A 57,671-nucleotide genomic window follows, 5' to 3' on the forward strand; every position below is an offset into this window, starting at 1 on the left:
GTGGTGGGCTCATCTAAAAAAAGCAAAGCGGGATCATTAACTAAACTCAACGCCAGCAATAGCCGCTGCTTTTGTCCCCCAGAAAGCGTAAAATGAAGCTGATTAGCAACTTCCTGTAGTTGACATAACTCGATCAAATGGGAAATAGGTGCATGGCTTTGGTAAAAACTTGCGAAAAGTTTCAAGCAATCTTTAACAGTTAAATAATCCGGTAGCGTAGTCGACTGAAATTGAATTCCAATTTCTTGTTTGAAATTCTTTTTGATTGGCAAGCCTCGATAGCGTATGTCACCCTGAGTTGGCTTCAAGACACCTTCAAGGATTTCAAGCGTTGTTGACTTACCGGCGCCATTAGGACCCAGTAAACCAAAACACTGACCAGCCTCAATATCTAAGTTAATGTTATTAACCGCAGTGAAATCACCGTATCGATGAGTTAAGCCGCGAACACTTAATAATACTGACAATACAACCTCAAGAAAAATTATTAGACATATATTATCTGTAGTGCAATGGAAAAAAACACTGGGGGTTTTAACAGTCTTTGATTTAGCAAATCATAATTGTGTACTTGCACACAAAGCTGTTTTAACGTGCTTGTTTTTAGCGAAAATCACCCCATCATGCCTGAACATCATTGATATTGAGATTTAACATGCGCGCGATAAAAATACTATTTGGGCTAGTCCTTTTTTTAGCTATACAGCCAGTTTTTAGCCAAGAGGAACAATCCCTCAGAATTGTGTCTTTGGCCCCCAATTGGAGCCATACTGTTGCTGAAATTGGGGCAATTGATAACCTAGTAGGTGTGACTCGTTACGCTCGATTTCCTGCCGAAGTCCCCTTAAGAGTTGAACAAAGTCGTATCGACATTGTTGGTGGATTTACTGATATCACTATCGACAATATCACTCGCTTGAATCCAGATCTCGTGCTCACAGCTACTGGACTGCAACTGACGTTAAAAGCACAGCTAAAAGCACTGGGAATACCCGTTATTCATATGGAGGAATCCAGCTTAGAAGAGGTATACACCAAAATAATTTTGCTTGGGGAGACAATAAATAATCAAAAACAAGCCATTACCTTGGTCGAATCAATTCAGGGTCAGCTACGAAAGATCGCATCCCAATACAGTAACCATCCATCTCCAAAGGTCTATTACGAAATTAACTATTTATATAAATGCGTGCCCGGAAAGCATTCATACATGACTGAACTAATTGAATTGGTTGGAGCTAAAGCCATTTTGTCAGATCGTGATGGTATCGCGCCCATGGTGACCTGGCCAGAAGTTGTGCAAGAAAACCCCGATGTTATTTTGCTGCCGATGTGGCCGGATGCTACAGGTCCAATCTTCGAAGGACCACAAGCGGGTAGCGGCACCACCACCATCAGTGAGGTCAAGTCCCGTGAAGAGGCTGATCGCGTGAACGCAGTAAATAAAGACGCTGTCAGATTTATTGACTCGGCAGTGACCAAACAGGCTGGGCCGAATATCCCCCAAGCTGCAAGGCTACTCGCGGAAGCTATTTATGGTAATTAAAACACAAATTTTAATGACCGCTAAATGAATAGTGAGGCCTTGTTAAAAGCGCAATAGCCAATTACAAAAAAACGATAAATAAACCAAACAGCAATTTAATCTTTAGTGCAATAAGTTATCAAATATTTGCAACAAAGCGAAAATGTAGCTAATAGCTTTGGTCATTAGCGTGCGTTAAGTACGCTGATTAAGCAACTCATTTATAAACATTAAATTATTAAGGTATCCACCTTAAATAGCTACAACTAAGGTGGTTTAGTTAATCAAATGTAAGACACTGTGCGACCTTTAATGAATTCATGCAAAGATGACTTTTCTAAGCCTGCTTTGGAAAATAAAACGGTACTTGAATGCTGAGGCATTCATCACACACGGCGTACAACCAAAGCAATCAATACGATTCAAATCACAGTAAAGGGATAACCCAATACCTCCTTAAAATGTATTAGTTTTAACTTGAGTTGCATTAAATTGAACACCTCAAACCTCTTAAACTATTTGAAACGCACACCTTGAACATTTACACACCTTAACAACCTAAATAAAGCTAAATAAAGCTAAAACAGCTCAACTTTAACCTAACCACTATACCCATCAATTAAAATGAATGCTTTTTAGACAGTAAAATGACCATGATAAAGAGTTGAGGTTCCACGCTTTACTACAATATAAAACTGCTTTCCCACAAGCTTAAAATCAGATTTTGCCCCCAGCTATGACAAACCTTTGTCAGCTTAGCTCAGGACGGAACATACTCAAAAAAAAAGCCACTTGAAATCAAGTGGCTTTTAGCATCGAATTTAACTAATTACAGCTTATTTTGGGTTTACGTGACAAGTCATACACGAGTATGGATCTGGGTAAACAGGATCTGTGGTCCAGTCACTATTCCCCCTAACTTTCATATCATCGCTATATAAGCCGTGCATATAAACAAAGTTTTGATCTTTCAACGCAGGTAATATGTTCAATAAGTGATTTGCATCACCATACATTTCAGCACTAACAACGCTCACAGCATCTCTATCGGTTGATGGCACATCAATGATTGGTTTAGCTGGGTGATAACTCATATCTTCAGGAGAGTTACCACCTTCGTACATTTTCGGGAACAGTTTATTTACTGAACCATGGTTTTTAGGTTGGAACTCATTATCATGGCACCAGAAACATACCCCCATTTCACCATGACCTGCTGGTGCGCCGTTACTACCATGACACTGAGCACATTGGTAAGGTGCTACGGCGCGATCCGCTTCATCTAATACTTCATAAGACTGTACGCCATTTGCAAGATCCATAACATAAACGGGCGTTGGGTTAACCCCCAAACTACCTTGGTCGCCATCAGAGTGAATACTGCCTAACGAGTGACAAGTACCACAATCGGCAACGCCCCAGCCAAAATGCTCTGCTGATAATGGACGAATTGCCTCGTCAATATCGTAAATTGGATATTGATTATCCCCGCCAACTCGATGGCTTTCTGGTGCAGCAAACATCAACTGTCTAGCCATTACCGCGGTATAATCAACGGGGTAATACATAGGCCAAACATCTGCAAAGGTGTGCATATTTCTGTAGCCATACCAATCAGTAAGGTCAATTTCAATGCCTTTACTTGCAAAGTATTCGCCACATTCTTGATCAATTTGACCGTTTGATGTGCCAGTGGCTGAGCCATCAAGGGCAATGCCATCACAGAATGTTGCCGGTGGCGTGTCTTCAGGCTTAGACATATCTCCAAGGCCGTACTTGTGATTCCAATCTTTAATATAACGGCGCTCATAACCATTAATCGCATATGCGTATCGAGCCTGGTTAGTAGCACCATCAACAGAATTAATAATGAAGTGCTGAATATCTATACCTGTGGATATCTTACCCCAGTATGAAAAACCAACATCAATCAGCCCATCTTCATGCATACTCATATAAATATCCGCCATGGTGATCATGGCATCTTTCTTATATATGTCAGGACGTAAGTTATGTGGTCTAACCTCGACGTTATAAAAATATCTTGGTTCGCCATCAGCAGGATCAAGCATAACTTCAGGAATAATTATACGATTATCAGAGAACTGAGCCTGAGCTTCGTTGCGACGCTCAACCTGTGTTCTTTGCATTTCTTCACGTCGGTAGGTATAAGCCTCACTTCTTGGACGCAGTAATACACCTGAATTTGATTGCAGCACAGTCATTTCTAAACGAGTGCCAACGTTTTCACCCCAATTGTTGTATTGAAATTCGCGCTTAAAGTCTGCAGTATCTGGGATCGAATTGGCATACCAGTTAGGATCGCCTTCTCCAACTGGTTTTCCATCAATATCAAACTCTACAGCACTACCATCCTCATTACGCCATACCGTATAGCGATAAGCACCGATATCTTCGCCCCATTGGTACTCAACATGGAAATCATCACGGGTCTGAGATAGGTATAGCAGCACTTCTGCAAAAGTGATTTGACCATCATTAAACAAATCATCCCGCAGCGGTGTTGGAATAACCCGACGAACCTCTTCTGCTTCAACAGTGAATCCATGTTTAATATCGGCATGTCGTCTTTCAGATTGAGCAACCCAATCAGCTCTGTCCATCCTGTCGAAGTAGATGGTTATTGGTCCTTCTAATTGCCATTTTATATCCGGTCCCCAAACATTATCGAATACCTCGCTACCAGTTTGTGGTGGTTGGCCTGTTTCAGGTAAATCTGGCGGGGTTGGAGCACTGTTGGAGTCATCACTTCCACAGCCTGAAAGTATCGCCAATGCAAGCAAAGCAGCAGTTGTATTTAATTGTTTCATATCATCCATTTCACAACATTTTTCGAATGTGGGCGATACTCGCTCAACCCACCCCTTTTGAGTTAGTGACTTATCACAGTAAAATACATTCAGTTGTAATAAAAATGATATTGAATTCTTAGATTTGAAACGTATCACAAATAGCTTGGGTTGCATTAAATTGAACACCTCAAACCTCTTAAACTATTTGAAACGCACACCTTGAACATTTACACACCTTAACAACCTAAATAAAGCTAAAACAGCTCAACTTTAACCTAACTACTACACCCATCAATTAAAATGAATGCTTTTTAGACCGTAAAATGACCATGATAAAGAGTTGCAGGGTCCACGCTTTACTAAAATATAAAACTGCTTTCCAACAAGCTTAAAATCAGATTTTACCCACAGCTATGACAAACCTTTGTCAGCTTAGCTCAGGACGGAACATACTCAAAAAAAAGGCCACTTGAAATCAAGTGGCCTTTAGCATCGAATTTAACTAATTACAGCTTATTTTGGGTTTACGTGACAAGTCATACACGAGTATGGATCTGGGTAAACAGGATCTGTGGTCCAGTCACTATTACCCCTAACTTTCATATCATCGCTATATAAGCCGTGCATATAAACAAAGTTTTGATCTTTCAACTCAGGTAATATGTTCAATAAGTAATTTGGATCACCGTACATTTCACCACTAACAACGCTCACAGCATCTCTATCGGTTGATGGCACATCAATGATTGGTTTAGCTGGATGAAAGGTCATATCTTCAGGAGAGTTACCACCTTCGTACATTTTCGGAAACAGTTTATTTACTGAACCATGGTTTTTAGGTTGAAACTCATTGTCATGGCACCAGAAACAAACACCGACTTCACCATGTCCTTCTGGAGCACCGTTATTACCATGACATTGAGCACATTGGTAAGGTGCCACGGCGCGATCCGCTTCATCTAATACTTCATAAGACTGTACGCCTTTAGCTAGATCCATAACATAAACGGGCGTTGGGTTAACCCCCAAACTACCTTGGTCGCCATCAGAGTGAATACTACCTAACGAGTGACAAGTACCACAATCGGCAACGCCCCAGCCAAAATGCTCTTCAGATAATGGACGAATTGCCTCGTCAATATCGTAAATTGGATACTTATCATCACCACCCACTCGGTGGCTTTCTGGCGCAGCAAATTTCAACTGACGCGCCATAACAAATACGCTATCAGTTGGGTAGTATAATGGCCACACGTCAGGAAATACGTGACGGTTTTTATCGCCATGCCAATCAGTCAAATCGATTTCAATGCCTTTGCTACCAAAGTATTCGGCACATTCCTCGTCAACCAAACCATTTGGAGTGCCTGTCTTTTGACCATCAAGACCTATGCCATCACAAAAAGTTGCAGGTGGCGCTGAGTTCGAATCTGCCATATTCCCTAGACCGTACTTATGGTTCCAATCACTTGTATAGCGTGTTTCATAACCGTCAATTGCGTAGGCAAAACGCGCTTGGTTTACCACGCCATCAACAGAGTTAACTAAAAAGTGTTGAATATTAGCACCGGTGGAAATTTGTCCCCAGTAAGAAAAGCCCATTTCAACTAAGCCTTGCTCATGCAGACTCATGAATACATCAGCCATGGTGATCATGACGTCTTTTTTATAGATATCAGGACGCAGGTTATGTGGACGAACAACCACATCGTTAAAGACCATTTGTTCACCGCCAACAGGCTGTACCATCACTCTTGGGAAGGTTGCACGGTTATCACCAAACTTTTCTTCATCAGCCTTTCTGCGTTCAACTTGGGTGCGCTGCATCTCTTCACGGCGATAGGTGTAAGCTTCACTTCGAGAAGCTAACATCACCCCAGAATTATCTTGAAGTACCGTCATTTCCATGCGAGTTCCAACCGCTTCGCCGAAGTTGGTGTACTTGTTTTCTCTTTTAAATTCACCTGTGTCTGGGATCCAGTTTGCGGCCCAGTTTGGATCGCCTTCACCTACAGGCTTGCCATCAGTATCAAATTCAATGTTGCTGCCATCTTCGTTATGCCAAACCGTAAAGCGGTAAGCACCAATGTCCTCGCCCCACTCGTATTCAACGTGAAAGTCATCACGTGTCGCTGAAACGTAAAGCAATACTTCAGCAAAGGTAATTTGACCATCATTGAAAATATCATCACGTAATGGCTTAGGGATCAACTTACGAACATCTGCAGCCTGAACGGTATAACCGTGCTTTATATCACCATGTCGCCTTTCAGACTGTGCCACCCAGTCTGTTCTAGCCATTTCTTTACCGATATAAATAGTGATCGGCCCTTCTAACTGCCACTTAATATCTGGCCCCCAAACATTATCGAATACTTGACTACCTGTTTGAGGCGGCTCGACAATCTCAGGTATATCTGGATTTTCAGGAGAACTTTTGGCGTCATCACTTCCACAAGCGGCAAGCATTGCAAGCATTAATAATGTTGCTGATGTTTTTATATGTTTCATCTCATCCCTTTTACAATGTAAATATTGAAGCGGCATATTGACTTACCCAACGCCTTAAGGGACAGTGACTTCTCACAGTAACAATCACACCATTTGTAAATAAAATGATTTTGTTTATTTAGATTTGAACCCCATCACAATTACATTTAAATTCACTAACTTAATCAACTTTAACTCATAAATAAAATCAAAAAAAATCACCATAAACATTACGCTAACAACTGCAACAAAATGCATATTGAACATATAAAACGTTAGAAACAGTGCCTAATTTGAAAAGGTAACATCAAAAAGGAGTGCGTTTTTTACACCACACAGCATGTCCATATTGATTCTATATAAAGGGGAAACTTGATTAACTAATGATGTTGTTCAGCAGCCTGTTTTACGCAAGGTAACACATGTTTTGCGAATAAATGATTAATTGTTGTTTTGAAGAATTATCAACATCATAAGCTCTCAAGATCCATTTATATTAAGGTTTTAATGATAATAATTGAGTAGACACTAGCTCTGAGAGTGATGTTTCGGTATTTACATAGTTAATTACAACCTTGTCAGCCTTTAGCCGTAATTACATTTGTAAATCAACGGGTCCTGCACAAAGCAACTTAAATAGCCAATCCAGCCAAATATCAACAAGCTTAATGGCCTCTTTCTCACATCATCAATGCTGTAACACTTATCCCTGTTAGTGGTTTTTCACAGAAAACAAAGAAAGCTTGTTAGATTTTTTGAATCCAGCACTATTGTCTTGAACCATGTCGCATATCTAAAAATAGGTATTGCCCACTGTCGCATTTATTCACAATCGCTATTGCTGGAAACAAGGAAATGCATAAAATTCGCAATCACTTAATTACGGTATTTACAAAGGGTAGCTTCGGCTCACTATACAAAGGAGGAGCACTATGATGAAAGCAATAATAGACTCTGATTTGTCTACTCTGTCTAATGAACTAGGCGTTAATGCTTGCGTGCTCTATATTTTTTTGAATAACCCAATTAATCTACGCACAACTCGTGAAGCTGCTAGCCTTGTCGTTGCTAGCGATAAGCATGTTGTCAAACAATTCAAAGCACAACATTGCCAATGGGTCAGTTTGGAAGCTGATAAAACAAGTGCACCTAGCCGTTCTGCTACTCCAACGCTTGATGTTGCAAACCTCATGTATAAAGAGAACATGAGCATTGATATCACTTTTTTATTCGCGCCTAAATTAACAGCAAAATTTGTTTTTTATTCTAACAAGCTCTGTATTACAGCTCTAAATGACAAGCTTGAGTTGATTAAATCAAAGCTCTTGCAAGTAGCGATTAAAATCAATAATAGCCATAAACTTATCAAACAATCATTAATAGATATGGGCGTAATTAATCGTAAAACAATCGATATATTACAGTTTACGGCCGTGGGTTACTCTAGAAAGGATATCGCGCCAAAATTAAATTTATCGGTACGTGGCATCGATTATTATATAGAAATCGCCAAAATAACGTTTGAAGCAGACAGTTTACCCGCGTTAATTTATAACGTAAATCAATATGGTCTACTAAAGGACTTTTCAGAAATGGAGGCTAAGCATGAAAGTCAGTAGCATTCTGAACGAGTTCTCACGAACTCATAATATTACAGACACCATGTTTGTCTTAGACATAAATAGTAATATGCTACCTTCAGGGTTCTCTAAACTTAATCAAGTAACTGGTAGAACTCATATTCTCGCTAGCTCAGTTAATGCGATAAAATACAGCAAAGTATCTCGAAAAAAGTGGGCAAAAAAAGACCACAACACAGAGGTCTCTTTAAAGCGTAAATACCATACTTGGGATTACAGTGACTGGCCACAGTTTAAAGTTGGACCTAATGACGATATTGTTAAATTTGGCTACCAGCAAAAAGTAACCGTAGAAGTCCCCTGTATGATGAACCCCAATTGGGTGGGGCGCTTCTACTTCATGGTGCAAACTAATAATAAACTTGCTGACCCCAATGCATTTAGCCGTTTATATAAAGACCTAACCGATATTCATTACATGTTACTGCAAAGTAGTATGGAGAACCTGAATCCGTTTTTAGACTATGGTTTAATAAAAAGCGCTGATATTGCGATATTATATATGATGGCAAATGGACACGACCGTGAATCAATTGCCAAAGCAGCACATTTGTCCGCACGAGGTGTCGACTATCGCATACTTAAACTCAAGAAGTTACTAGGTGCTAGCAACTGCTCTAGCTTAATACATTCAGCATACAATAACTTTTTAATTCAGTAATATCATTGCCCCTACTTGATAGGGGCGCAACACTTACTGCAGGTCCGCAAAATCAAGAATAATTTAAAGCCTCATTTGCGTGTATCCATGATGGCAATTTGATCGCAAAGCTGCTCTGCTTCATCCATATAATGTGTAGTGAGAATAACTGGTTTCCCTTGTTTTATTATCTCCCTAACCAACTGCCAAAAATGTAACCTTGCTTGGGGGTCTAGCCCTGTGGTGGGCTCATCTAAAAAAAGCAAAGCGGGATCATTAACTAAACTCAACGCCAGCAATAGCCGCTGCTTTTGTCCCCCAGAAAGCGTAAAATGAAGTTGATTGGCAACTTGCTGTAGTTGACATTTGACTCGGCAGTTACCAAATAGGCTGGGCCGAATATCCCCCAAGCTGCAAGGCTACTCGCGGAAGCTATTTATGGTAATTAAAACACACATTTTAATGACAGCTAAATGAATAGTGAGGCCTTGTAAAAAGCGCAATAGCCAATATTGTGCGTTTTCATACAATCTATTCAACCAAAAGACAGAATCACTTTTAACTAACCTCAAATAAAGATTTAGTAAGTAGAATCAGGATTTAAAAGAGCACTATAAATAGTTCTGAAAACGTTCGCGATCTCGCCCTGCACCTTATACTGACTGAGGGATATCACAAAGTTGGTCTGTTACTAAGGTGATGGATATGCAGAGTCTCCCAATCACACTATATCTGTAATAGGATTAACGAATATCAAAGAGTATTAGCCTTAAATATACACAGGGCAATGTAACTCTTTAGCAGCATTGTTAACATCTGCCCGGCACGGTTGCTTAACTGTTTATTTTATGTGACCCACCTCCGATTTTACTCAACAAATCTTTATTTCTATGAGTACTGATAGCGTTTTTATTGCGGCTCGAATTCATACTCGACTGAGTGATTAATGGATAAAAATAATATCCAATCATGAATTTAGCAGTAAATAAATATTGCTATAGATTCAGAATATACTGGAGATGAGTAATGAAACTTAATGTAATAACAACCACTTTGGCTTTGTCTTTTTTGCTTGTAGGTTGTGGCAGTGACAGTAATGATAAGGTTGACCTAACAGAGCCAGAACAGGGCTATAAAAATGATAAATATGTGGTAATGGATGTTAATCATCAACCTGTGGCTGACAAAATTCATTATGTCGCTTTAGGCCGCTTTGACGACAAAATTAAAACTTGGATGAACAGCGATCAGGCAGAAGATCTTGATGGTGACGGCCGAATTAGTTTTTATGATGCGCAAAAAGCAGGGGTAGAAAACCCACCGATTGACTACCTTGAAGTTAACTATTCTGATGTTGTCGCTTTTCTTACCGAAAACCCTGATGGTTACGGTCAGCATACCTCTCGACCAGATATTTTTGTTGAAGGACAATACAGTGTATTCGATGTATTACGATATGTAGTGCATAGCGATCCTCAACTTAAATTTGACTCTGTTACACCTGCAGAAGAGTCTCCTTATAACACTTTCGAGTTTTCCATCTCCTATGACAAAAATAATGATGGTGACTTTACCAATGATGGTGATGAATTCGTTAACTCGCCTAATTGGTTCTTCCGCTTTAAAACTAGTGCCGGAGATTTCCAACGTGCGACTGGTGAACCAGATGGTGAGGCGACTTACAACCGTATGGATGAAATGTGGGCGCAGCATGATTTAGCCATCAGATTCCAGCCTTTCCATGAAGTTACAACTGTTAGACGCCAACACCTGTGGGAAAAAGAAATGGCACGTCTGGATGAAAATGGTCAAGTCATTAGTGAAATTTTGGTCCGTGATGGTGATACGCCATATCCTTACCCTTATGTACAAAATTTAAAAGTAACTGCCCATAACCTGCGTCCAGATGTCTTTCAGCCAGGCGTTATTACAGGTATAGATTGGTTTATGTCTGCAATCGATGAAGGATATGACTTTAAACTGAGCTACTGGCCAACAGTGGATACAGGGGCTTCAGTCAATTCGTATTCAGTTAACCATGTAAATGGTATCACATCGTCAGTAGGTGAAGGTTGGGTTAACATGATGGGCGAAAAAGAAGTAGCCACCGACTATGGACCACTGCCTGCATGTTTGTGGGATAAAGAAGGTAAAACAGCTTCTGTTAGTGCTTTTCCAGCTGAAGATTGTATAGACGACTTCCAATATGCTTTTGGTGGCAATAAGTTACACTTAATGACTGATGTGTGGGTGATGAGCTATCCAAAAGAATACGGAATGCTGGTTTATGCAAATCATTATAATGCATGGGGTATGGAAGAATATAATGGCAATGATCTAGGCAAAGAATACGAGTTTAGCAATGGCCTAGTGGCAAATTTAGAAACCCTAAATTCTGCAAAAGATGCAAATTCTGATGCTATGCTAACAGAATCTCACTATGGCTGGGGCAAAGCTGACTGTATGTTGTGTCACAACCCAGAAGATGGACACATGAATGGCGCACCACTGCCAGTTAACACCAACGATGGGTTTGACATTCCACAGCCTTACTTCTGTTCAACTTGTCACGGGACTAATGGTGCAAGTGAAGGTCATGGTGCAACCGCTCGCTGTTTCTGGTGTCACTCTAGCTCTAAAACACCTGAATTCCATGGTGATGCGTTCAGCAAGCGTACTGTACCGAGTATCATTGACGCTATTAATGAAGAAAAAGATATCTTCTTCTACAATAATGGAAGCCCGGTGATGCCTAGAGATTCAGCAGGTAACCCAAACTCTTACCCTGATAAAGGTATTATTAGTGGCGCGAATTCAGACTGGAGCATGTCACAAACATTCCCAGATCCATATTCATGCATGACGTGTCACGATAACGGTTCATTTGATAAATAATCCCCAAATTCAACTGTGAAGTGCGACACTCGCCTATATCAAGCAGCCAATGTCATATTTTTAAATATTACAGCTGGCTGCTTGAACCCTAAACACTTTTTGGGTCAGTAATTTATTCCCGACAACGCAAACTCAATATCACTATCTGACACGGTTCTTAAGTCCGTTCCCTTTTTACATATTGCCTTGTTCTGGTCAACTCCAACCGGACACTTTTCTAAAAGAGATTTCAAAATCTATCGGTGACTGATCAGTCGAACGCCACTTGAAACATTATTGGATGGGAAACAGATTTGGGTGGATAAAAATCTAGCTCAAATCTAAGCTGACAGACACCATAAAAAAAGAGGTAACGGTCAGATCAAATCTGAGCTACTAGACCTTATGACAAAATTTTATATTTAAATGCAACAGCTACCAGTTGCGAATTGTTTTTAACTTCAAATAAGGCTTTCATTTTATTGACATGGTAGTCGACACCACGCTCAGTCAAGTGCAGCGTTTCTGAAATTGAAATTCTTGAATGACCTTCTGCAAGCATTTTTAACACATTATGACTTTTACGCGAAATAAGCCCCAAACCAGTGAAAGGATTAATCTCTGATGTTGCTTCACTTCCCAGTACCATATTATGAAAATTAGAAATAAATTGCTGCATTTGTTCCCTATTTTGCTCCGCAAACGTCTTTAATACTGTTGGTTCAAATTCACTCATGAAAAAAAATCGCCCATGAAGATAAGGACAGTTTTCACTCTGGTAACGATAATAGACGCGGCTTCTTACATTATACTTACTTAAAACATCACGACACAGTCGTGAAGCCTCCGTATCCTCTTCGTAACTAAAAATCTGAATGCCACTAGCATTCAATTTGCTCATATTTGGCTCAACTTTAATGGCTTTTTTGGTAAAGTCCGCTCTCATCTTACGCATTGCTGAGTTAGAATATAAAAAATTATGTCGTTTCTCACGTTTACTAATCGACACTTCAGCATCAACATCAATATGAGAGTTTTGCATCTTCACCGATCTTGCCAAATCGAGAATATAAGTGCCCCCAATAAAACCTAAACGACTTACCTCGTTGTTTAGTGTTAATTCTAGTCTCTCTCGCCGTTCAATTGCAGAATCAATGGTAACTTTATTACTTATTATTGATTGTTTCATCCCCAAAACTTCCAATGATTTTACTTATATATGTAAGTGTTAATATTACTTATCTACAACGATAACTTCAGTGATAAACCTCATAACGTAAACAACCAGAAATTTAAATTTGTGACAAACTACTAATAAACATCAAACATCTATATAAAAATATGTCTTTCAATGCATTCTGATATTCGCCAGTTTTAAAGAACATAACGTTATGCGCACACGACAACGATCAGCAATTGTCGTGAGTTTGCGAATCATAAAGTGATAGCCGCAGCCTTAGACACAAAGCTTTACTTAGCCCCCTGTACTGGTCGAACGCCACTTGAAACATTATTGGATGGGAAACAGATTTGGGCAGATAAAAATCTAGCTCAAATCTAAGCTGACAGACACCATAAAAAATGGGTAACTGTCAGATCAAGTCTGAGCTACTACAGCTAAACAGATACGAGTGAAGTACACGTTAATAGGAGCTCTGCTGATGCGAAAAGCAGGGATATTGACTGAGTCAATCCTCTCAAGGAATATAAGTGACTATAAAACAGGCACTTCAAACACTAGACAATAAAGTAGTTTTGAATTGATAGTATTAATCTTCAATATTTTTAGTAAGTTAAACGAAAAAAGGCTCATCATTTCTGATGAGCCTTTCGTCTTGAATATGGCGGAGAGATAGGGATTTGAACCCTAGATGGGCTACAAACCCATGCCGGTTTTCAAGACCGGTGCATTCGACCACTCTGCCATCTCTCCGAACGAGCGAGATAATAGCTATCTCACTGTCTGGTGTAAAGCATAAATTGTCATTATCTTTCTGTTTGACTATTTCGGCAGCAATTTTGTGGTTTGTGCTGCCATTTCGTACTCACTATTTGCGATCTGATACTAGTTATCCATTTTTACTGGGGTTAGGCCTTTAGCTCGATCTTCTATGGCATCTTCTAATTCAAACCCTGACTGCTTCCATGTACCCGCTTCTTCTGGATTAAATTTCTCTTTTGACCATTCAGCTGCTGACTCAACATTAAAGCTCGCTTCGCTCCATTGCTGTGATTGTTCAGCATTAAAGCCGCTCTTACTCCATTTTTGAGCTTTAGCTGCATCAAAGCCTATCGCTTTCCAATCTGCAATATCTCTTTCTGACATTCCTTTCCAGGTTGCTGGCGATGAAGCACAGCCATAGATAAGACACACAAAGATGGCACCGATTAACTTTTTCATTGAATACTCCCTTAACTGTAAGTGTACGTAATTGATAAAAAAATCATCAACATTAAATATAGTTAGCAGATATCACAGTTTCAAGTTAGCGATAGGGAATTATGAGATTAATAGCAAAACACCACGAAATGACTAACTAATAATGCTTTATTACGGGTGTTTTAATAAGTAGGCAGAGGTTTTAGGTATTAAAAAGGCCACATAGTGTGGCCTTTTGTGTCAAACAAGCACGTACTAAAACGTATTAACTACGCTGGCGGTTTGATTTAGGACGCGCTGCGGTAGTTTTGTGCTTACGCACGGCTCGGCGGATCTTAGCGCCTTTCACTTTAGCACGAGCGACACTGTGTTTATCAGTACCTAACATGGTGCGAGTTTCAGGCTCTAGACCTGCAACTTGGCGCAAGTAGTTTACTTGCTCCATATCCAGTTCAACCCAACCGCCACGAGGTAGTGACTTAGGTAGCTCAACCATGCCGTAACGAATACGGATAAGACGGCTAACTTGCACTTCTTGTGATTCCCATAAGCGGCGAACTTCGCGGTTACGCCCTTCTTTTAGGGTCACATGCCACCATTTATTAAGGCCTTCACCACCAGCAGCTTTGATGGTGTCAAAGTTGGCAGGACCATCTTCTAATGTCACGCCTTTACGAAGACGTTGAACTGCCGCTTCAGGTACATCACCAAATGTGCGCACCGCATATTCACGGTCAACTTCATTTGATGGATGCATTAAACGGTTAGCTAGTTCACCATCAGAGGTAAATAACAGTAAACCTGAAGTATTGATATCCAAACGCCCTACCGCTACCCAACGTGAGTCACGTATTGTCGGTAAACGTTCGAAAACCGTTGTTCTGCCTTCAGGATCTTTACGACTACAAATTTCACCTTCTGGCTTATGGTATGCCAACACACGACAAATAATGTCATCTTCGGTTTTGATGGTTATAGCACGGCCATCGATACGGATTTTAGCTTCTGCTTCAACGCGATCACCTAAGTTGGCAATTTCTCCGTCTACACTAACACGGCCTGCAGCAATCCATGCCTCCATCTCACGACGGGAGCCATGGCCTGCACGGGCCAAGACTTTCTGCAATTTTTCGCTCATCTAGTTCGACTCTTCTGTTTGTTGTGACGCCATTGAGACTTTCTCAAATAACGCCTGCAATGACTCTTCATCCGATAGCGACGGTAAGTCTGCTAGGGTTTTCAAGCCAAAATAAGATAAAAATTCACTGGTGGTGGCATAGAGTGCCGGTCGCCCAGGCACTTCTTTATGACCCACTGTTTTTACCCAGTGTCTATCAGCTAAACTCTTTATTATGTGGCTGCTGACGGCCACACCTCTTACATATTCAATATCACCGCGAGTAACTGGTTGCCTGTATGCAATTACTGCTAAGGTTTCTAAGGTCGCACGTGAATATTTAGGGGATTTCTCTTGCCACAATGGTTGTAAGAATTCACTTAACAGCTCTTGGGTTTGAAAGCGATAACCACCAGCCACTTCGACCAGTTGTACCCCACGCTCTTGATAATCTTGTTGTAATTCATCGAGGCATTCTTTAATGCGTGCTCGAGAGACATCAAATTTCACTAATACTGTGTCTTTTAATGCTTTTACGGTTAGTGGTTTACCCAACACAAATAAACTGGCTTCGATTAATTGTTTTAATTGAATCATGTTTATTTGCATGGTCATCCTTTATCGTATCTTGTGCAATGCAGCTTAAAACGCTTTGACATAAATGGGGGTTAACGGCTCGTTTTGAACCAAATCAACCAATAGCTCTTTAACCAGTTCCATTAAAGCTAAAAAGCTCACTACCACGCCAGCTCGGCCTTCACTAATGTCAAATAAATCAGTAAATGGCACATAATGCTCGGTCGATAGTAAAGCTAATATCTGACTCATGCGTTCACGGGTCGATAATAGCTCGCGTTTTACATGGTGATGTTCGTTGGCATCAATTCTTTTGAGTACCTCTGAAAATGCTTGAGCAATATCAACTAAAGACACTTCAGGTGGCATCACCATTGGTTTTACATTGGGCGAGAGTGTCGCTTTCGCTAAAAATACATCTCGCTCTAGCCTCGGAAGTTCATCTAAATCAGCTGATGCCTGTTTGATAACTTCATAAGCTTTCAATTGACGAATCAACACTACCCGAGGATCTTCATCATCGTCTTCTTCGGTTGCCATTTTAGGCAACAGTAGTCGTGATTTTATCTCGGCTAATGTGGCTGCCATGACTAAATAATCAGCGGCAAGCTCTATTCGCGCTTCGGTTAAAATTTCAATATAAGCTAAATATTGGCTGGTGATTTTTTCTATTGGTAAGTCAACAACGTCGAGTTTTTGCTTACGAATTAAGTACAACAATAAATCTAGCGGGCCTTCGAATGTTTCTAAAAACACCTCAAGGGCTTCAGGAGGAATGAATAAATCATTAGGCATTGCGTCAAACGCTTCGCCTCGAACAACCGCTAAAGGTAAACTTTTCTGGATACCTTGCATTGTCGTCCCTTAATTTAATGATTAAAATCAGCTTTCTAAGTCAAATAACTTATTAAACTACATTACTACTGTTTGGCTATATCTGTTGTATTTCACAAAGATTAAACTTATATCAACTAAGTATTCAGAAAATATCTGCATCTAATTTTAGCGAGAAATTACCAAACGCGCGATTATACGCACTATTGACTGTGGTTGAAACCACTATCAATCAAACTTGTGCATTCAACCGTTGCAAGGGTTATTCAAAAATACTGGTATCGCCGGCGCCTTGACGAATTATATCGATATCGCCTTCAGACATATCTATAACCGTGGTTTGATTTTCAGCAAGGTAACCACCATGAATAATAGCATCGACATTGTGCTCTAAAATATCTCGAATATGCTCAGGATCAGACTCAGCAAATTCTGCATCTGGCATCACTAAACTGGTAGACATAATTGGCGCTTCTAACGCTTCCAATAATGCCAGTGCAATTAAATTGTTTGGCACACGAATACCAATGGTCTTTTTCTTGTCACATTGTAGTCGACGCGGCACTTCTTTACTGGCTTTAAAGATGAAGGTATAAGGCCCAGGAGTGCAGCTTTTCAATAAGCGGTAAGCTTGATTATCCACTCGAGCGAAATTGGCTAATTCTGATAAATCGCGACACATTAACGAAAAATTATTGTCGTTATCAATCTTACGAATGCGCGCCATACGGGTCATGGCATCTTTTTCACCGATCATGCAGCCCAGTGCATAACCTGAATCGGTAGGATAAACAATCACCCCACCTTGTTTTAAAATATTAACCGCTTGGCTAATTAATCTCGCCTGCGGGTTTTCATCATGTATATAAAAAAATTGGCTCATGTTCGCTCCGTCCAAGATTCTGCTTGCCACACCCACTGTATTCCAGCAGGTTGGAATAAATTTTTACCCAACTCAATCCAATTACTTGGAAAATGAAAATCACTGCCAATTGACCCCATTAGGTTATTCAAATGACTTAATGCGACCAAGTTGGCTCTATCATCAATACTTTGTTGTCCTAATACGACTTCCATCGCATCACCGCCCGCTTCTTTATATTCACGGACTAATTTTTTAAGCCATTTAGCAGATAGCTTATACCCGCTTGGGTGAGCTAATACCGCAACGCCACCACTACGGTGAATAATATTAATCGCGCTGGCCATATCGCCCCAATTATTGGGAACATAACCGGTTTTATTGCGGGCTAAATACCGTTTAAAAACACTCGGCATATCTTTGGCATAGCCTTTTTCAGCTAACCAGCGCGCATAATGGCCTCGACTGATAGCTGCGCCTGCTGCAAATTTTTGTGCGCCTTCATACGCACCTTCAATACCCGCCTTAGCTAAACGAATACCAATGTCTTTAGCCCGTTGCTCACGTAATTCACGTTGGTTTGTTAAAAACGCAAGTAGCGCAGCATCGGTAATATCCAAATTTAAACCGACAATATGAATATCAAAGTTATTCCAACGAGTTGAAATTTCAACGCCATTAATCAGTTTTAATGGCGTGGAATGTTGGTTATTGTATTGATGCGCTTCAGCCAATCCAGCAACGGTGTCATGATCAGTAATAGCGAGCATTTGCACGCCTTTATCAATGGCACGTTCAATAAGTTCAGCTGGAGTGAGTACGCCGTCAGATGCGGTCGTGTGGCTGTGAAGATCGGCCAATAGGGAGTCTGTTATCATTAGGTTATTGTACTTTAAACTTTGTTAGAATGCTTAGCCATCTAGCGTTTATTTGCTACATATACATCAAATTGCTACTGCTTTAGTCGCTAGTTGTAAAAAAATAATAAATTTGAGAAATATTCAATTGACTTTATAAGCCAGCTAAGGTCTTCTATAGCTAGTTACAGAATATAAAACCCATTATAAATGACTTCGCAGTGAAATGACCTGCAAATGACATAAAGAGAACCTTTTTAAATGACAAACTTTAACGCGTTAAACATCAGTTGGTGGTGGCACTTCCCAAATTAACGGGTGGTGTGAAGCGTTGTGGTTATTTAAATAACACAAGATTTTACTAAAAAGCCCGCAGAGATGTGGGCTTTTTTGCTATTTACGGCTTGCACTCTCCAATAAAACTAACGCAATCCAAGCTAAAATGAAGAGAACAGAGTATGAAAAAGCACACTATAAGCGAGGCGCAATAAGCATTATGGAACATCAATTTGCCCATGTGGTAACCCAAAAGCAGACCTTAGCATATCACGCTGACCCGCTTAGTCTTTATCAGCATATTACTGCTAATGCGCCGCATACTATGTTGTTAGAGTCAGCAGAAATAGAAAGCAAAGATCATCTTAAAAGTATTGTATTGACCCATGCAGCCATGATGGTCCGCTGTGATGGTTACCAGCTCACCTTTACTGCATTAACTGATAACGGCGCCAGCTTACTTACGCCAATCAGTAACTTTTTCCAATCCAGTGAGCAACAACGCCAAGATAATGTTATTACCATTCATCTTGCTAAAGCCAAAGAGCTACAAGATGAAGATGCCCGCTTAAAGTCCACCTCACCCCTTGATGGTTTAAGAATGTTTGTCCAGCACATACAAACTGATCAAAGTGATGCTTTTGAGGACTTATTTTTAGGCGGTGTGTTGGCCTATGACTTGATTGATACGGTAGAGCCGCTACCTGATGTTCCTAATGCCGACAACGATTGCCCTGATTACTTATTTTATTTAGCTGAAACCTTAATCTTGGTTGACCACCAAACCCAGCAAGCCGACATTATTACTCATCAATTTTTCGACAGTGCAGCTCAAGCCTCGTCACTGCTTGAGCGAGTTACTCAGCTTAAAGCCAATTGCCAAACATTGGCAGCAGTAGCGCCATTGGTCAGTATTGATGCCCCGACTCAAGTCAATATCAGCGATGAAGCCTTTAAACAAACCGTGGTTGATTTAAAAGAGCACATTGTTGCTGGCGATATTTTCCAGGTTGTCCCCTCACGTAGCTTTAGCTTGCCTTGCCCTAATACTCTAGGTGCATACCGCGCATTAAGACTGACTAACCCAAGTCCATACATGTTTTACTTTCGTGGTCCTGATTTCACTTTATTTGGCGCATCACCTGAAAGTGCCCTTAAATATGAAGCCGCCACCAATCAAGTTGAAATCTACCCTATTGCGGGTACCCGCCAACGTGGTAAAACTGCCGATGGCCAGATTGATTTTGATTTAGATAGCCGTATTGAACTTGAACTGCGCCTTGATAAAAAAGAGCTCTCTGAGCACTTAATGTTAGTGGATTTGGCCCGTAACGATATTGCTCGTATTAGTCAAAGCGGCAGTCGTAAAGTGGCCGAGTTATTAAAAGTTGACCGCTACTCTCACGTGATGCATTTGGTGAGTCGGGTGACAGGTCAATTACGCGAAGATTTAGACGCGCTACATGCCTACCAAGCAAGTATGAATATGGGCACCTTAGTTGGCGCGCCTAAAGTTCGTGCTTCACAGTTAGTTAGACAAGCTGAACAAGCTCGTCGTGGCAGTTATGGCGGCGCTGTCGGTTACCTTAATGGTTTAGGTGATATGGATACCTGTATTGTGATCCGCTCAGCCTTTGTTAAACATGATGTTGCCCATATTCAAGCTGGTGCGGGTGTGGTGTTTGACTCCGATCCCCAAGCTGAAGCCAACGAAACCCGTCAAAAAGCACAAGCCGTTATTTCAGCAATTAAAATGGGAGGCGGACTATGAGCACTCTTTTAAACACAACTGCCACGCAAGACAATAATATGAAATTGTATTTACTCGATAACTTCGACTCATTTACCTATAACTTAGTGGATCAATTCCGCTGCTTAGGCTTTGAAGTGATGATTTATCGTAATGATGTCAGTGCTGATTATTTAGCAGAAAAGCTAATAAGCGAAAACGGTAAAGCCGCATTAGTATTATCTCCCGGCCCCGGTGCGCCTCACGAAGCAGGCTGCATGATGGAGCTTATTGCAAAAGTGGCGGGTAAAGTCCCTATGTTGGGAATTTGTCTGGGTCATCAAGCCATGGTTGAGCATTACGGCGGTAAAGTCGAACGCGCTCCTTTTGTCGTTCATGGTAAAGCCAGTCCAACCATTCATAATGGCGAAGGTGTATTTGCTAACCTGCCTTCACCTCTGCCCGTTGCCCGTTATCACAGCTTAGTCGCCACTCAAGTGCCGGCATGTTTAGAGGTCATTGCCAGTACAGATGATATGCCAATGGCAATTTTGCATCCTCAAGATAAAGTGGTGGGTTTTCAATTTCACCCAGAATCAATATTAACCACTTTAGGCAGCACCTTATTAACGCAAACGCTTACCTACCTAACTCAAACATCTGCAGATGTTGATACGTCAGCTAGTGTTGATTCACCAGTTAAAGGAGCCCTGTAATGGCTGAGCTACAACCACTTTTAGACTCGCTATACCAAGGTAATGCCCTTACTCGCGACCAAAGTGCGCAATTATTTAGTGCTATTGTTGCTGGCGAAATGGATCCCGTCGCCATGGCGGGCATGTTAGTGGCGCTAAAAATGCGCGGCGAAACCATTGATGAAATAACAGGTGCTGCAGATGCGCTGCGTCGAGCGGCTAAACCTTTCCCACGAAGCGCATCGTCGTTAAGCCAAGGCGTAGTCGATATTGTTGGCACAGGTGGCGATGGGCATAACACCATTAATATCTCTACTACCGCGTCTTTTGTTGCTGCAGCTGCAGGAGCAAAAGTCACTAAACATGGTAATCGCGGCGTATCGAGTAAATCGGGCGCATCTGATGTGCTATCGCACTGCGGCATAGCCTTAACCATGAGCCCTGAATCTGCCAGTAAATGTGTTGATGATTTTGGTTTATGTTTCTTGTTTGCGCCCCATTACCATGCCGGTGTAAGACATGCTGTGCCTGTAAGGCAAGCCCTTAAAACTCGCACCATTTTTAATATTCTAGGCCCGCTGATTAATCCAGCAAAACCTGAAGCCATGTTACTTGGGGTGTATTCACCGAAACTAATCGCGCCGATTGTCAATGTGCTTAATGCCTTAGGCGTGAAACGTGCAATGGTGGTGTATGGCAGCGGTTTAGATGAAGTTGCGTTACATGGCGAAACCCAAGTAGCTGAGCTTAATGATGGCAAAATTCGTTTTTATAAATTAACCCCACAAGACTTAGGTGTTGAGCCTGCAGAAATTAAAGCACTAGAAGGTGGTGAGCCAAGTGACAATGCCCTTATCACCCAAGCAATTTTAAAAGGTGAAGGCCAACCTGCTCATCGTGACGCTGTCGCCATTAATGCCGGCTGTGCGCTTTATGTCAGCGGTGTGTGTGACACGGTACAGCAAGGCACAGCGTTAGCACTTGAAACCATCAACAGTGGTAAAGCTTATGAAGTATTAACCCAACTCGCTGCAGCAAGCCAACAAGAGGATGCGAAATAATGACTACCACTAACTCTGGCGCTAATACAGCGGATAAAGAATCAAACGTATTAACCAAGATTGTTGATACCAAAGTAGCGCATATTGCCTCATTAAAATTGCGCTACCCTGAAGCCAGCTTACAGCCAAAAATTTCAGACCGTAGTTTGTTTGATGCGCTTAAGGCACCCAATGCCGGTTATATTTTTGAATGTAAAAAAGCCAGCCCTTCTAAAGGCCTCATTCGCCCTGTGTTTGATGTTGAAGCCATTGCCGACATTTACGTCAAATATGCCGCCGGTATTTCAGTATTAACCGATGAGCAGTTTTTCCAAGGCGATATAGACTATATTCCGTTAGTACGCGCTCGCGTTAGCCAACCTATTTTATGCAAAGACTTCTTTGTTGACCCATACCAAATCAAGCTTGCGGCTCATCAAGGCGCCGATGCAGTGCTATTAATGTTGTCAGTACTTGATGATGAGCAATACAAGCTTTTAGCCGCTGAAGCCGCAAAATACAATTTAGATGCCTTAACTGAAGTCAGTAATCAACAAGAGTTAGACCGAGCAATTGAACTTAATGCCGCTATTATCGGTATTAATAACCGTAACTTGCGTGACTTAAGTACCGACCTTGCCATGACAGAAGCCTTAGCGCCGCAAATTCCAGCTGACCGAGTTATTATTAGTGAGTCTGGCATTTACACCAACCAACAAGTTAAGCGATTAAATCCACTGGTTGATGGCTACCTTGTTGGCAGTTCAATTATGGCCCAAGATGATATTGATTTAGCCTGTCGTCAGCTCATTTTTGGCAATAATAAGGTGTGTGGTTTAACCCGTTTTGAAGACATTAGCGTGGTAGCTCAAGCGGGCGCGGTATTTGGCGGATTAATCTTTCATTCAAAATCGCCACGTCATGTCAGCGTTGAACACGCGGCAGACCTTGTTAACCAAAGCCAGCAAGCAGGCATTGGACTTCATTTTGTCGGCGTATTTGTCAATCAAGCCAATGCTGAAATCGTTGCAACCGTCAAGGCTGTTGGTTTAAAGGTAGTGCAATTACACGGTAATGAAACCAGCGCCGACATAAGCGAGCTAAAACAATTACTCGCAAGCGCCAAGCTTGATTGCCAAATTTGGAAAGCGGTGAGCGTAGAAAGCAGCACCAATACCGTTGGCGATAAAGCACAAGGCTGTGGCCGATACTTATTCGATAGTAAAAATAGTGCTGGATTTGGCGGCACCGGCGAGACATTTAACTGGCAAGGGTTACTCGATTCATCAGTTATAACAGCGACTGAACGAGATAACGCCATGCTTGCAGGTGGGCTGACACCCGAAAATATATTTGAAGCCAACCAGCAAGGCTTTTATGGCTTAGATGTTAATTCAGGGGTTGAATCTGCGCCCGGAATTAAAGATGCACACAAAATTAATTTAGCCTTTAACGCCATTAGAAAGAATTAGTGCCATTAGAAAGAATTAGTGCCATTAGGCAAGACTGAATGGCAAAGCGCCTGCTAAACAACAAAATTAAACAGAATCATTAAGGAATACCCATGACAAAGCTTAAGTTAGACCCTTATTTTGGTGAATATGGCGGCATGTATGTGCCACAAATTCTAGTCCCTGCTCTTAAGCAACTAGAAACTGCCTTTGTTGATGCTCAAGAAGATCCTGAGTTTCAAAAAGAGTTTACTGATTTACTGAAAAACTATGCTGGCCGCCCAACTGCGCTGACATTAACCCGTAATTTAAGCCCTAACCCAATGGTAAAAATTTACCTAAAGCGTGAAGACTTACTCCACGGCGGCGCCCATAAAACTAACCAAGTATTAGGTCAGGCATTACTGGCAAAACGTATGGGTAAAAAAGAAATTATTGCAGAAACCGGAGCAGGCCAACATGGCGTTGCATCGGCATTAGCCTGTGCGTTATTAGGGCTTAAATGTAAAGTTTACATGGGCGCTAAAGACGTTGAGCGTCAATCACCTAACGTATTTAGAATGAAGTTAATGGGCGCAGAAGTTATCCCTGTCACCTCAGGCTCAGGTACCCTTAAAGATGCTTGTAATGAAGCCATGCGTGACTGGTCTGCAAGTTATGACAAAGCACATTACTTATTAGGCACAGCTGCTGGGCCGCATCCATTTCCGACAATTGTACGTGAATTTCAGCGCATGATTGGTGAAGAAACTAAACAGCAAATTCTTAAAAAAGAAGGCCGTTTACCAGATGCCGTGATTGCCTGTGTCGGTGGAGGTTCAAACGCCATTGGCATGTTCGCTGACTTTATTGATGAAAAAGACGTTGAGCTTATTGGCGTTGAGCCGGCAGGTAAAGGCATTGATACCCCAATGCACGGCGCGCCGTTAAAGCACGGTAAAACTGGTATTTTCTTTGGGATGAAAGCGCCGCTAATGCAAAATAGCGATGGCCAAATTGAAGAATCATACTCAGTGTCAGCAGGTCTTGATTTCCCATCTGTTGGTCCACAGCATGCTTATTTAAATTCAATTGGCCGCGCTCGATATGAGTCAGCAACCGATGATGAAGCCTTAGAGTGTTTCCAGTTATTGGCTCGCACTGAAGGGATTATCCCAGCATTAGAGTCAGCTCACGCGATCGCTTATGCCGTACGATTAGCAAAAGAGGCAACCAAAGAAACCATTTTAGTGGTTAACCTTTCGGGCCGTGGTGATAAAGATATTTTCACCGTCTCTGACATTCTAGAACAACGTGCTTCAGCTGATGCTGCGAAATAAGGAAATCAACATGTCTGTAAATAATACCAATCGTTATCAAGCTGCTTTCGCTGAATTAGCCGCTAAAAAACAAGGCGCTTTTGTGCCTTTTGTGACCTTAGGCGATCCATCGGTTGAAGTATCACTTAACATCATTAAAACCCTAGTGGATAACGGCGCTGACGCATTAGAGTTAGGCTTTCCGTTTTCAGATCCATTAGCAGATGGCCCTGTGATCCAAGGCGCAAACTTACGTGCCCTAGACTCTGGCACCACAGTGGCTGATTGCTTTGCGCTGCTCACCCAAGTGCGTGAGTTATACCCAGATATGCCTATTGGCTTATTGTTATACGCAAACCTTGTGTTTACTAATGGCATTGATGCGTTTTATAGCAAAGTGCAACAAGCCGGTGTTGATTCTGTGCTAATTGCGGACGTGCCCGTTGAAGAGTCAGCTCCCTTTAGTGAAGCTGCTAAAAAACACGGGATCTCGCCAATTTTTATCGCCCCGCCTAATGCTGATAGCGACACCTTAAAAATGGTCAGCGTTGAAGGTCAAGGCTATACCTATTTGTTATCTCGTGCTGGGGTAACAGGAACAGAGTCAAAAGCTGGTCAGCCCATTGATCAAATACTCGCTAAACTGGCTGAATATAATGCACCGCCACCATTATTAGGCTTTGGTATTGCTGAGCCAAGCCAAGTCAGTGAAGCTATTAACGCTGGCGCTGCTGGCGCAATTTCAGGTTCTGCTGTAGTGAAAATCATTGAGCGAAACCAGCACGATGAAGCGGCATTGCTACAACAGTTAGCTGAATTTACCCGTAATATGAAAGCGGCGACGCATAAGGGCTAATTGAGTAAGCTTACAAGTCAACGGACATAAGCTGACGTTAATTAAAGCAAAAAATTGAAACTAAATATGCCGTAATCCAATAGGATTGCGGCATATTTTTATATTAATGGGGCCAAACATACACAGCGCCAATACCGATCCTCAACGATCAATAAAAACTTATCAAAATTTCCCCAAGTTCAGCCGAACGACGGCGAATCAACTTCAGATCAGCTGCGGTAACTGCTACACTTTGAGCCATTATTTTCCTTTAGCAAACGGACTGCTAACACTTACTTTTAGGTTATTGCATCTAATGAAACAACTGCTTGATTTTCTGCCATTGGTTATCTTTTTTACCGTCTATAAATTTTATGATATTTATACTGCAACAGGTGCGCTAATTGCTGCCACAGCCGTGCAGCTTATCGTGACTTATTTGCTCTATAAACAAGTCGAAAAAATGCATTTAATCACCTTTGCCATGGTGACCTTTTTCGGCACCTTAACCTTAGTGTTCCATGATGACGCATTCATTAAATGGAAAGTCACCATAGTCTATGCCTTCTTCGCCATCGCATTACTTGTCAGCCAGTTAATTGGCAAGCCAATTTTAAAAAGCATGCTTGGCAAAGAAATGAAGTGTGCTGATAACATTTGGGCCAACGTCACTTGGTATTGGGTTACCTTCTTTGTTGCCTGTGGTTTGGCTAATATCTATGTTGCCTTCAGTTTGCCGCTAGAAACCTGGGTCAACTTTAAAGTCTTTGGCTTAAGTGCATTAACACTGGTCAATACTGTTATTACCGTTGTGTATCTGTATAAACATATGGAACATGATGAGTCTGAACAAGCAAAATAAACTTAAGGAAACTTACTTATGTGGTACATGATTTCGTCACAAGATGTTGAAAACAGTTTAGAAAAGCGCATGGCTGTCCGCCCTGCTCATTTAGCGCGCCTAGAAGCATTGGCTGGCGAAGGTCGTTTGCTTGTTGCAGGCCCTCATCCTGCTATTGATAACGAAAATCCTGGTGAAGCAGGCTTTACCGGTTCGTTAGTAGTTGCTGATTTTGAGTCATTAGTCGCTGCACAAGCTTGGGCAGATGAAGACCCGTATATTGCAGCGGGCGTTTATGAAAAAGTTATCGTTAAGCCATTTAAAAGAGTACTGGTTTAATGAAAATAGTCTCATTTAACATTAATGGTATTCGAGCACGTTTGCATCAGCTGCAAGCGTTAATCGACAGCCACCAGCCTGATGTTATTGGCCTGCAAGAAACCAAAGTCCACGATGAAGCATTTCCAGTCGCTGACGTTGAAGCAATGGGTTATCACGTACATTATCACGGTGGTAAAGCCCATTACGGTGTGGCTATGCTGTCAAAAGCTGAACCTGTTGAAGTCATTAAAGGTTTTAGTAGCGATGCAGAAGATGCCCAACGCCGGATGATCATGGGTAAGTTTACTCAAGCTAATGGCCGTATTCTAACGGTGATAAATGGCTATTTCCCACAAGGGGAAAACATCAGCCATGAGACTAAATACCCTGCTAAACGCAAATTCTACCAAGACTTAATGCAACACCTTGCCGATAACCACACCCCAGATGAAGATATCGCGATTATTGGTGATATTAATATTTCACCGATTGATTTAGATATTGGTATTGGTGAAGTGAACGCCAAGCGTTGGCTTAAAAGCGGTAAGTGCAGTTTTCAACCTGAAGAACGTGAATGGTTAGCGACATTAAAAGACTGGGGCTTTGTTGATAGTTTCCGTGAATTACACCCAGATCGCACTGAGCGTTATTCTTGGTTTGATTATCGCAGTAAGGGCTTTGTTGATAACCGCGGTTTACGTATTGATGTGGTGATGGTGACCAAATCTATGTTGCCAAGGCTGACTGAATCAGACGTAGATTACGATTTACGCGCTATTGAAAAACCATCAGATCACGCCCCGATTTGGAGTACTTTTTCAGACTAGTTTTCTGATGCGAATGTAAAACCTTAAGGTTGGCATTCCTATGTCTTGTCCTAAAAAGCCTAACTACACCTTGAGTATATAGTAGTTAGGCTTTTTGATAACTGCCTCGCTTTAAATGACCAAGGTGGCTTTATTGATGCCTAGATTAATCAGCATAAGTTTCAGTTGATGCACAAACTTTGTTTCGGCCAGATTTCTTAGCTTGATACATGGCATGGTCAGCATCAGCAATCAGTTTATCTAATGATGTACCAGAAGTACTGAAGTCACTCACCCCAAAGCTGCCACTTATCTCAAAATTAAACCCTGTTTCATCAGTGATGATTGCATTAAGTTTGGCTCGGTAGGTTTCAGCTATGACTAATGCATCGCTTATGCTGCAGTTGGGCAAAAACAAACAAAACTCTTCACCGCCAACACGGGCAAAAATATCTTTATTACGGACTATTTCTTTGCACTCTGAAGCGACCATTTTTAATACCCAGTCCCCTGTTTTATGGCCATAACTGTCATTGATGTTTTTGAACCTATCTAAGTCAAACAATATACAGCTGCCTGACTGCTTGAGGTTATTACATCTGGCAATCGCAATAGTGGCACGTTGAGTGAAATAGCGACGATTAAACAATCCGGTTAGAGCATCATTTTGCGCTAGATGACGCAGTTTCTTTTGCGTCGATTTGGTTCTGAAAATCATCCCTAGTAATACGGTGACACACAAAATGAGCAGTGCGATAAATAAACGGTTATTTTCTGATTCAACGGTATCAATCTTTTGTTTTAGCAATAATAAATTGTTTTGTTGGCGTAAAAACTCAATATTATTTTGTTGCTCAGCAGCTCGATGTTTTGCGAGTTGATAAGCTAAGTGTTTGGCTTTTATATCATTCAAGTAAGCCTTATCCGCTTCGGCAAATTGTTGATAATATTTAAGCGCCTCAATGGGGTTATTCGCTTGTTCAGCAAGGCTATACAATATTTTATTAGCAATCACTTCTGGTTCTGAACTGCCTAAAGTTTCAGTATAAGTTAATGTCTTTAAAGCCATTTCTTTAGCCTGCTGGTTTTCACCTAAGTCGAAATAGGCTTGAGCAAGCAACCCATGGTAATAGGATAATATTGGGGTGTATTGGGTTTGCTCAATCATCGATTGGTGTTTTAGCAATAGCACTAACGCTTTCTGATGATAATTTTGCTTAATTAATAATGAAGCCTTAGAGGTATAAATCCCACTCAGCACTACAGGCTCTTGGGCCTGCTCGCAAGACTCAATGGCATCATTAAAAAGTGGATTGTCGTAGTCAAGTAAATTGAGCTTAGACTTGGCTTCTAATGAAAGCTGCGCCGCCATGCAGTGATTACGGCCTTTTGTGACGTAATCAGATAGCTTACTGGCATATTCTTCACCTAGCTCATATTGACCAATTTGATTATAAAAAATGGCATTGATGAGTAATCCACGTTGTTTATTTTCGTTATCTACAATATCGGGCAATAAGCTTTGGCTAATGAGCAGATGCTTTAGGCCTTGATTCCAATCTTTCGATATAGCATAGATGTTAACCAGTGATATCGTTGCCCGAAATCTAATCGACGTGGATGTTTGATCGTTATCAACAATATCGGTATAGAGCGCTATCGCGCCTTTAAAGTCACCTTTAAATGATTTTTGATAAGCCAGCAGGTAGTGGTAATGCCCTTGTTGTTGCTGAGACAGCTGTGCTTGTTCTAGTTCTGATAATATTGTCTGAAACGTTTCTGGGTGGCTACTACGAAGATTATCAGCCTTAACTAACAAATCATCGATGTAATTTGCGTTTAGCGATGTTGAAATAAATAGTGCGAAAATAAAAACAAACTTTTTCATCAACTTTAGATCCATTTTTATTTTCGCCAGTTATCTATGTAAATAGTTAAGTATTTGAGGGGTCGTTATCTTTATCTTCAGGCTGGCTTTCATCAGCAGGTTTTTCATCCTCTGCTGGTTTTTCACCTTCTGCAGGAAGCATCATGCAAACAATATCAGGGCAAATATCAAGCTGCTTTTCTAAGCTAGTGATGTCATTACTTGATAATGCCTGTTTTAACTCAGGAGTTAAATTGGATGTTGAAATCGCATCCGCTAATGAAAGTGGATTTTGTAAGTCCGCATCTTGGCCCATACGCTCGAGTAATTGAATAATGTTTGACATGTTTTCTCCTTAAAATGATGTCTTGTAAATCCAGCTTATATTTACAAATTAACTTGCTTGGTGGTGACTTAATTGAGCTTCAAGCTCAAGCAGTCGAGTTTGTAATTTGGTATTAACTTTCATACTTTCTGAAGGTGGGATCACCAATGTGGTATGTTGATGGATAGCAACTTGGGCTAGTTCGTTAACTGGGATATGCTGTTGGCGAACCTTATCAATCGGTAACACTGCCGCTTCATACAATATGACCGAATGGTCTGCAGGGTATGTTTCAAGTAACAGCTCAACTAGCAGTTGCTTATGGGCTTGCCCTGTCTCAAGTCGCTCTAATGACTTATCCCCAGCAACGCCCACCTGCCATAATACGAGGTAAGCAGATGCATCAATTTTGCGTTGATAGAACATAAATTGACTTGCTTCAAAATGTTGGCAACCAACGCGACCAGGGTCGATGCCTAAATCAGCGTATAAACAGTCTTCAGCAGAAATACCGGGGATCATCTTGGCAGCAAACCCCTCTTGTTTTGCCTGTTCGATAGCGACATGGGGAGCTTGAGCGAATACGCCTGGGTGGCCGTAAAAAGCGCCAACGACTTTTTTACCCGCTCTGACTTGTTCGAGCATGGCATCAACCATTTGTTTATAGGTAATGTGGCGAGACTTTCCTTTATCGTAGAAGACTTGCAGGCTTCGGACATCGGGGTGCATTTCTTTAAGCCATAACTCGACAATACCGTTAGAGACACCAGAAAATACCACGTCGGCTTTATCAATATGGCTCTTGCTAATAGGGCAAATATGCGCCCCTAGCGTCATTCCTAACCCTACGCAAACTAAAGATCCATTCATTGGAGTGTATTCTCACGCCTTAATAATTACAGCTAATGTTGCTTCAATGTTACCTTGATGGTAACAATTTAACAGGTATTAATATGATTTGGCAGTGATTTTTGCCAAGTTTCTCCGGTGACATAACTACTGATGTGTTCAGGTTTACCTTTAGTGCTTTTTTTACCAGTGATATCAGCTTCTGGCTGTTCGTTAATAAACCCCAACTTTTGGGTAATCCTATGGGTTGCATAATTGGTGCTGTCATATTGAGCGTAAATTCGTTCGAATTTAAGCTGACTAAAACCAAAACTAATTAAGCCGATAGTCGCCTCTTCAGCAAGTAACTTACCGTTATATTGTCTTAGTAACATAATGCCTATATCTGCGCGGTTCGATTGATTTTGTTGTGCAAATAAACTTTGTAAACCGATTGCTTGGTTATTGTGTTCGATGACCCAAACCCAGTATTTTTTTGTTGGGGTAAGGTTATTTTGAATGGCAGTTTCGAAAAATTGTTTGATTTGCTTCGGCTCAAAAGGGGCGCATATTTTTCGCATTGTCTTAGGGTCGGAATAAAGCTGCACAAATATGTCAAAATCACCTTGCTGTATTAATCGCATCGACAGACGTTGAGTGTTAAAGCTGTAATTCATTTAACCGCACCCGTTGATACTGATAGCTGATGTTTGGCTGCCCCTTGCACCAGTTTTGATTCAAAGGGTACTTGCTCTGCAAAACGAATCACTCCAGTTTTATGCTCCTCCCGATCAAAAATAACGTAGTAATTGTTGAGTAGCGGTAAGCCAATTAATGACTGATTACCCCACTGAGGTAACTTGCCAATAATTTTGAAACACGCTTTACCTTGTAAAGGACTATTAAGTTGCCAGTAATCATGGGGCTTGCAAGTTAATGTGATGGGTTCTGGTTGGTGACTATTGGTTTGAGTATGAGTTTGAGTTTGAGAGTGAGTATGAGAAGCTGGCGCACCGCCATGACCATCACACTCAGAATGACCCACAAAAATAAACTCAATATCTGGCCACTGCGTTAAATCCAGTAATTCGGCATCGATCCCCACTTCTTGTGCTGCAAGATCGGTAAAAGGCGCAATTAAGCTTAAAAAATCCTGTGGAATGCCAGTGTGTTTGTTTGGTTTGGACGCCGCTACAGTTTGAGTCAGTGTGTGTAAGTTCTGCTTTAACCCCTCGAATAACACATCGGTTAACATGATACCGCTAGTGCCGGTATCGATAATTGCATTGGTTAAGTAGTAGGCAAACTCAGGTTTAAGATCGGCGGCATTAATTTGCGCAAAGCCACCCACTTTAATCCCAACTAAGGTGACATTGTAGTGTACGTTATGTTCAACTTTTATGTGCTTGAATTGACCTTGATATAAGTGTGTTTGCTCTTTGCCACCACCAAGAATTAACCAGCCCTGATTTAAAGGATCTGCAGCAAGTGATGCTTTTGATGGCGTTGCACTCGCCACATGCACACTGGATCGCTGAGAGTAAAAAGCGAACTTGTTTGCACATAATTCTTGAGTTTCTAACTGGGTAAAATACGGCAAAATATCCTGCTCTGGCTGAGTTTTTAAAAAAGCCTTAAAGCGGGTTAAATCATTGCTACTAAAGTGCTGATGTTCATCAGTGTGGTGATGAGTCTCATTTGGGCAAACCGAATCCTCTTCTGAAAATGGCCAAGGATAGGTAACTGGCGGGGAAACATTACGTTCAACTAAATAATCATGCAGGTCATAGCTTGAATTCAGTTGATAGTAAGCTAGGCCTAAAATACCATTGGCTTCGCCAAATGTTTTGCGTTGTGCCAGCGAAGATACCACTGCTACAGGACACGGATTCAAAGTAAATGAGAATGTATCATTGCCTATGGTGACATTCGTATGAATGACAGGTCCATCCCAACCACCGATACCGTAAGTCACTTCCTGAGCAAAACTGGTGGCCGTTAAATCTGTATCATCTTCGGGGTGATAAGCGACTTGACCGACAACTAATGTGCTACTACCTGAATCAACAATTAAGTTCACTTCCGTTTGTTGACTGCCAATATGTAACTTTACTGTGTAACCGCCTTTTGCATAAATATTGATGAGAGGTAAGGCCAATGGATGTGTTGCTGTCATGTGTCGCAGTCCTGTGCTGTTGAAGTTTACTTTTAAAATCGATAATTTAGCTTTAGCTTATATTAAATAAAATTACCTTACTTGTTTTAATTAACTCTTAGCCAAAACATTAGCATGGCCCCTTTTTACAAAAAGCGTCACTGTTGACCTTCTAAATCGAATATGTGCTCACTTCAATAAAGCCTGTGCTGGTCTTGCAAATTTCAGTGTTATTTATACTTTGTTATTAAAAATACTTACAAAAAAACGCCCAAATTCTATCACCAATTTGGGCGTTTAAACTTGCTGGCTAAAGTTACATTTTTAACACTTTATTCAGTGGTAAATCACGATAGCGCTTACCGGTAGCAGCAAAAATCGCATTGGTTAAACTTGGCGCCACAGGCGGCACACCGGGCTCACCCACACCAGCGGGTTTTGCGCTTGATGCCACGACAATGGTTTCAATTTCAGGTGATTGCCCCATTCGTAATAACCGATAGTTATGGAAGTTTGATTGCTCCACTTTACCGTCTTTGTAGCTAATCTCGCCCATCATCGCGAGGCTTAAACCAAATATAACCGCACCTTCTGTTTGAGAGTGCGCTCTATCAGGGTTAACCACTGTACCCGCATCAATGGCGGCGATACTCTTTAAGACCTTGAGGTTATCGCCGTTAACTTCAACTAATGTCGCAACCGCCACGTAGCTGACAAAACTACGATGCACTGCAAAACCCCAGCCTTGACCGTCTTTGATTTTAGGGTGTTTCGCCATCGCTTTTTCTACCGCGTCGATAACACCAAGAAAACGACCAATATCGATAGGAAAATCATCTAAGGTTTCGCCGTAGTTGCCGTATTTGACGATTTGGTTCTCAAGCTTTTCATAGCGAGGCGTACCGAGCAGCTCACGCCACATTGCAATGCAAGGTTTACCAGCATTGACCGCCAGTTCATCGACAAAGCTACCGATCCCAAAACCGTGTTGAATATTACACACAGAGCGCATCCAACCGATACGAGAGTGAGCCGTGGCTTTCACTGACTCTAATTGAATTTGAGGTAAATTAAACGGCATATCGGAAAAGCCCAGGTCCAATTCGCCAGCCGATGGCATATCAACGCCTTCAGCAAAGGTTGAACTAATAGACGGGAAACCACTGCGAGCCAGTAACGCCTGCGGCACTTTGTTGCTATCTAACTTAGCTTGATAATACTGAGCGCTAATTGCATGGTAATAGCCATTTTGAATTTCATCTTCACGGCTCCAGCTGACTTTTACTGGTTTATTCAGTTGCTTAGATAATATCGCCGCTTCTACACTAAAGTCGGGCTTAGATTTACGTCCAAAACCACCACCAAGTAGGGTGACATTGACTTTAACTTGCTCGTCTTTAAGCCCTAAAGTGCCGGCAACATTTTTCTGAGTGCTTTGGGGCGTTTGAGTTGATGCCCACAGCTCGCAACCTTCTTTGGTAACTGAAGCGACCGCTACAGGTGGCTCCATCATCGCATGGGTGAGATACGGCACTGTGTACACCGCTGATAAGCTATTATCTTTATTCCAATCAGTAACACTGTCACCCAATTGGCGAATAACTTGTCCAGGTTGGCCAACCCGAGTCACTAGCTGAGCTAAATCTGCATCAGAGTCATAACGGCTATTAGCTGATTCGGTCCAAGTTACTTTTAATGCTTTTCGACCTTGAATTGCGCTCCAGGTGTTACTCGCAATAACAGCTACCCCGCCAAGGGCTTGAAATAACGGCGCGCCTTTGGCAATAGGAATTTGAATAACATCTAGCACTCCTGCAACCGCCCTTGCTGCGCTGTCATCAATAGATGCAACATCGCTGCCTAAAACCGGTGGCCGGGTGATTGAGGCGTAAACCATGCCTTCAACGTTAATATCATAACCAAACACCGCTTTACCGCTGATCATGTCGTCCATATCCACAATCGCTGGAGATTTACCAATGTGGGTAAATTTTGAAGCAGGCTTTAAAGGCACACTATCAAGTGCTGGCATAGTTAATACACTTGCTGCGAGCGCTAAATCGCCAAAACTTAACGACTTTGAGGAGGACTTATCATGGACTTTACCCGCCTTGGCATACACTTGCGATGGCGGTACTTTCCACTCATTCGCAGCAGCTTGCTCAAGCATGACTCGGGCAGTAGCACCCATTTGACGCATTCGCTGATAATGCTTACGTATACTGCGACTGCCATCGGTATTTTGACTGCCAAACTCTTCGTTAGCGAGACCTTGCACGACGACGATTTGTTCCCAGTCAGCTTCTAACTCATCTGCTAATACTTGAGGAATACCCGTTCTGATCCCTTGGCCCATTTCAGAGCGGTGACAGGTCAAATACACTTTATTGTCTTCACCAATGGCAATAAACAAGTTTAGCTGCGCTTGTTTGCCTTCTGCCATGGCCATTGGGCTCCAAGCAAGCCCAGATGCTCCAAGGGCTAACCCACCTCCTACGGCGCCAAATAACTTCAACACCCCACGGCGACTCATATTTTCTACGGCGGTAAAGGTAGTCATAATTACGCCTCCGCTTTGCTGTTAGCGGCAGTAAAAATAGCTGCCTTAATACGTGGATAGGTGCCGCAACGACAAATATTACCGGTCATCGCTTTATCAATTTGTGCTTCTGTGGGATTGGCTGTCGTGGTTAATAATGCCGCCGCCGACATTAACTGCCCAGCTTGGCAATAACCGCATTGCGGTACGTTATGTTCAACCCAAGCAGCTTTTAACTTGTCAGCTTCAAGGCCTTCAATGGTGGTAATTTGCTTACCTGCAGCTTGCTTAATACTGGTCAGGCAGCCTCTAACCGGTTTGCCATCAAGGTGAACAGTACAAGCACCGCATAAGCCAGCACCGCAACCAAACTTAGTCCCAGTTAAGCCTAAGATATCGCGCAGCGCCCATAAGATGGGCATATTCGGGTCGGCATCAAGGCTAAAATTTTTGCCATTTACCTGCAACGTTTGTGTTTGTTGTGTCATAACTTACTCCTTGTTGACCAACCACTGCTTGAGATCGGTTTGAGTATCAATATCAATTGCCGCTTGCGCCAATGGCAAAACAGTCAATTGTTGCTGTTCTAAATGTCGTGTTAATATTTTTTTCGCACCACTGTCGCCTTCAAGTTGCTGTAATGCTTCAAAGTCACTGGCGAGAAAGATGGCTGGTACACCGGGGCTTTGCTGGTAATAAGCCGCAGTGGTTTTACCAAATTGGCAAAAAAGCCCATACAGGCTTAAATAATCTGAATGAGAGATGGCAACTTGATCTGCTAATGTCAGTAGTAATGCATCAACCTGTTGTGATTGGGCATAACTTGCCGCCATAGCCACTGAACTTGCCAAACCTGATTGCCAGTTTTGATTGGTTAATATCTCAATGTCATTGGCGAGTAATGGGCTAAGTAGGTCTTTATGGCCGCCAAGTACCAAAACTGGAGGCGATAGATCTAACTCGGTTGTCGCCTTACTCAATATTGCATAACTCTGTTGAATTAGGCTTTGCGCGTTATTATCAGCGCTTAACGTTGCGGCAAGTTTTGCCCCATTAAAGCGAGTACTACCCCCTGCGGCTAACATCACGGAGACCACATTAGGGGGAGTAGAAAATATATTCATCAAAGCATGACCTTATCAAGATTACTTAACTCACCTTGCCGCTTAAGTCCGTGATGTAATACCCCGTGGCATTGAGACAAGATACTTAAGGCCACAGAACTTGGTAGCTCTCCGCCTAATGCCAGCCCTGCAGGGGCTGAGAAAAAGCCACTAAAATCATCAGTTGAAAGCTGACATTTTTGCAACACCTTATCTCTTCGATGAGTTGGCCCTAAAAGCGCGATATAAGCGAGGTTTGTTCCTTGCAATAGGCTTAATGCTGCAGCGTCCATATCCAAGTTATGATTCATAACTACGGCCGCATCAAGGTGTTGTATTTCTAACAAATCTATCTGCGTTAGTGGTTTTTTACAAATCTTAGCATCTGGAAAATCATAGCCTCTTGCATACGCAGAGCGACTATCAAATACGCTGACTTGCCAGTCAAGCTGCTGCGCCATAGCCACCAAAGGCTGTGCATCCAACCCGCCACCAAACACCCCTAAATGAAATGGGCTTCTGACAGGGATACGTAACAAGTTGAGGTTATTGCCAGAACTCACGTCAGTAACAATATCAGTAATAATGTCTGCTGCAGTTTGCTTGTAAGCTATGTCATCAGCAACGAACTTACCTACGACTTGGCCAGCATGGCTATGATGCTCAACTATCGATAATTGGTACGAGCCTTTTTTACCTAGCGTCAGCTGGTGATGTAACTCGGCTAAGCCGAGGTAATGATTATCACCTAATAGCGGCACCATCATAATGTTGACCAAACCACCACAACCTAGTTGGTAACTGGTGTCATTTTCATCAGTGGCGTCATAGGTTAATTGCTGAACTTGCTGGGTTTGTATGGACTTTTGTGCGTGACGACGTAAGTCTGCTTCCAAGCAGCCACCACTTAACATGCCTAAGGTTTTCCCCAAAGGGTCAAACAACATAATGGCGCCAGGTTTGCGGTATGAAGAACCTTCAACAGAAGTGATGACTGCTAAAGTCCAGTCTTGTTGCGGTTTTTCAGCCCAAGTGTCTAACAATGATAATAAATGATGTGCCATGAGTCCCTGCCAGCATGCTGAGTGATGTAAAATACCCATCAGCAGTGATTGAGCAAAACACCATAAGTGCTTTTAGTGACTATAAGCTAGCAAAGCCGCTAAACAATGCAAAGCCTTATGGCACTTACCAAAGTATTAACTGTATTAATTTAAGGGCAGGAATAACTATGTGTGAACCAGCAAGTCAGGCTAGTCGCTGGTTTAAGGGATGTGAAGCTGGTGCAAGATAAAATGTAACGGTTTATGCCAATTTAGCTAGCAGTGTATTTTACTTTACACTGCTAGCTTGCTACGTAAGCCACCGGGCAATATTCCCAGCAGCTAAATGAATACGCTTGAGCCTAGCCCAATAATTGATCAGCAACAAATGGATTATGCTGACGCTCTTCTTCAAAAGTCGACATAGGACCATGACCGGGTATAAAGGTTACTTTTTCCCCTAAAGGCCATAATTTTTGTGTAATTGAGTGGATTAGTTGTTGATGGTCCGATTGCGGAAAATCAGTGCGGCCAATGGAGCTTCTAAATAGCACATCACCAACCCATGCAAGGTTTGATTTATTAGAGTGAAACACCACATGTCCTGGAGTATGACCGGGACAATGCACCACCGATAAACGCTCTTCGCCAATGGTCACTTCATCGCCTTCATTTAAATATTGGCTAGGCTCAAACGAGTCAACATGCGCAAAACCAAAGTTCTGGCTTTGCTTTGCTAGCCCTTGTAGCCAAAATTGGTCAGCGATATGTGGGCCAATGATAGGAATATTAAGCTGATTAGCCAGTGTTTTCGCGCCGCCAACATGATCAATATGACCATGGGTTAATAAGATTTTTTCTAAGCTCAGACCTAACTTAGTAACTTCAGTAATAATACGTTCAATGTCACCACCGGGATCGACAACGGCTGCCAGTTTGGTTTTTTCACACCAAATAACACTACAATTTTGTTGAAACGGGGTGACTGGAATGATTTGGTACTTCATTACTTCTATCCTCAAATTGAGAAAATTATCGCGACCAAGTTATTATGCGTTAAAGCTTAATAAAATGTTTGATCTATCTATAAGAATCAAAAAATAAAACCAATTAGTTGGTTTGAACACAAGCATTTTTACTGAGATTGCATCGCTGCCCAAACAAATGAATAATTTAACATCACCACTTCATTTAATTAGCATCATATTTTCATTGTGACCAAGGACTAACCTTCATACAATACTACCTTTCTGAATCCTATTTTCACAGGCACACCATGCAAATTGACAGTATTCTTTCTGGGATCGTTTCCACAAAACACTTTTTTAGCGTTCCATTAGATTATCAGCAGCCCGAAGGTGAGCAATTATCAATTTTTGTTCGGGAAATCGTCAGTACAGAAAACCAAGATTTATCCTTACCCTATTTAGTGTATTTTCAAGGTGGACCGGGCTTTGGTGCAGTGCGCCCTGTTGAGAATAGTGGCTGGATAAAACGCGCCCTAAAAGAATATCGAGTGCTGTTGCTTGATCAGCGCGGCACCGGTCTTTCAAGCTTACTAAATAGCGCCACACTGGCGCATTTAACCGCGCAAGAACAAGCCGATTATGTGTGCCACTTTAGAGCCGATAACATTGTTCGAGATGCTGAAGTAATTAGAGCTCAATTAGCAAATAATCAGCCATGGAGTATTTTAGGCCAAAGTTTTGGCGGCTTTTGTGTTTTACGCTATTTAAGCGCAGCGCCACAAGCACTAACTGAAGCCTTTATCACAGGTGGTATTCCATCATTAACCCGTCAAGCAGATGACGTCTATCAAGCAACCTATAAACGGGTACTTGCCAAAAACGCTGATTTTTATCATCGTTTCAAAGATGCTGAGTCATTAACAGCAGAACTGGCTGACTATATTGCTGATAATGACGTTTACCTTGCCACAGGCGAAAAACTCACCGTTGAGATGCTACAGCTGCTCGGGGTTAATATAGGTATGGAGCAAGGCCCTGAAGCCATCTACTACCTACTTGAGCAAGCCATGATTGAGACTGCCCAAGGTCGCACAATAAACCCGCTATTTTTGCATCAATTTAGTCAATTTTTGGATTACAACACCAACCCAATTTTCGCGTTATTGCATGAATCGATCTATTGCCAGCAGTTTCATCAACAAGGGGCTAATTGGTCAGCCCATAGAGTCAGAGAGCAGTTCCCTAAATTCAATTATCAACAAGGGCAGCGCTTACTGTTTACTGGCGAAATGATTTATCCATGGTTCTTTGAACAATTTAATCAGTTAAAGCCTCTCAAAGAGGTGGCAGAATTAATTGCGCAAAAATCAGATTGGAGCAATTTATACGATGTGGACGTGTTACTGCAAAACACCGTCCCGGTCACTGCGGCTATTTACAGTGAAGATATGTATGTTGATATGAATTACAGCCTTGAAACTGCGCAGCTAGTGAATAACCTCAGCTATTGGCTAACATCAGAATATGAGCATAATGGCATTCGTATGGATGGTGAGCATATTTTAGATAAACTCATTTCATTGAGCCGAAAGGATAGCATTCGATAACAAATGTAATTTAATGTTCAGTTTTAAATTGATTAATATTGAAGTCGATCACACTCCACAGCACGTCGACAGATTAAATTAATTTTCAGTTAAGTAAGTTCGGCCATAATCTAACCTGTTCCGCCCTTTATGTTGTGAACTAGTGAATTTTTATGAGTAAACCCTGATTCGGTTTACTCATTTTTTTTGCCTGAAATTCCGCTATTCCCTTTAAGAACAATCGAGTGCGAGCGATGCAATACCTGTATCCCATGATTTATTCATACAAACTCTCTTTTATCGGCTTATTTACTCGAGCTGCGCTTACGGGAAGTTTTAGCCGTAGAGGTTTTACTTGCTGCACCTTTGCGTTTATAGCCACTACTGGCGCGGCGTTTTTTATAGCCAGGCCCTTTAATCCCCTCAAGAGCTGTAGGTAATTGATTTGAAGCTTGCTCAATCAGTTGCTGTAATTGCGCTAACAATGGCTCCATAAAGGCATCATACCTAAGCTGCTTTTGACTTATGGCATCAAGGCTACTTTCCCACAGCGCAGTCATATCCGGTGTGGTAGCTGTTTCTGGTAATGAATGGATCAAGCCAACGCCAACTGGGGTGGCAATGATTGATTTAGCCTGCCTTAATAAGTAACCGCGATTAAACAATAATTCAATAATGCCTGCTCGGGTTGCCTCGGTGCCCAAGCCATCGGTGTCTTTTAGGATCTTCTTCACTTCAGGGTTAGTGACATAGCGATTGATCCCTGTCATGGCGCCAAGCAAAGTCGCATCAGTAAAGTGTTTTGGCGCTTGAGTGGTTTTTTCAAACAATTCGCCACGCTCACAATGGAGTTGTTGACCTTTTTTCAGTGGCGGTAAGGTCGCTAAATTTTCGTCATCACTACCATCTGCATTATCTTTACCCTGCATTTTCGCAAACAAACATTTCCAACCTAACGATAACTCTTGCTTAGCTTTAGTGGTAAATAAGCCACCCGCAATGGTCACTTCAACTTGGGTTTCATCATAAATATAGGCGGGGTAAAACTGGGCTAAATACTGCCGTGCAATATGAGAATATAACTGCGACTCTTTGGCTGATAAGTTTGCCAAATTAGTGGTTTTTTCAGTGGGAATTATCGCGTGATGAGCATCAACTTTACTGTCATTCCAGGCTTTGGACTTAAGCTTGGCATTAGGTTTATCTGCTTTAGCGGTTAAACCGGCATCATTACTTAATACTGCGCGAATAACTTGGGGTGCAAGGCCATGTTGCTCAGCAGGTAAATAGCGACTATCTGAGCGCGGATACGTAATTAATTTATGCCTTTCATATAGACTCTGACAGGTATCAAGCACCTCTTTAGCGCTCATGCCAAAACGCTTGGCCGCATCGATTTGCAGGCTGGATAAACTATAAGGCAATGGGGGGTTCTGACGCTTATTTTTTGATTCAAGCTTGGTCACTTCAGCTGGCTTGTTAGTTATCCGTCCCACCACATTTTCAGCTAAGCCTTTGGCGAGCACTCGCCCCTCTTCATCCATATATGGCTGACATGCTTCACTGGGTTTCCACTTAGCCGAAAAGCCTTCTTGGTTATCGGTCAGTAAATGCGCCAATACTTCATAAAAAGCTTTGGGCTGAAAATTGGCAATTTCTTCATCTCGCCTTACCACTAACCCCAGTACCGGGGTTTGCACTCGACCAACAGACAATACTCCCTGATAACCTACTTTTTTGCCTTGAATGGTATAAGCGCGGGTCATATTCATGCCATATAGCCAATCTGCGCGGCTGCGGGCTAAGGCTGAGGTAGATAAGGGGACAAACTCTTTATTAGTGCGCAATTGCCCTAAGGCGCGTTTTACCGCCGAAGGGTTAAGATCGCTAATAAGTAAACGCTGGGTTTGAGCAATCTTGTCGGCCTTTACACCTGCATAGGAAATGACTTCATCCACCAGCAGCTGCCCTTCTCTATCAGGATCGCCAGCATTAACTAAACTCGATGCTTGTTTGATGAGCTTTTTTAAGATGCTCAACTGTGAGCGGGTATTAGTTTTAGGTTTTAACTGCCATTTACTCGGCACTATGGGTAAATGGGCTAATTGCCATGATTTAAAAGCGGGATCATAGACATCTGGTTCTGCTTGCTCTAACAAATGCCCTATACACCAAGACACGCAATCCCCATTGGCGCTCATGATAAAACCATCACCTTTTTTATGAGGCTTTGGTAATACATCGGCAATAGCACGGCCTAGACTGGGTTTTTCAGCAATATAGAGCATCATAGATTTATTAGACTTTTAAAACACTGTATGAAATTACAGTGTAATTTAGCGAATAGCAAAAATAAGTGCAACTGTTAATGCAATGGCAGGTTTCTTAGAAAGATAATCTGCCACTCAAAATACTAGGCTAAAGCATCAAAAAACACGCTTTTAAGGCGCTAAACTTAACCAAAAACAACCAATAAAAATTTACTTTAATTTGTGATCTTAATGCAAAAACACATCGGGAGATTAAGCTTTAATTCAGAATGTTCAGCTAGGAGGTTTATATTCAAACTATTGAATATAAACAATTAAACTAGTAATACCCCTAGTTTGTGACCTAGTCAACAGTTGCCAAGCAATCTTTACATTACCCTCCAATTACCCATTAAGAGGTAAGAAAAACATTTTGGAGTATGAGATGAAATTAATGAGCAAATGTCGTGTTGCTTTACTTGTGGCTACTGCACTGGGGATGAGTGCTTGTAATGATGGTAAAGATGGAAACGATGGCCTACCTGGCGAACCTGGTGCACCTTGGGTGCCACCAGTAGTGACCACATCAGCAGTAGCAAAAGTCATGGAATGGCAATATGCCGAGGGTGTCGTGAATGTTGAATTTTCGGTGGAGAACCAAGATGGGGTTCCAGTAGAAGATTTAGATAAAGTCCAGTTAATGTCAACCATCAAAAATGAAGCAGGTTTACTTGCTGACACTGTTGATGTGACTTGGGTTGCGGGTGATGATAACGCACCGGGTACGCTAACTCACGCTGGTGAGGGTATTTATAACCTTTCTATGCCACATGAAGCTGCTACATCTGAATCAATTGGTACTGGCTATATTCGACCAGGTAATGGCGAAAATGGTATGCCACGTACTAAACGCGTGATGTTTACCAAAAACGATTCTTATGCACAAGTTAGCACCACTGACGATGCTAAATGTGTCGCCTGTCACGGTGAATTTGAAGATGCTACTGGCAACGCAACTTGGGGTTGGCATCAACATCACCATGCAATCGACAATGACCAAGAAGTTATTATTGTTGAAGCATGTCTAGTTTGTCACACTCAAACTGAACAAAAAGATGGCGGCTGGGCTGAAAACACCATGGCAATGCTGGGTCATGGTTATAAATATGACGATGATGGTGTGATACAGGCTTCTGGCCATGCTTCATTAAGTAAAAGTTATTCAATGGATAAATACCGTTGTTCAACTTGTCACGTTGACGATGTGGTATTTACTGCGTCACTCAATGGCTGTGCAACCTGTCATGCTGATTTACAAGATGCAGATAAAGATTTAACTGTTAATCACAGTAACTTTACTGACCTTGATTGTGCAACCTGTCACAATTCGTTCCAACATGAACATGAAAACGGTGCAAATCGTGATGAAGCATTAAACCGTTATAACTTTGAAATTATATCTGTTGTTCGTAGCGAAGATAAAGCGACCATCGAAGTAACAACTAAAGCCACTGACAGTGAAGGTAAAGTTGTTGACATTAACGCACTCACTGACGCTAGCCCTAATGGTTGGGCAACTGTGATGAGAAACGGCGAAGCGATGCTTCCTGGTCGCGATGAAGGTCATGTTGCTCGAGCAAAAACAGCGCCTATTGCTGGTGAAAACGGTGAAGTAACCTATATCATTACCCATGCATTACCTTATGTTGAAGGTGAAGTATTAGCCGGTGGTGTAGATGGTCGTATTAGCTATACTCACCGTTGGGGATACCCTGCTAATGCCCCTATCTCGGTATCGAACATCAAAGACGTCCGTCGTACTAGCTCTGATGGCATGAAGTGTCTAACTTGTCACACTGAGGGCTTGGATGGACATGGTTCTGCTCGAGGTGGTTTTGATTTAGGTGGTGATGCTTGTTCTCAGTGTCACTCTGCTTATAACTGGGCTCCAGGTAAAACACAGGATGATGGAACCATAGGAGACTACGCTATGGCGTGGGGACCATTGGTTCACAACATGCACTTTGGAGCATACAAGCAAGACCGTGGTCTAAATGACATGCCAACAACCGACAAAAACATGCCGGTTGATTGTCAGGCTTGTCACACTGGTATGATTGACCTTGAAGATGTAGCACCAGCAGTTGTGTTAAACGGTATGGATGAAAGCAGTGTTTACGGTATCACGGCGATTTCTGCTAACTGTGCCACTTGTCATACAGGTGATGCTGCGAAAAATCACATGATACAACAAGGTGGTGATTTCAATGTGGCTATCACTCCAGAAGCTGATATGCACACGGGTGAAAGTGGCGACTTTGCCGTATTTGACCCTGCACCTATCACTGAATCATGTTCTGTATGTCATTCCCCTGCAAGACTAGCTGAAGCTCATAATTACTAATATTTTTATATTAATAATCTGAGATTGATTCATCATCAATAAACCGAGCAAAATGCCTGAAGTGATTCAGGCATTTTTTTATCTGTAGTACTAGTTTCGATTACTGAAGGAAAAGAAAAACAAAAAAGCCAGCGGCTAGCTGGCTTTAATCAGTTACTTAGAAAGTATCGTTTAAGGATGACAAACGTTATGCATTTCTAAGTTAGTACCAATGTCTTTATTATTGGCTTTGGCATCATCATTTCGCAGTTGAGTCAGGTGATCCAAGTACGCCTGGTCAACATCGTTAGTGATGTAATGACCATCAAATACTGAGGTTTCAAAGCGCTTAATTTCTGGATTTTCCATTCCAACGGCTTCAACCAAGTCTGATAAGTCTTGGAAGATAATCCCATCAGCGCCGATGATTTTAGCGATTTCATCAGCATCACGGCCATGAGCAATCAACTCATTGGTGGTTGGCATATCAATACCGTAGACATTCGGGAAGCGAATTTCAGGTGCTGCTGAAGCAAAATACACTTTCTTAGCCCCAGCTTCACGAGCCATTTCAATGATTTGCTCAGAGGTGGTACCACGAACAATTGAGTCGTCAACTAACAATACGTTCTTACCAGTAAATTCAGTTTTAATCGCGTTTAGCTTACGGCGAACAGATTTCTTACGCTCTTGCTGACCCGGCATAATAAAAGTACGGCCAATATAGCGGTTTTTAACAAAACCTTGGCGATATGGCAGGTCCATTCCACGAGCAATTTCTAGGGCGATATCACACGAGGTTTCAGGAATTGGGATCACCACGTCAATATCATAATCTTCCCATTCCTTTTGAATTTTTGCGCCTAATTTAGCCCCCATGTTTACACGGCTGGCATAGACAGACACTTTATCAATACTCGAGTCTGGACGAGCGAAATAGACGAATTCAAAAATACAAGGTGCATAGCTTGGCTCAACCGCACATTGGCGAGTAAATAGTTGACCATCAAGTGAAATATAAACTGCTTCGCCTGGCGCAACGTCGCGCATCACTTCAAAGCCAACTGCATCAAGTGCCACTGATTCAGAGGCGACCATGTATTCGGTACCTGTTGGGGTTTCGTTCTTACCAAGTACTAAAGGACGGATCCCAAATGGGTCACGAAATGCCACTAAGCCTTGGCCAATAATCATCGCCGCAGCAGCATAAGCACCGCGAGTTTGTGCATGAACTTTCGCTATTGCATCAAAAACTTCATCAGCGCTTAAGGTTAAGCTGCGGGTTTCTTGCAGCTCATCAGCAAGCAAGTTTAATAACACTTCAGAATCTGAGGTGGTATTTACATGACGGCGCTTTTTGATCAGTCCTTCAGCAAGCTCAACTGTATTCGTCAAGTTACCGTTATGGGCTAAGGAAATACCAAATGGAGAGTTAACATAGAATGGTTGTGCTTCAGAGGCACTCGAGCTGCCTGCTGTTGGATAACGTACGTGTCCAATACCTGCATTACCTTGAAGGCGTTGCATGTGTTTGATTTCAAATACGTCTTTAACGAGTCCATTAGCCTTACGTAAACGAAATGCATTTTTGTCCACGGTCACGATGCCTGCAGCATCTTGACCACGGTGCTGAAGCACGGTCAACGCATCATAAATGGTTTGATTAACCGATGACAGACCAACTATTCCGACGATACCACACATGGGTAAGCTTCCTCATTGTAAGATGTTTTATATTTATATTTATATTTTGGGTACAAAGCTGGAGGTATTTTCCAGATAGTCAAAAAACCACTGAATAACCACACCAAATTGGGGTACAAGCTCTGAATCCGTCCACCAGTCTTGACTTGAAGCACCGGTAAACGCATCCAGAAAAAATAATATTGCGCTGACGATTAACGCCCCGCGAAGCGCGCCAAAGCACAAACCTAATACGCGGTCTGTGCCTGACAAGCCGGTTTTTGACACCAGTTGGCCTAATATGTAATTAACTAAGGCACCAAGAATGAGAGTAGCGATAAATAAAATAGCAATTGCAACGCCATTTCTAAGCATTTCGTCATTCATCTGCGTTAGGTGAACAGCGAGATCTTGATAAAATTGGCTAGCAACAAAGAAAGCAGCGAACCATACCACTAGCGACATGGCTTCTTTGGCAAATCCACGTATCAAACTGATAACAGTTGATAGGCCGATGATAATGAGAATAGCGTAATCAATCCAAACCATTGAGAGAGGGATCCGGTATAGATGTTAAGACGGCGCGATTCTAACAGAGACTGAAAAGTTTCACACCTCTAGCAGAATAAATTGACTGTGCGCTGAAAAAAACAATGATGAATAGTTAGTTTTCTAGGGGATTGTATTGCACAATCTTGCCTTGAAGACCGGTTATTTTCTGTATTTTTTGTTGATAACTTTTCAGTTTATCTGCTGAGAGTTCAGGGCCGACAAACACTTTTGTTAAAGAACCATCAATCGGTTTAGTCGGTAATGTATAAGCGGTAAAACCATTAGTGCGCAGCTTTTGAACTAAGCCTTCAACATTTTTAGCGTTATTAAAACCACCCAACTGCAAGGTAAATCCCGCTTTGATGGGCTGAGCTTGTTTTATGGCTGATTTAACAGTTTCAGGCTTTGAGGTTACTGCTGTTAATGCGGTTGCGGTGTTGGCACTTGTGACTGACTTTGTTCCACTGTCAGTTTTAGTCGCTGGCGTAGTGCTGGTTTTTTCTGAAACTTGAGCTAAATCTTGGGTTGCTGCAATCTCTTCAACTTCAAAGGTTTCAGGAGTGTAACCCTCGCCAATTTGATCGCTTGCTTGCTCAGTAATCACTGGGCGTAAAGGAATTTCTGTAAACTCTTCAACTTGGCGCTGCTTTTTACCGTCTAATAAATCAGGTAAAAATATAACCCCAAGAGCAACGATCACTATGGTGCCAACTAAACGGTTTTGAAATTGACCAGACAAATCTTTATCCCTTTTTTAATAATTCACTAAACGCTGCCACAGTGTAAAATGAGCCAAAAACAATTACTACATCATCTGCATTTATATTTGACTTAATACTGCGCCAAGCCAAATCCATTGAGTCAAATTGTGATGCAGACAAGCTTGTATTTAACTCCTTGGCTAATGTTTTAGCATCATTTCCGCGCTCAACCGGTAATGATACAAAGTTCCATTCATCAATACTGTCTTCAAGCTCCTTTAAAACTGCAGCGGCATCTTTATCTTTTAACATACCGCATAAGGCAATAATGCGCGCAGGCTTAAAGCCTTGCAGTTGCGTAGCAAGGTATTTCGCAGCATGGGGATTATGTGCTACATCAACCCACACTTTTGGTTGTTCTAGTACTTGCTCAAAGCGGCCTGACAAACTGGCATTGGCAATGCCCTGTTTAATATCGTTATCACTGAGTTGTGGGAAAGCCTGCTCAATAACAGCAATGGCAGTGGCGGCATTGGCTAAAGGTAATCTCGGTAATGGTATAGCCTCTATGCTGCGATTAGCACTGCTATAGTGCCAAGTTGAGCGGTTATCTGTGCTAGTGTCATTTGCAATAACATAGCTAAAGTCTTTATTAACACTATAAGCATACGCATTAATCGCTTGGGCATATTCGGTTATGGAATTAGGGCAATCAGGTTCGCCAATCACCGCTAAACACTCAGTTCTAAATACTCCTGCCTTTTCACGGCCGACTAGCTCTCTGGTATCACCTAGATACTCTTGATGATCAATATCAATCGAGGTAATGACACTGACATCGGCATCAATAATATTGGTTGCATCTAAACGACCACCTAAGCCCACTTCCAGTAAAATAATCTCAGGTTTAGCCAGCTTGAAAATATATAATCCTGTTAAGGTGGCAAATTCAAAAAAGCTTAATGAGATCTCAGCGCGGGCATGTTCAATGACACTAAAGGCTTCAATAATTTGCGCATCTGTCACGTCAATATGATTAAGCCTTACGCGCTCGTTAAAGTTAACTAAGTGCGGCGAGCTATAAACCCCAACCGTTTTACCGGCTTGCAAAAATACCGCCTCAAGCATGGCGCAAGTGGTACCTTTGCCATTGGTTCCGGCAACGGTAATCACTTTAGAGTCAGCTAAGGACAATAGACTTAAACGCTCAGCAACGGCCGTTACTCGGGTTAAGCCCATATCTATTTCAGTGGGGTGAATCGATAATAAATAATCTAACCATTGGGACAAGCTTGCGTCTTTTGCAGGCTTAACGGTTAATTGCGTGTCATTATCTGTCTTCATTGTATCCCTTTTGAATTTGTCCCATGCTCACATTGTTGTTTCGTAAACAGTAAAAATGCGACTATTTAGCGATCAGTAGCAGCTAAGTGTCTAATCTTGCATAAATAGCGGCCCCATTGGCGGCTTAGGTAAGTTGTAGTGCTCTGGGTAAGTCACATCCACCAGATATAAGCCATTGGGCTTTGATGTCGGCGCGGCAAATTTTCTATCTTTTAATGCTAGAAGTTCATTAACCCACTCAATTTTTTGATGTGACTGGCCGATTTCAAGTAAGGTGCCAACAATATTACGCACCATATGATGCAAAAATGCATTGGCTTTAATATCGATAATAATGAATGTTCCTTGACGAGTGACATTAACAAATTCAATGGTTCTTACCGGGCTATGGGCTTGGCACTGTAATGCTCTGAAGCTGGTAAAGTCATGTTCACCAACAAACAATTGCGCGCCTTGGTGCATCAAATTGTGATCCAGTGGGTAGTGATAATGGGTTAAACCCTTATTTAAAATACCCGGTCTAAATTCACTGTTATTGATAATATAACGATATCGACGTGCAGTCGCTGAAAAGCGAGCATGGAAAGTCTCATCCACTTCTTTCGCCCAGCGGATTGCAATATTATCAGGTAGCTTGGCATTAACGCCTAATGTCCACGCTGACATCGCTCGATTAGCTTGAGTATCAAAATGTATGACTTGACCTGTTCCATGTACCCCAGAATCTGTACGTCCCGCACAGATAATTTCAATCGGTTCATTGGCAATTGATGATAACGCCGCTTCGATTTGCGCTTGCACAGAATCAACTTCTTTCTGTCTTTGCCAACCAAAATATTGACTACCATCGTATTCGACGCCTAAGGCCACACGCATTGATTAAACCCTCTAATTTTAAGTGCGCGCATTTTATAACAAATTAACTGAAGATGTAATGCAAAAGCACAACCCACTGTCAGAGTCTGTATACCTGATACAAAAACGGCGCAGTTAACTGCGCCGTTTTATGTACTTTATGATTAGCTTATATCATTCAGTAGTTTTGAGGCTTCACTTTGTTGGCGTTCATTACCGTCAATTTTGACTTCAGTGAGTAATGCTTTGGCAGCATCTTCATCTTCAATCTCAATGTAGGCACGGGCCAGATCTAATTTGGCATTAACTGAATTTTCTTCGTCATCAACATCAATCATTTCCGCATTGCCAATAAGGGCATTAACTTCGCCCATATCCACTTCAACATCTTTGTACTGATCGCTTACTTCAACTATTTCATCGGCATCATTTAATAATACGTCAATATCGATGAAACCGTTTTCTTGTTCAAAGGTATTAAGAGTCTCTTCAGATGGTGTTGATTGCTTTTCTTCAGCGTCAAGGGCTGCAAGGGCTTCATCAACAGTTAAATTATCTTCAGTAAGAGAATAACTGCCATCATCTGCACTATTAACTTCATCTGCACTATTAACTTCATCTGCACTATCAACATCATCTTGGTTGCTGGCTTGTTTAAATAATTCTGACTCCCAATCTAATTTGGCCGGCTCAGCTTTTTTTGATTTTAGATCATCAAAAAAGCCTGACTCTTTTGGCTCAAATTCAGGGTTTTCGTTAAGCTTGCTGTCATGGTCAGTGTCAGTGTCTTTATCAGCGACTGTGTCTGGAGCTGCATCAGTTTCAGCTAAGTCATCATCAAGTGCTGACAGGCCTGCCAGCATGTTATCAAATTCAGCTTCAGAGCCTCTTTCGTCCTCCGAAAACTCATCGATTGAAAATAATGGCGGTTCATCATCCTCGGCGAGCTTATCGACATCAAAGTCTGCCAATAACGCATCAAGATCGTCGGCATCTGTATTGCTATCGTTATTAGACTCTGTTGATTTCTCAGCCGCTAATAACTGGTTAACGAGGGGATCATCGTGCTGATCATCATCTAGGCCAAGAGTGACATCATCACCAGAGGCAAATGTGAGTGGCTCGGCTTGGCGCGTATCTGTATCTGCAAGGCTGGCTTCTGGCTCATTATTCATGTCAGCAAGCAAGGCATCTAAATCGGCATCCGATGTGGTGGCGTGTTCGTGCTCGCCTTGTTCCTGCTCAAGCTCGGCGGCAATTTGCGCGGCGAAATCATCTGCCCCAGTAAATGACTCTTCAGGCTCTGCTGTCTGTTGAGGTAACTCGGTTTGTGTTTCTAAATCTGAAATGAGTGAGTCAAGATCGCTATTGTCGCTATCAATTTCAAGCTCTGATTCAATTTGGGCTAGCTCAGAAGCTAATTGCTGCTCGACATCGACATCTGAAGTGGCTAGCGGAGTAAACTCTTTTTCAGGATCGACTGTTGCCAGTAACTCATCAAGATTCTCGCTGTCATCTAATGTGGTGGCAACATCGCTTTCTAATTCAGCTGCAATTTCGGCAGAAAAATCTTCTGCCCCTTCAACATCATCAGTAACGTCGATGGATGCAAGTAAGGCGTCAATATCATCAACTGAATCATCAACTGAATCATCAACTGCGCTATTGGCAGATTCATCAGCCTGTGTATCGACAACATTTGATGATTCAGGCGCTAAATCAAAGTCAGCTAGTAAGCTGTCGATGTCATCTTGAGTATCTGTTTCTGGCGTTTGCTGTAAAGATCCGCTATCTAATTCACCGTCTGCTTCACTGCCTGCTTCGGTTATAGCTTCATCTGCCGGTAAATCAAAATCTGCCAGTAAGCTGTCGATATCATCTTGGGTATCTGTTTGGCTTGGTTCTGGTGCGACTTCAAATTCAGCTTCTGCAGCAACTTCACCAGCATTATCCGTCGGTAAATCAAAATCTGCCAGTAAGCTGTCGATGTCATCTTGGGTATCTGTTTGGCTTAGTTCTGGTGCGACTTCAGATTCAGCTTCAGCAGCAACTTCACCAGCATTATTCGTCGGTAAATCAAAATCAGCCAGTAAGCTGTCGATGTCATCTTGAACATCTGTTTGGCTTGGTTCTGGTGCGACTTCAGATTCAGCTTCAGCTTCAGCTTCAGCTTCAGCTTCTGCAGCAACTTCACCAGCATTATCCGTCGGTAAATCAAAATCAGCCAGTAAGCTGTCAATGTCATCTTGGGTATCTGTTTGGCTTAGTTCTGGTGCAACTTCAGTAGTATCCTCTGCTGGTAAATCAAAGTCTGCAAGTAAACTGTCTAAATCTTCTTCGTCTGTTTGTTTAACTTCTGCTGATTCATCAAGACCGTCAAGTAAGCTTTCAAAATAGTCTCCTTCGTCTTCTATAGACGCCAATTCGACTTCTTGCTCATTCATGGCTTCAGACCACAAATCATCTAGTGAGGTGCCTTCAGCTATTTGTTCGCTAGCCTTTTCATCTTCGATATACATATCAACATCATCAGCACCATCTAAAGATAATTGCGTTTCGTTGGTGATATCTAGATCAAGCAAATCTTCCGTAGAGTCTTCTTCATCTAAATGAATCGCTAAGTCATTGAGATCGTCAATATCATCCGTAACGGCTAAGGGTTCTGAACTAGTTTCAGCTTGAGGTGTTTCATTGATGCTTTCATCCTGCTCATTTTTACGGCGCATCAGCCAGAAAATAATCAGAAAGATTATAATAAGCGGTAATGCCGCGATAACGGCAAGCAATATCATGTTGTCAGCAATTGACCGCCAAAAGTTAGTTGGCTGCTCAATGACTGTTGGCTTAGCATTTTCAGCAACCAATAGCGCGTAGGCCGCTTCAAGTTCAGTGTGCTTTTCAGAAAGTAATTGTAACTCTTCTTGTGAGACAGAAAGCTGCAAAGACAGCTCTTTTATCTTCGCTTTTAAGGCAGCGTTGTCAGCGTCCTTAATCATTAACATATCTTCTGAACGCGCCAATTCATCGGTTAAAGATAAACTTTTACTTTGTGCGTTCTCGAGTTTAACGGTTAACTCATCAATGAGAGGTTGGTTAACCTCGACTGTATTTTTAAGTGTTTTTTCAGCTACGATGGCTAACGGTTTTTGAGCTGAAGTTGCGCTCGTTTGCCCAGCACTTACCGCAGGCTTTTGCGGCGCTTTGACCGTTATATTGGCATTCGCGAAGCGTTTATCATTATCTTCAGCCCGAAGCTTGGCATCCGCTTTGGGGATTTGCGCCATCACATCTGCAGAAGGGACCAACAGCGTCATCCCCCGCTCTAAAGAATTATAATTATCACTGCTAAAGGCGTGGGGATTAGCATCAAAAAGTGCCGCCATCACTTGGTATATGGTGATATTTTGATTGGGCCTAACCTTTTGCGCAATACTCCAAAAAGTGTCGGCTGAAGTTGTAGGACCATATTGACGGGCAACGATAGAATTGACTTCGCCGTTGGGGCCGGTAATTTTTAGCGTCTGAGCATGGACAGGCTCAACCGTAGAAGAAGCAGAAACAGCGGCCAAAGCACAGGCCATTATGCCAACAAAATAAGCAGTACGAAGAATCATCAATCTTTCCTTTGAGCGCTATGGGGTTGTCATCATGACAACTGGCTTTAGGCAATTGTATTTATTAGTTTTAGTATTCATAAGACTATAAACCAGATTTAATTACCCTGCTACTGTGAACCACGCTAAAATGAAAAAAGCCTGCAGGCTGCAGGCTTTTTAATCTAAATAGCTCTATTTATAGGGATATTATCGTATTAATAATAATCTCTAATCAAGACTTCGGCTATTTGAACACTGTTTAAAGCAGCACCTTTACGGATGTTATCGGCAGTCACCCATAAATTTATACCGTAATCATGAGAAATATCTTTTCTCACACGGCCAACAAATACTGGATCGGTACCTGCAGAGTCTGTCACTACCGTTGGATAATCTTCATCATTTTCAAATAACACGATACCTTCAGCATCACGTAGGACGGCTTTTACTTCTTCTGCTTCAACAGGTTGGCGAGTTTCAAGGTGCACTGCTTCTGAGTGACCATAAAAAACCGGAACACGCACCGCTGTTGGATTAACCACGATATCGTGATCACCAAAAATCTTTTGCGTTTCCCACACCATTTTCATTTCTTCTTTGGTGTAACCATTGTCCATAAACACATCAATTTGCGGTAATACGTTAAAAGCAATTTGCTTTGGGTATACTTTATTTTCAGCTGGTAAACCTTGAAGTAGTTTGGCCGTCTGACCCGCTAATTCTTCAATAGCTTGCTTACCTGAACCTGATACAGACTGGTAAGTTGCCACGTTAATACGTGAAATACCAAATGCATCATAAATAGGCTTTAGCGCCACTAACATTTGAATGGTTGAACAGTTAGGATTAGCAATGATATTACGATTACGGAAGTCTGCGATGGCCTGCGGATTAACTTCTGGTACCACTAATGGCACATCGATGTCATAACGAAAATGTGAGGTGTTATCAATCACCACACAGCCATGCTCTGCAGCAATCGGGGCCCACTTAGCTGAGACGTCACCACCTGCGGAGAAGAATCCAATTTGAGCCGTGCTCCAATCGAACGTATCCACATCTAGAATTTCGACTTGTTTACCATTAAAGCTAACGGTTTCACCTGCACTGCGGCTACTGGCTAATGGGTATAAGTTTGCAACCGGAAAGTTTCGCTCTTCAAGGATCTCAATCATAGTTTGACCCACTGCGCCCGACGCACCTAAAACAACAACATTAAATTCCTGTGACATAATTAACGCTCGACTCCTGAAAAACCTAATTTATAGACCCAATTTACCTTACAAGCACCCGTGTTGACTAGCGACAATGCACTAAATTCACGTCGATGAGTGTGATTTTTTCTCATATGATCGAAGCCATTGTGATTTAGAAAGGTTTTTCTAAATAATTCGTCATCATCTTTGAGGTTATAAACCTGTCTAGCAAGGGTAAGTAACTGACTTTCTGTCGGTTGCTCTGCCACGGATAATTGATTAATAAAAAATGACGGTAACAGGCTCGATACTGATTTCTCATGGGGCAACTTTAGGATGTCACACAATTTTTCAAACAACATAAAGGTGCCCCGAGCTTTGCCTTCTAAGCTATATCCAGCAATGTGAGGAGTCGCAAATTCAGCTAACGGCACCAGCTCAACCATTGGGTGTGGCTCACCTTCCCATACATCTAAAACCAGTTTTAAATCGTCACGTAGACGCTTAACTTTTATCAAGGCTCGGTTATCAATGACCTCACCTCTGCAGCAATTTAATAACCAGGTATTTTCTCTTAGCTGCAGTAATCGAGCTTCATCGAATAAATACCAGGTTTTATCTGCGCCTTCTTTGGTAATTGGCACATGTAAACTGATGATGTCGGCTTGCTCGATTATGGTATCTAATGACACGAACTGGCGTTCATCCGCAGCACTTTTTTCTAAAATAGGATCACATAACAGTACTTTCATGCCATAAGCGTTTAGGCACTTTTCTAATGCTGAACCGGTATTACCCGCACCGACAATGCCAACAACTTTATTTTTTATTGGCTGCTTAAAGCGTTTAGCCAATTCAAGCATGGCGATAAAAGCATACTCGCCCACCGCTGTGGCATTGCATCCAGGGGCATTAGTAAACGGGATATTACGCTGCTTAAGATAGGCTAAATCAATATGGTCGGTACCTATGGTGGCACTGCCAACAAACAGTAATTTGTTTGCTTTAGACAATAAGCCTTGATTGACCTTAGTAACTGAACGAACTAGCAGCACGTCAACATCAATCAGTTGCTCTGGTGCTAATGAGCGACCATTTACGCGCTCAATTGTCCCTAGGTGCCCAAATAAGGCTTCCACATAAGGCATGTTTTCATCGGCAACGATTTTCATAAGTGTAATTAGCCATAAATACTGTGATTATCTGCTTATTCTATCAAGTTATTAGAATGCATAGGTATCAATGAATTAGAAATATTGTTTTCGAGCCGCATTGATTAGCTATGTGTAAAAATAGTTTTAATCTGCTTTAAAGGTCAAAAAACACAAAAAAGCCTTCTAGTCTGTCGACTAGAAGGCTTTGATTACTTTATACGAACGACTAATAAAGTCGCTGTCTAAGCTTATTTATACTTGCGCATAACCAAAGTGGCATTAGTGCCACCAAAGCCAAAGCTGTTGCTCATCACAGTCGTTAGCTTTGCATCACGATACTCAGTGACTAAAGGAATACCAACGGCTTGTTCATCCAAGGTATCGATATTGATACTTGGTGCAATAAAGCTATCTTCCATCATCACTAAGCTATAAATGGCCTCGTGAACACCGGCTGCACCTAATGCATGGCCAGTCAATGATTTAGTTGATGCAACTGGAGGCATGTCTGTCGGAAAAACCTCACGCAAAGCTTCAAGCTCACGCACATCACCAACTGGGGTTGAAGTACCATGAGTATTGATATAATCAATTGGGGTATCAACATCAGCTAGCGCCATTTGCATACAACGCACAGCACCTTCACCTGACGGTGCAACCATGTCGTAGCCATCAGAAGATGCGCCATAACCAATGATTTCCGCATAGATTTTTGCGCCACGAGCTAATGCATGCTCTAACTCTTCAACGACAACAATCCCGCCGCCACCAGAGATAACAAAACCATCACGGTCAGCATCGTAAGTACGTGAAGCCTTTTCAGGCGTGTCATTATACTTAGTTGACAATGCCCCCATAGCATCGAAGCCCATGGTTAGGGTCCAATCTAGTTCTTCTGCACCACCAGCAAATACCATATCTTGCTTACCCATTTGAATAAGCTCAGCTGCATGGCCAATACAATGTGCTGAAGTTGCACAAGCAGAACTAATTGAATAATTCATACCTTTAATTTTAAATGGGGTCGCTAAACAAGCACTCGCCGTACTGGCCATAATGCGCGGTACAATATAAGGGCCAACACGTTTTACGCTTTTTTCACGTAAGGTGTCAGCTGCTTGTACTTGATTTTTAGATGATGCGCCGCCAGTACCGACCACTAAACCCACGCGATGGTGAGAATACTGCTCTTCTGTCAAATTAGCATCACTGATTGCTTCTTGCATTGCAATATAAGCGTAAGCTGCTGCGTCTCCCATGAAGCGTAATGCCTTACGGTCAATATGCTCAGCAGGGTTTAATTTGATATCCCCCCAAACATGACTACGTAATTTCATTTCTTCAAATTGATCTGAATGGGTGATACCACTACGTCCAGCTTTCAATGACTCTGTCACTTCTTGCTTGTTATTACCGATGCTAGAAACAACACCTAAACCTGTAATTACGACTCTTTTCATTTTATGCTATCCATTTTGTACATGTCAGTACCTAATTTTGCTGTGGCAATGATATCCGCTTTAGATGAATAAAGTGGTCAGCTTTCAGCAAACACAGGTAAAATAATCTCAATTGAATCATTTTGAGTAACGAACTTTGACCAAATTAACCACTGACTTCCTTTTTATAGACCGAGATTGTGCA

Annotated in this window: 47 protein-coding genes and 1 tRNA gene (1 of these 48 running past the window's edge); 16 read left to right on the forward strand and 32 right to left on the reverse strand. The window is 41.9% G+C overall.

Going from position 1 to position 57,671, the window contains the following annotated elements; translation table 11 throughout:
* On the reverse strand, window positions 1-467 hold a 467-nt coding region (locus AB4160_RS11000; RefSeq protein WP_372004616.1), incomplete at its 3' end, for an ABC transporter ATP-binding protein.
* A gap of 281 nt (window positions 468-748) precedes the next feature.
* On the opposite strand from AB4160_RS11000, the gene AB4160_RS11005 reads away from it, so the two are divergent.
* Window positions 749-1,546 carry an ABC transporter substrate-binding protein gene (locus tag AB4160_RS11005; RefSeq protein ID WP_157936254.1) on the forward strand — a complete coding sequence of 266 codons (798 nt, stop codon included), beginning with the start codon at window positions 749-751 and terminating at the stop codon, window positions 1,544-1,546.
* Between the two features lie 815 nt (window positions 1,547-2,361).
* Here the strand turns inward: AB4160_RS11005 and AB4160_RS11010 are convergent.
* Together AB4160_RS11010 and AB4160_RS11015 are read right to left on the reverse strand one after the other, a co-directional pair.
* Window positions 2,362-4,356 carry a hypothetical protein gene (locus AB4160_RS11010; RefSeq protein WP_372004618.1) on the reverse strand — a complete coding sequence of 665 codons (1,995 nt, stop codon included), beginning with the start codon at window positions 4,354-4,356 and terminating at the stop codon, window positions 2,362-2,364.
* A 495-nt stretch (window positions 4,357-4,851) separates the two neighbouring features.
* Window positions 4,852-6,849, reverse strand: a complete 1,998-nt coding sequence (locus AB4160_RS11015; RefSeq protein ID WP_303503307.1) for a hypothetical protein — start codon at window positions 6,847-6,849, stop codon at window positions 4,852-4,854.
* 911 nt (window positions 6,850-7,760) lie between these two features.
* Between AB4160_RS11015 and AB4160_RS11020 the strand changes: the two genes are divergently transcribed.
* Entirely contained in the window at window positions 7,761-8,447 is a 687-nt protein-coding gene (locus tag AB4160_RS11020; protein WP_372004620.1) for a helix-turn-helix transcriptional regulator, read from the forward strand.
* Window positions 8,434-9,129, forward strand: a complete 696-nt coding sequence (locus AB4160_RS11025) for a helix-turn-helix transcriptional regulator (RefSeq protein WP_372002324.1) — start codon at window positions 8,434-8,436, stop codon at window positions 9,127-9,129. Before AB4160_RS11020 ends, AB4160_RS11025 begins: the two co-directional genes overlap by 14 nt.
* Before the next feature lie 71 nt (window positions 9,130-9,200).
* Here AB4160_RS11025 and AB4160_RS11030 read toward each other — a convergent pair whose 3' ends face one another.
* Window positions 9,201-9,518 (reverse strand): ATP-binding cassette domain-containing protein, encoded by a 318-nt coding sequence (locus AB4160_RS11030; protein ID WP_347230774.1) that lies wholly within the window; start codon window positions 9,516-9,518, stop codon window positions 9,201-9,203.
* A 616-nt stretch (window positions 9,519-10,134) separates the two neighbouring features.
* Between AB4160_RS11030 and AB4160_RS11035 the strand changes: the two genes are divergently transcribed.
* On the forward strand, window positions 10,135-12,003 hold the full coding sequence (locus tag AB4160_RS11035; protein WP_372004623.1) for a hypothetical protein: 1,869 nt from the start codon (window positions 10,135-10,137) through the stop codon (window positions 12,001-12,003).
* A gap of 382 nt (window positions 12,004-12,385) precedes the next feature.
* Here the strand turns inward: AB4160_RS11035 and AB4160_RS11040 are convergent, their stop codons facing one another.
* The 8 genes from AB4160_RS11040 to rnm form a co-directional block, all read right to left on the reverse strand.
* Window positions 12,386-13,171: a helix-turn-helix transcriptional regulator gene (locus tag AB4160_RS11040; RefSeq protein ID WP_303462493.1), complete on the reverse strand. Its 786-nt coding sequence runs from the start codon at window positions 13,169-13,171 to the stop codon at window positions 12,386-12,388.
* Between the two features lie 653 nt (window positions 13,172-13,824).
* A tRNA-Ser gene (locus AB4160_RS11045) sits at window positions 13,825-13,915 on the reverse strand.
* A gap of 132 nt (window positions 13,916-14,047) precedes the next feature.
* Window positions 14,048-14,383: a hypothetical protein gene (locus AB4160_RS11050; RefSeq protein ID WP_102437417.1), complete on the reverse strand. Its 336-nt coding sequence runs from the start codon at window positions 14,381-14,383 to the stop codon at window positions 14,048-14,050.
* Window positions 14,384-14,627: 244 nt separating this feature from the next.
* A complete protein-coding gene (gene rluB, locus AB4160_RS11055; protein ID WP_076537086.1) occupies window positions 14,628-15,500 on the reverse strand; it encodes a 23S rRNA pseudouridine(2605) synthase RluB in 873 nt (290 codons plus the stop codon).
* The gene (gene scpB / locus AB4160_RS11060) at window positions 15,501-16,088 is read right to left on the reverse strand and encodes an SMC-Scp complex subunit ScpB (RefSeq protein WP_102437419.1); all 588 of its coding nucleotides are present in this window, start codon (window positions 16,086-16,088) and stop codon (window positions 15,501-15,503) included. It lies immediately after the preceding gene.
* Window positions 16,089-16,121: 33 nt separating this feature from the next.
* Window positions 16,122-16,910, reverse strand: a complete 789-nt coding sequence (locus AB4160_RS11065; protein ID WP_076537092.1) for a ScpA family protein — start codon at window positions 16,908-16,910, stop codon at window positions 16,122-16,124.
* Window positions 16,911-17,151: 241 nt separating this feature from the next.
* On the reverse strand, window positions 17,152-17,772 hold the full coding sequence (locus AB4160_RS11070; RefSeq protein ID WP_076537094.1) for an L-threonylcarbamoyladenylate synthase: 621 nt from the start codon (window positions 17,770-17,772) through the stop codon (window positions 17,152-17,154).
* Entirely contained in the window at window positions 17,769-18,629 is an 861-nt protein-coding gene (gene rnm, locus AB4160_RS11075) for an RNase RNM (protein WP_372004626.1), read from the reverse strand. The genes AB4160_RS11070 and rnm overlap by 4 nt, the downstream gene beginning before the upstream one ends.
* A 475-nt stretch (window positions 18,630-19,104) precedes the next feature.
* Here rnm and AB4160_RS11080 point away from each other — a divergent pair, with 475 nt between their 5' ends.
* The 9 genes from AB4160_RS11080 (at window position 19,105) to xthA (ending at window position 27,921) form a co-directional block, all read left to right on the forward strand.
* Window positions 19,105-20,655, forward strand: coding sequence for an anthranilate synthase component 1 (locus AB4160_RS11080; protein ID WP_372004628.1), 1,551 nt, complete (start codon window positions 19,105-19,107; stop codon window positions 20,653-20,655).
* 38 nt (window positions 20,656-20,693) lie between these two features.
* A complete protein-coding gene (locus AB4160_RS11085) occupies window positions 20,694-21,329 on the forward strand; it encodes an aminodeoxychorismate/anthranilate synthase component II (RefSeq protein WP_102437589.1) in 636 nt (211 codons plus the stop codon).
* Entirely contained in the window at window positions 21,329-22,369 is a 1,041-nt protein-coding gene (trpD, locus tag AB4160_RS11090; protein ID WP_102519774.1) for an anthranilate phosphoribosyltransferase, read from the forward strand. The genes AB4160_RS11085 and trpD overlap by 1 nt, the downstream gene beginning before the upstream one ends.
* Entirely contained in the window at window positions 22,369-23,820 is a 1,452-nt protein-coding gene (gene trpCF, locus AB4160_RS11095; RefSeq protein ID WP_102519773.1) for a bifunctional indole-3-glycerol-phosphate synthase TrpC/phosphoribosylanthranilate isomerase TrpF, read from the forward strand. Before trpD ends, trpCF begins: the two co-directional genes overlap by 1 nt.
* A 92-nt stretch (window positions 23,821-23,912) precedes the next feature.
* Window positions 23,913-25,118 carry a tryptophan synthase subunit beta gene (trpB, locus tag AB4160_RS11100; protein WP_102437427.1) on the forward strand — a complete coding sequence of 402 codons (1,206 nt, stop codon included), beginning with the start codon at window positions 23,913-23,915 and terminating at the stop codon, window positions 25,116-25,118.
* A 10-nt stretch (window positions 25,119-25,128) separates the two neighbouring features.
* On the forward strand, window positions 25,129-25,953 hold the full coding sequence (gene trpA, locus AB4160_RS11105) for a tryptophan synthase subunit alpha (protein WP_372002092.1): 825 nt from the start codon (window positions 25,129-25,131) through the stop codon (window positions 25,951-25,953).
* Window positions 25,954-26,248: 295 nt separating this feature from the next.
* On the forward strand, window positions 26,249-26,794 hold the full coding sequence (locus tag AB4160_RS11110; protein WP_076537104.1) for a septation protein A: 546 nt from the start codon (window positions 26,249-26,251) through the stop codon (window positions 26,792-26,794).
* Between the two features lie 18 nt (window positions 26,795-26,812).
* Window positions 26,813-27,112, forward strand: coding sequence for a YciI family protein (locus AB4160_RS11115; RefSeq protein WP_102437429.1), 300 nt, complete (start codon window positions 26,813-26,815; stop codon window positions 27,110-27,112).
* On the forward strand, window positions 27,112-27,921 hold the full coding sequence (xthA, locus tag AB4160_RS11120; RefSeq protein WP_102476971.1) for an exodeoxyribonuclease III: 810 nt from the start codon (window positions 27,112-27,114) through the stop codon (window positions 27,919-27,921). Before AB4160_RS11115 ends, xthA begins: the two co-directional genes overlap by 1 nt.
* 145 nt (window positions 27,922-28,066) lie before the next feature.
* Here the strand turns inward: xthA and AB4160_RS11125 are convergent, their stop codons facing one another.
* The 10 genes from AB4160_RS11125 to AB4160_RS11170 form a co-directional block, all read right to left on the reverse strand.
* The gene (locus AB4160_RS11125; RefSeq protein WP_372004632.1) at window positions 28,067-29,788 is read right to left on the reverse strand and encodes a diguanylate cyclase; all 1,722 of its coding nucleotides are present in this window, start codon (window positions 29,786-29,788) and stop codon (window positions 28,067-28,069) included.
* Between the two features lie 46 nt (window positions 29,789-29,834).
* Window positions 29,835-30,113: a hypothetical protein gene (locus tag AB4160_RS11130; RefSeq protein WP_102476969.1), complete on the reverse strand. Its 279-nt coding sequence runs from the start codon at window positions 30,111-30,113 to the stop codon at window positions 29,835-29,837.
* Window positions 30,114-30,161: 48 nt separating this feature from the next.
* Window positions 30,162-30,962: an SAM-dependent methyltransferase gene (locus AB4160_RS11135; RefSeq protein ID WP_303410771.1), complete on the reverse strand. Its 801-nt coding sequence runs from the start codon at window positions 30,960-30,962 to the stop codon at window positions 30,162-30,164.
* 68 nt (window positions 30,963-31,030) lie between these two features.
* Complete coding sequence (locus tag AB4160_RS11140; protein ID WP_303501590.1) at window positions 31,031-31,597, reverse strand: GNAT family N-acetyltransferase; 567 nt, start codon at window positions 31,595-31,597, stop codon at window positions 31,031-31,033.
* Complete coding sequence (locus AB4160_RS11145; protein ID WP_372004635.1) at window positions 31,594-33,096, reverse strand: pepsin-like aspartic protease; 1,503 nt, start codon at window positions 33,094-33,096, stop codon at window positions 31,594-31,596. Before AB4160_RS11145 ends, AB4160_RS11140 begins: the two co-directional genes overlap by 4 nt.
* Before the next feature lie 295 nt (window positions 33,097-33,391).
* Window positions 33,392-35,635, reverse strand: a complete 2,244-nt coding sequence (locus AB4160_RS11150) for a molybdopterin cofactor-binding domain-containing protein (RefSeq protein ID WP_372004638.1) — start codon at window positions 35,633-35,635, stop codon at window positions 33,392-33,394.
* Window positions 35,636-35,637: 2 nt separating this feature from the next.
* A complete protein-coding gene (locus AB4160_RS11155) occupies window positions 35,638-36,102 on the reverse strand; it encodes a (2Fe-2S)-binding protein (protein ID WP_076537112.1) in 465 nt (154 codons plus the stop codon).
* A 3-nt stretch (window positions 36,103-36,105) separates the two neighbouring features.
* A complete protein-coding gene (locus AB4160_RS11160) occupies window positions 36,106-36,738 on the reverse strand; it encodes a nucleotidyltransferase family protein (protein WP_372004641.1) in 633 nt (210 codons plus the stop codon).
* A complete protein-coding gene (locus AB4160_RS11165) occupies window positions 36,738-37,781 on the reverse strand; it encodes an XdhC family protein (protein ID WP_372004644.1) in 1,044 nt (347 codons plus the stop codon). Before AB4160_RS11165 ends, AB4160_RS11160 begins: the two co-directional genes overlap by 1 nt.
* 341 nt (window positions 37,782-38,122) lie before the next feature.
* A complete protein-coding gene (locus AB4160_RS11170) occupies window positions 38,123-38,767 on the reverse strand; it encodes an MBL fold metallo-hydrolase (RefSeq protein ID WP_372004647.1) in 645 nt (214 codons plus the stop codon).
* Between the two features lie 269 nt (window positions 38,768-39,036).
* Here AB4160_RS11170 and AB4160_RS11175 point away from each other — a divergent pair, with 269 nt between their 5' ends.
* Entirely contained in the window at window positions 39,037-40,335 is a 1,299-nt protein-coding gene (locus AB4160_RS11175) for an alpha/beta fold hydrolase (protein ID WP_372004649.1), read from the forward strand.
* Window positions 40,336-40,619: 284 nt separating this feature from the next.
* Here the strand turns inward: AB4160_RS11175 and AB4160_RS11180 are convergent, their stop codons facing one another.
* Window positions 40,620-42,605, reverse strand: coding sequence for a DNA topoisomerase III (locus tag AB4160_RS11180; protein WP_372004652.1), 1,986 nt, complete (start codon window positions 42,603-42,605; stop codon window positions 40,620-40,622).
* Window positions 42,606-43,008: 403 nt separating this feature from the next.
* On the opposite strand from AB4160_RS11180, the gene AB4160_RS11185 reads away from it, so the two are divergent.
* Window positions 43,009-44,967, forward strand: coding sequence for a multiheme c-type cytochrome (locus AB4160_RS11185; RefSeq protein WP_372004655.1), 1,959 nt, complete (start codon window positions 43,009-43,011; stop codon window positions 44,965-44,967).
* A gap of 171 nt (window positions 44,968-45,138) precedes the next feature.
* On the opposite strand, the gene purF is transcribed toward AB4160_RS11185, so the two are convergent.
* The 9 genes from purF to fabB form a co-directional block, all read right to left on the reverse strand.
* Window positions 45,139-46,650 carry an amidophosphoribosyltransferase gene (purF, locus tag AB4160_RS11190; protein WP_102476956.1) on the reverse strand — a complete coding sequence of 504 codons (1,512 nt, stop codon included), beginning with the start codon at window positions 46,648-46,650 and terminating at the stop codon, window positions 45,139-45,141.
* A 39-nt stretch (window positions 46,651-46,689) separates the two neighbouring features.
* Window positions 46,690-47,178, reverse strand: a complete 489-nt coding sequence (locus AB4160_RS11195; RefSeq protein WP_076537127.1) for a CvpA family protein — start codon at window positions 47,176-47,178, stop codon at window positions 46,690-46,692.
* A gap of 115 nt (window positions 47,179-47,293) precedes the next feature.
* Complete coding sequence (locus AB4160_RS11200; RefSeq protein ID WP_102437449.1) at window positions 47,294-47,920, reverse strand: SPOR domain-containing protein; 627 nt, start codon at window positions 47,918-47,920, stop codon at window positions 47,294-47,296.
* A gap of 4 nt (window positions 47,921-47,924) precedes the next feature.
* Complete coding sequence (gene folC, locus AB4160_RS11205) at window positions 47,925-49,226, reverse strand: bifunctional tetrahydrofolate synthase/dihydrofolate synthase (protein WP_372004658.1); 1,302 nt, start codon at window positions 49,224-49,226, stop codon at window positions 47,925-47,927.
* Between the two features lie 90 nt (window positions 49,227-49,316).
* The gene (truA, locus tag AB4160_RS11210; protein WP_102437454.1) at window positions 49,317-50,102 is read right to left on the reverse strand and encodes a tRNA pseudouridine(38-40) synthase TruA; all 786 of its coding nucleotides are present in this window, start codon (window positions 50,100-50,102) and stop codon (window positions 49,317-49,319) included.
* A gap of 143 nt (window positions 50,103-50,245) precedes the next feature.
* Window positions 50,246-53,695 carry a FimV/HubP family polar landmark protein gene (locus AB4160_RS11215; RefSeq protein WP_372004662.1) on the reverse strand — a complete coding sequence of 1,150 codons (3,450 nt, stop codon included), beginning with the start codon at window positions 53,693-53,695 and terminating at the stop codon, window positions 50,246-50,248.
* Between the two features lie 197 nt (window positions 53,696-53,892).
* On the reverse strand, window positions 53,893-54,909 hold the full coding sequence (locus AB4160_RS11220; RefSeq protein WP_102437458.1) for an aspartate-semialdehyde dehydrogenase: 1,017 nt from the start codon (window positions 54,907-54,909) through the stop codon (window positions 53,893-53,895).
* A gap of 2 nt (window positions 54,910-54,911) precedes the next feature.
* Entirely contained in the window at window positions 54,912-56,045 is a 1,134-nt protein-coding gene (locus AB4160_RS11225) for a 4-phosphoerythronate dehydrogenase (protein ID WP_372004665.1), read from the reverse strand.
* A gap of 230 nt (window positions 56,046-56,275) precedes the next feature.
* Window positions 56,276-57,487 carry a beta-ketoacyl-ACP synthase I gene (fabB, locus tag AB4160_RS11230; protein WP_076537142.1) on the reverse strand — a complete coding sequence of 404 codons (1,212 nt, stop codon included), beginning with the start codon at window positions 57,485-57,487 and terminating at the stop codon, window positions 56,276-56,278.
* Window positions 57,488-57,623: 136 nt separating this feature from the next.
* Between fabB and mnmC the strand changes: the two genes are divergently transcribed.
* On the forward strand, window positions 57,624-57,671 hold the beginning of the coding sequence (gene mnmC, locus AB4160_RS11235) for an FAD-dependent 5-carboxymethylaminomethyl-2-thiouridine(34) oxidoreductase MnmC (RefSeq protein ID WP_372004668.1). 2,151 nt of this gene lie beyond the right edge of the window; only the first 48 of its 2,199 coding nucleotides appear in the window; its start codon is at window positions 57,624-57,626; the stop codon falls past the right edge of the window.

It is taken from the genome of Shewanella sp. 10N.286.51.B8, assembly GCF_041469325.1.
Taxonomy (GTDB): domain Bacteria; phylum Pseudomonadota; class Gammaproteobacteria; order Enterobacterales; family Shewanellaceae; genus Shewanella.

Excerpts from the sequence above, each read along its gene's own strand:
- AB4160_RS11010 (WP_372004618.1), bottom strand. The coding sequence starts at position 4,356 with ATGAAACAATTAAATACAACTGCTGCTTTGCTTGCATTGGCGATACTT.
- AB4160_RS11015 (WP_303503307.1), bottom strand. The coding sequence starts at position 6,849 with ATGAAACATATAAAAACATCAGCAACATTATTAATGCTTGCAATGCTT.
- AB4160_RS11020 (WP_372004620.1), top strand. The coding sequence starts at position 7,761 with ATGATGAAAGCAATAATAGACTCTGATTTGTCTACTCTGTCTAATGAA.
- AB4160_RS11025 (WP_372002324.1), top strand. The coding sequence starts at position 8,434 with ATGAAAGTCAGTAGCATTCTGAACGAGTTCTCACGAACTCATAATATT.
- AB4160_RS11035 (WP_372004623.1), top strand. The coding sequence starts at position 10,135 with ATGAAACTTAATGTAATAACAACCACTTTGGCTTTGTCTTTTTTGCTT.
- AB4160_RS11040 (WP_303462493.1), bottom strand. The coding sequence starts at position 13,171 with ATGAAACAATCAATAATAAGTAATAAAGTTACCATTGATTCTGCAATT.
- AB4160_RS11050 (WP_102437417.1), bottom strand. The coding sequence starts at position 14,383 with ATGAAAAAGTTAATCGGTGCCATCTTTGTGTGTCTTATCTATGGCTGT.
- rluB (WP_076537086.1), bottom strand. The coding sequence starts at position 15,500 with ATGAGCGAAAAATTGCAGAAAGTCTTGGCCCGTGCAGGCCATGGCTCC.
- scpB (WP_102437419.1), bottom strand. The coding sequence starts at position 16,088 with ATGCAAATAAACATGATTCAATTAAAACAATTAATCGAAGCCAGTTTA.
- AB4160_RS11065 (WP_076537092.1), bottom strand. The coding sequence starts at position 16,910 with ATGCAAGGTATCCAGAAAAGTTTACCTTTAGCGGTTGTTCGAGGCGAA.
- AB4160_RS11070 (WP_076537094.1), bottom strand. The coding sequence starts at position 17,772 with ATGAGCCAATTTTTTTATATACATGATGAAAACCCGCAGGCGAGATTA.
- rnm (WP_372004626.1), bottom strand. The coding sequence starts at position 18,629 with ATGATAACAGACTCCCTATTGGCCGATCTTCACAGCCACACGACCGCA.
- AB4160_RS11080 (WP_372004628.1), top strand. The coding sequence starts at position 19,105 with ATGGAACATCAATTTGCCCATGTGGTAACCCAAAAGCAGACCTTAGCA.
- AB4160_RS11085 (WP_102437589.1), top strand. The coding sequence starts at position 20,694 with ATGAAATTGTATTTACTCGATAACTTCGACTCATTTACCTATAACTTA.
- trpD (WP_102519774.1), top strand. The coding sequence starts at position 21,329 with ATGGCTGAGCTACAACCACTTTTAGACTCGCTATACCAAGGTAATGCC.
- trpCF (WP_102519773.1), top strand. The coding sequence starts at position 22,369 with ATGACTACCACTAACTCTGGCGCTAATACAGCGGATAAAGAATCAAAC.
- trpB (WP_102437427.1), top strand. The coding sequence starts at position 23,913 with ATGACAAAGCTTAAGTTAGACCCTTATTTTGGTGAATATGGCGGCATG.
- trpA (WP_372002092.1), top strand. The coding sequence starts at position 25,129 with ATGTCTGTAAATAATACCAATCGTTATCAAGCTGCTTTCGCTGAATTA.
- AB4160_RS11110 (WP_076537104.1), top strand. The coding sequence starts at position 26,249 with ATGAAACAACTGCTTGATTTTCTGCCATTGGTTATCTTTTTTACCGTC.
- AB4160_RS11115 (WP_102437429.1), top strand. The coding sequence starts at position 26,813 with ATGTGGTACATGATTTCGTCACAAGATGTTGAAAACAGTTTAGAAAAG.
- xthA (WP_102476971.1), top strand. The coding sequence starts at position 27,112 with ATGAAAATAGTCTCATTTAACATTAATGGTATTCGAGCACGTTTGCAT.
- AB4160_RS11125 (WP_372004632.1), bottom strand. The coding sequence starts at position 29,788 with ATGAAAAAGTTTGTTTTTATTTTCGCACTATTTATTTCAACATCGCTA.
- AB4160_RS11130 (WP_102476969.1), bottom strand. The coding sequence starts at position 30,113 with ATGTCAAACATTATTCAATTACTCGAGCGTATGGGCCAAGATGCGGAC.
- AB4160_RS11135 (WP_303410771.1), bottom strand. The coding sequence starts at position 30,962 with ATGAATGGATCTTTAGTTTGCGTAGGGTTAGGAATGACGCTAGGGGCG.
- AB4160_RS11140 (WP_303501590.1), bottom strand. The coding sequence starts at position 31,597 with ATGAATTACAGCTTTAACACTCAACGTCTGTCGATGCGATTAATACAG.
- AB4160_RS11145 (WP_372004635.1), bottom strand. The coding sequence starts at position 33,096 with ATGACAGCAACACATCCATTGGCCTTACCTCTCATCAATATTTATGCA.
- AB4160_RS11150 (WP_372004638.1), bottom strand. The coding sequence starts at position 35,635 with ATGACTACCTTTACCGCCGTAGAAAATATGAGTCGCCGTGGGGTGTTG.
- AB4160_RS11155 (WP_076537112.1), bottom strand. The coding sequence starts at position 36,102 with ATGACACAACAAACACAAACGTTGCAGGTAAATGGCAAAAATTTTAGC.
- AB4160_RS11160 (WP_372004641.1), bottom strand. The coding sequence starts at position 36,738 with ATGAATATATTTTCTACTCCCCCTAATGTGGTCTCCGTGATGTTAGCC.
- AB4160_RS11165 (WP_372004644.1), bottom strand. The coding sequence starts at position 37,781 with ATGGCACATCATTTATTATCATTGTTAGACACTTGGGCTGAAAAACCG.
- AB4160_RS11170 (WP_372004647.1), bottom strand. The coding sequence starts at position 38,767 with ATGAAGTACCAAATCATTCCAGTCACCCCGTTTCAACAAAATTGTAGT.
- AB4160_RS11175 (WP_372004649.1), top strand. The coding sequence starts at position 39,037 with ATGCAAATTGACAGTATTCTTTCTGGGATCGTTTCCACAAAACACTTT.
- AB4160_RS11180 (WP_372004652.1), bottom strand. The coding sequence starts at position 42,605 with ATGATGCTCTATATTGCTGAAAAACCCAGTCTAGGCCGTGCTATTGCC.
- AB4160_RS11185 (WP_372004655.1), top strand. The coding sequence starts at position 43,009 with ATGAAATTAATGAGCAAATGTCGTGTTGCTTTACTTGTGGCTACTGCA.
- purF (WP_102476956.1), bottom strand. The coding sequence starts at position 46,650 with ATGTGTGGTATCGTCGGAATAGTTGGTCTGTCATCGGTTAATCAAACC.
- AB4160_RS11195 (WP_076537127.1), bottom strand. The coding sequence starts at position 47,178 with ATGGTTTGGATTGATTACGCTATTCTCATTATCATCGGCCTATCAACT.
- folC (WP_372004658.1), bottom strand. The coding sequence starts at position 49,226 with ATGAAGACAGATAATGACACGCAATTAACCGTTAAGCCTGCAAAAGAC.
- truA (WP_102437454.1), bottom strand. The coding sequence starts at position 50,102 with ATGCGTGTGGCCTTAGGCGTCGAATACGATGGTAGTCAATATTTTGGT.
- AB4160_RS11215 (WP_372004662.1), bottom strand. The coding sequence starts at position 53,695 with ATGATTCTTCGTACTGCTTATTTTGTTGGCATAATGGCCTGTGCTTTG.
- AB4160_RS11220 (WP_102437458.1), bottom strand. The coding sequence starts at position 54,909 with ATGTCACAGGAATTTAATGTTGTTGTTTTAGGTGCGTCGGGCGCAGTG.
- AB4160_RS11225 (WP_372004665.1), bottom strand. The coding sequence starts at position 56,045 with ATGAAAATCGTTGCCGATGAAAACATGCCTTATGTGGAAGCCTTATTT.
- fabB (WP_076537142.1), bottom strand. The coding sequence starts at position 57,487 with ATGAAAAGAGTCGTAATTACAGGTTTAGGTGTTGTTTCTAGCATCGGT.